General features: G+C 69.9%; 62 protein-coding genes (1 of these 62 running past the window's edge). 21 read left to right on the top strand and 41 right to left on the bottom strand.

Annotated features, from left to right (window positions below; all coding sequences use genetic code 11):
• Window positions 1-100: 100 nt before the first annotated feature.
• From J5Y10_RS09005 to J5Y10_RS08990, 4 genes are all read left to right on the top strand, one after another.
• On the top strand, window positions 101-1,228 hold the full coding sequence (locus J5Y10_RS09005) for an OmpA family protein (protein ID WP_209372805.1): 1,128 nt from the start codon (window positions 101-103) through the stop codon (window positions 1,226-1,228).
• A gap of 230 nt (window positions 1,229-1,458) precedes the next feature.
• Entirely contained in the window at window positions 1,459-2,604 is a 1,146-nt protein-coding gene (locus tag J5Y10_RS09000) for an OmpA family protein (RefSeq protein WP_209372803.1), read from the top strand.
• Between the two features lie 93 nt (window positions 2,605-2,697).
• The gene (locus tag J5Y10_RS08995; protein WP_209372801.1) at window positions 2,698-2,973 is read left to right on the top strand and encodes a DUF3253 domain-containing protein; all 276 of its coding nucleotides are present in this window, start codon (window positions 2,698-2,700) and stop codon (window positions 2,971-2,973) included.
• Window positions 2,974-3,030: 57 nt separating this feature from the next.
• Entirely contained in the window at window positions 3,031-4,761 is a 1,731-nt protein-coding gene (locus J5Y10_RS08990; protein ID WP_209372799.1) for an ABC transporter ATP-binding protein/permease, read from the top strand.
• Between the two features lie 75 nt (window positions 4,762-4,836).
• On the opposite strand, the gene bfr is transcribed toward J5Y10_RS08990, so the two are convergent.
• The 6 genes from bfr to cydD form a co-directional block, all read right to left on the bottom strand.
• Window positions 4,837-5,325, bottom strand: a complete 489-nt coding sequence (gene bfr, locus J5Y10_RS08985) for a bacterioferritin (RefSeq protein WP_209372797.1) — start codon at window positions 5,323-5,325, stop codon at window positions 4,837-4,839.
• An 81-nt stretch (window positions 5,326-5,406) separates the two neighbouring features.
• Window positions 5,407-5,613, bottom strand: coding sequence for a (2Fe-2S)-binding protein (locus J5Y10_RS08980; protein ID WP_209372796.1), 207 nt, complete (start codon window positions 5,611-5,613; stop codon window positions 5,407-5,409).
• 120 nt (window positions 5,614-5,733) lie between these two features.
• Window positions 5,734-7,563, bottom strand: a complete 1,830-nt coding sequence (gene recQ / locus J5Y10_RS08975; protein WP_209372795.1) for a DNA helicase RecQ — start codon at window positions 7,561-7,563, stop codon at window positions 5,734-5,736.
• Window positions 7,564-7,585: 22 nt separating this feature from the next.
• Window positions 7,586-7,978 (bottom strand): OmpA family protein, encoded by a 393-nt coding sequence (locus J5Y10_RS08970; RefSeq protein ID WP_209372794.1) that lies wholly within the window; start codon window positions 7,976-7,978, stop codon window positions 7,586-7,588.
• Between the two features lie 168 nt (window positions 7,979-8,146).
• Window positions 8,147-9,811 (bottom strand): thiol reductant ABC exporter subunit CydC, encoded by a 1,665-nt coding sequence (gene cydC / locus J5Y10_RS08965; protein WP_209372793.1) that lies wholly within the window; start codon window positions 9,809-9,811, stop codon window positions 8,147-8,149.
• Window positions 9,808-11,490: a thiol reductant ABC exporter subunit CydD gene (cydD, locus tag J5Y10_RS08960; protein WP_209372792.1), complete on the bottom strand. Its 1,683-nt coding sequence runs from the start codon at window positions 11,488-11,490 to the stop codon at window positions 9,808-9,810. Before cydD ends, cydC begins: the two co-directional genes overlap by 4 nt.
• Before the next feature lie 137 nt (window positions 11,491-11,627).
• Here cydD and J5Y10_RS08955 point away from each other — a divergent pair, with 137 nt between their 5' ends.
• The 3 genes from J5Y10_RS08955 to J5Y10_RS08945 all read left to right on the top strand — a co-directional run bounded on the left by J5Y10_RS08955 (window position 11,628) and on the right by J5Y10_RS08945 (window position 13,501).
• Window positions 11,628-12,533, top strand: coding sequence for a polysaccharide deacetylase family protein (locus tag J5Y10_RS08955; protein WP_209372791.1), 906 nt, complete (start codon window positions 11,628-11,630; stop codon window positions 12,531-12,533).
• Between the two features lie 66 nt (window positions 12,534-12,599).
• Window positions 12,600-12,938, top strand: coding sequence for a hypothetical protein (locus tag J5Y10_RS08950; RefSeq protein WP_209372789.1), 339 nt, complete (start codon window positions 12,600-12,602; stop codon window positions 12,936-12,938).
• Window positions 12,938-13,501: a hypothetical protein gene (locus tag J5Y10_RS08945; RefSeq protein ID WP_209372787.1), complete on the top strand. Its 564-nt coding sequence runs from the start codon at window positions 12,938-12,940 to the stop codon at window positions 13,499-13,501. Before J5Y10_RS08950 ends, J5Y10_RS08945 begins: the two co-directional genes overlap by 1 nt.
• Before the next feature lie 84 nt (window positions 13,502-13,585).
• Here the strand turns inward: J5Y10_RS08945 and J5Y10_RS08940 are convergent, their stop codons facing one another.
• Together J5Y10_RS08940 and J5Y10_RS08935 are read right to left on the bottom strand one after the other, a co-directional pair.
• Window positions 13,586-14,758 carry a 2-methylaconitate cis-trans isomerase PrpF family protein gene (locus J5Y10_RS08940; RefSeq protein WP_209372785.1) on the bottom strand — a complete coding sequence of 391 codons (1,173 nt, stop codon included), beginning with the start codon at window positions 14,756-14,758 and terminating at the stop codon, window positions 13,586-13,588.
• Window positions 14,759-14,773: 15 nt separating this feature from the next.
• Window positions 14,774-15,892, bottom strand: coding sequence for an S-(hydroxymethyl)glutathione dehydrogenase/class III alcohol dehydrogenase (locus J5Y10_RS08935; protein WP_209372783.1), 1,119 nt, complete (start codon window positions 15,890-15,892; stop codon window positions 14,774-14,776).
• Window positions 15,893-15,966: 74 nt separating this feature from the next.
• Here J5Y10_RS08935 and J5Y10_RS27800 point away from each other — a divergent pair, with 74 nt between their 5' ends.
• From J5Y10_RS27800 to J5Y10_RS08885, 10 genes are all read left to right on the top strand, one after another.
• On the top strand, window positions 15,967-16,377 hold the full coding sequence (locus tag J5Y10_RS27800) for a PaaI family thioesterase (protein ID WP_209372781.1): 411 nt from the start codon (window positions 15,967-15,969) through the stop codon (window positions 16,375-16,377).
• Window positions 16,378-16,626: 249 nt separating this feature from the next.
• Window positions 16,627-17,133 carry a YciE/YciF ferroxidase family protein gene (locus tag J5Y10_RS08925; RefSeq protein ID WP_209372780.1) on the top strand — a complete coding sequence of 169 codons (507 nt, stop codon included), beginning with the start codon at window positions 16,627-16,629 and terminating at the stop codon, window positions 17,131-17,133.
• Window positions 17,134-17,339: 206 nt separating this feature from the next.
• Window positions 17,340-17,513 (top strand): hypothetical protein, encoded by a 174-nt coding sequence (locus J5Y10_RS08920; RefSeq protein WP_209372779.1) that lies wholly within the window; start codon window positions 17,340-17,342, stop codon window positions 17,511-17,513.
• Window positions 17,510-17,815, top strand: coding sequence for a hypothetical protein (locus J5Y10_RS08915; RefSeq protein WP_209372778.1), 306 nt, complete (start codon window positions 17,510-17,512; stop codon window positions 17,813-17,815). Before J5Y10_RS08920 ends, J5Y10_RS08915 begins: the two co-directional genes overlap by 4 nt.
• A 9-nt stretch (window positions 17,816-17,824) precedes the next feature.
• Window positions 17,825-18,088: a hypothetical protein gene (locus J5Y10_RS08910; protein WP_209372777.1), complete on the top strand. Its 264-nt coding sequence runs from the start codon at window positions 17,825-17,827 to the stop codon at window positions 18,086-18,088.
• 10 nt (window positions 18,089-18,098) lie between these two features.
• Window positions 18,099-18,332, top strand: coding sequence for a hypothetical protein (locus J5Y10_RS08905; protein ID WP_209372776.1), 234 nt, complete (start codon window positions 18,099-18,101; stop codon window positions 18,330-18,332).
• Between the two features lie 205 nt (window positions 18,333-18,537).
• Window positions 18,538-19,026, top strand: a complete 489-nt coding sequence (locus tag J5Y10_RS08900; RefSeq protein ID WP_209372775.1) for a hypothetical protein — start codon at window positions 18,538-18,540, stop codon at window positions 19,024-19,026.
• Between the two features lie 98 nt (window positions 19,027-19,124).
• A protein-coding gene (locus J5Y10_RS08895) for an IS5 family transposase (RefSeq protein ID WP_209372774.1) occupies window positions 19,125-19,888 on the top strand; the annotation gives its coding sequence in 2 pieces (ribosomal slippage) (window positions 19,125-19,461 and window positions 19,461-19,888; 765 coding nt in all).
• A 39-nt stretch (window positions 19,889-19,927) separates the two neighbouring features.
• Complete coding sequence (locus tag J5Y10_RS08890) at window positions 19,928-20,395, top strand: hypothetical protein (protein ID WP_209372773.1); 468 nt, start codon at window positions 19,928-19,930, stop codon at window positions 20,393-20,395.
• A gap of 108 nt (window positions 20,396-20,503) precedes the next feature.
• Window positions 20,504-20,806, top strand: coding sequence for a hypothetical protein (locus tag J5Y10_RS08885; protein WP_209372772.1), 303 nt, complete (start codon window positions 20,504-20,506; stop codon window positions 20,804-20,806).
• A 414-nt stretch (window positions 20,807-21,220) separates the two neighbouring features.
• On the opposite strand, the gene J5Y10_RS08880 is transcribed toward J5Y10_RS08885, so the two are convergent.
• On the bottom strand, window positions 21,221-22,033 hold the full coding sequence (locus J5Y10_RS08880) for a DNA adenine methylase (protein WP_209372771.1): 813 nt from the start codon (window positions 22,031-22,033) through the stop codon (window positions 21,221-21,223).
• Window positions 22,034-22,314: 281 nt separating this feature from the next.
• Between J5Y10_RS08880 and J5Y10_RS08875 the strand changes: the two genes are divergently transcribed.
• Both J5Y10_RS08875 and J5Y10_RS08870 read left to right on the top strand, forming a co-directional pair.
• Window positions 22,315-22,524: a type II toxin-antitoxin system HicA family toxin gene (locus J5Y10_RS08875; RefSeq protein ID WP_209372770.1), complete on the top strand. Its 210-nt coding sequence runs from the start codon at window positions 22,315-22,317 to the stop codon at window positions 22,522-22,524.
• Between the two features lie 5 nt (window positions 22,525-22,529).
• Window positions 22,530-22,958 (top strand): type II toxin-antitoxin system HicB family antitoxin, encoded by a 429-nt coding sequence (locus J5Y10_RS08870; RefSeq protein WP_209372769.1) that lies wholly within the window; start codon window positions 22,530-22,532, stop codon window positions 22,956-22,958.
• A 4-nt stretch (window positions 22,959-22,962) separates the two neighbouring features.
• Here the strand turns inward: J5Y10_RS08870 and J5Y10_RS08865 are convergent, their stop codons facing one another.
• The 26 genes from J5Y10_RS08865 to J5Y10_RS08740 all read right to left on the bottom strand — a co-directional run bounded on the left by J5Y10_RS08865 (window position 22,963) and on the right by J5Y10_RS08740 (window position 45,354).
• On the bottom strand, window positions 22,963-23,769 hold the full coding sequence (locus J5Y10_RS08865) for an N-acetylmuramidase domain-containing protein (protein WP_209372768.1): 807 nt from the start codon (window positions 23,767-23,769) through the stop codon (window positions 22,963-22,965).
• Window positions 23,769-24,269, bottom strand: coding sequence for a hypothetical protein (locus J5Y10_RS08860; RefSeq protein WP_209372766.1), 501 nt, complete (start codon window positions 24,267-24,269; stop codon window positions 23,769-23,771). The genes J5Y10_RS08865 and J5Y10_RS08860 overlap by 1 nt, the downstream gene beginning before the upstream one ends.
• A gap of 81 nt (window positions 24,270-24,350) precedes the next feature.
• On the bottom strand, window positions 24,351-24,797 hold the full coding sequence (locus J5Y10_RS08855) for a hypothetical protein (RefSeq protein WP_209372764.1): 447 nt from the start codon (window positions 24,795-24,797) through the stop codon (window positions 24,351-24,353).
• A gap of 53 nt (window positions 24,798-24,850) precedes the next feature.
• Window positions 24,851-25,657, bottom strand: coding sequence for a hypothetical protein (locus tag J5Y10_RS08850; protein WP_209372762.1), 807 nt, complete (start codon window positions 25,655-25,657; stop codon window positions 24,851-24,853).
• A gap of 16 nt (window positions 25,658-25,673) precedes the next feature.
• Complete coding sequence (locus J5Y10_RS08845; RefSeq protein WP_209372760.1) at window positions 25,674-28,493, bottom strand: hypothetical protein; 2,820 nt, start codon at window positions 28,491-28,493, stop codon at window positions 25,674-25,676.
• 86 nt (window positions 28,494-28,579) lie between these two features.
• The gene (locus J5Y10_RS08840) at window positions 28,580-29,020 is read right to left on the bottom strand and encodes a hypothetical protein (RefSeq protein WP_209372758.1); all 441 of its coding nucleotides are present in this window, start codon (window positions 29,018-29,020) and stop codon (window positions 28,580-28,582) included.
• On the bottom strand, window positions 29,020-29,868 hold the full coding sequence (locus J5Y10_RS08835; protein ID WP_209372756.1) for a hypothetical protein: 849 nt from the start codon (window positions 29,866-29,868) through the stop codon (window positions 29,020-29,022). The genes J5Y10_RS08840 and J5Y10_RS08835 overlap by 1 nt, the downstream gene beginning before the upstream one ends.
• Before the next feature lies 1 nt (window position 29,869).
• Window positions 29,870-32,446 carry a phage tail tip lysozyme gene (locus J5Y10_RS08830; RefSeq protein WP_209372754.1) on the bottom strand — a complete coding sequence of 859 codons (2,577 nt, stop codon included), beginning with the start codon at window positions 32,444-32,446 and terminating at the stop codon, window positions 29,870-29,872.
• A gap of 99 nt (window positions 32,447-32,545) precedes the next feature.
• Window positions 32,546-32,872, bottom strand: coding sequence for a hypothetical protein (locus J5Y10_RS08825; RefSeq protein ID WP_209372752.1), 327 nt, complete (start codon window positions 32,870-32,872; stop codon window positions 32,546-32,548).
• A gap of 1 nt (window position 32,873) precedes the next feature.
• A complete protein-coding gene (locus tag J5Y10_RS08820; protein ID WP_209372750.1) occupies window positions 32,874-33,242 on the bottom strand; it encodes a phage tail tube protein in 369 nt (122 codons plus the stop codon).
• A gap of 3 nt (window positions 33,243-33,245) precedes the next feature.
• Entirely contained in the window at window positions 33,246-34,724 is a 1,479-nt protein-coding gene (locus J5Y10_RS08815; protein WP_209372748.1) for a phage tail sheath C-terminal domain-containing protein, read from the bottom strand.
• Entirely contained in the window at window positions 34,724-34,987 is a 264-nt protein-coding gene (locus J5Y10_RS08810) for a DUF2635 domain-containing protein (RefSeq protein WP_245214455.1), read from the bottom strand. The genes J5Y10_RS08815 and J5Y10_RS08810 overlap by 1 nt, the downstream gene beginning before the upstream one ends.
• 8 nt (window positions 34,988-34,995) lie before the next feature.
• Window positions 34,996-35,535, bottom strand: a complete 540-nt coding sequence (locus tag J5Y10_RS08805) for a hypothetical protein (protein ID WP_209372746.1) — start codon at window positions 35,533-35,535, stop codon at window positions 34,996-34,998.
• A complete protein-coding gene (locus tag J5Y10_RS08800; RefSeq protein ID WP_209372744.1) occupies window positions 35,532-35,861 on the bottom strand; it encodes a head-tail joining protein in 330 nt (109 codons plus the stop codon). Before J5Y10_RS08800 ends, J5Y10_RS08805 begins: the two co-directional genes overlap by 4 nt.
• A 7-nt stretch (window positions 35,862-35,868) precedes the next feature.
• Entirely contained in the window at window positions 35,869-36,900 is a 1,032-nt protein-coding gene (locus tag J5Y10_RS08795; protein WP_245214454.1) for a major capsid protein, read from the bottom strand.
• Window positions 36,901-37,004: 104 nt separating this feature from the next.
• Complete coding sequence (locus tag J5Y10_RS08790) at window positions 37,005-37,391, bottom strand: head decoration protein (RefSeq protein ID WP_209372742.1); 387 nt, start codon at window positions 37,389-37,391, stop codon at window positions 37,005-37,007.
• A gap of 18 nt (window positions 37,392-37,409) precedes the next feature.
• Window positions 37,410-38,111, bottom strand: a complete 702-nt coding sequence (locus J5Y10_RS08785; RefSeq protein WP_209372740.1) for a hypothetical protein — start codon at window positions 38,109-38,111, stop codon at window positions 37,410-37,412.
• 42 nt (window positions 38,112-38,153) lie between these two features.
• Entirely contained in the window at window positions 38,154-39,041 is an 888-nt protein-coding gene (locus tag J5Y10_RS08780) for a S49 family peptidase (protein ID WP_209372738.1), read from the bottom strand.
• Complete coding sequence (locus tag J5Y10_RS08775) at window positions 39,038-39,343, bottom strand: hypothetical protein (RefSeq protein ID WP_209372736.1); 306 nt, start codon at window positions 39,341-39,343, stop codon at window positions 39,038-39,040. The genes J5Y10_RS08780 and J5Y10_RS08775 overlap by 4 nt, the downstream gene beginning before the upstream one ends.
• On the bottom strand, window positions 39,340-40,971 hold the full coding sequence (locus tag J5Y10_RS08770; RefSeq protein WP_209372734.1) for a phage portal protein: 1,632 nt from the start codon (window positions 40,969-40,971) through the stop codon (window positions 39,340-39,342). Before J5Y10_RS08770 ends, J5Y10_RS08775 begins: the two co-directional genes overlap by 4 nt.
• The gene (gene gpW / locus J5Y10_RS08765; protein WP_209372733.1) at window positions 40,968-41,225 is read right to left on the bottom strand and encodes a gpW family head-tail joining protein; all 258 of its coding nucleotides are present in this window, start codon (window positions 41,223-41,225) and stop codon (window positions 40,968-40,970) included. The genes J5Y10_RS08770 and gpW overlap by 4 nt, the downstream gene beginning before the upstream one ends.
• Before the next feature lie 8 nt (window positions 41,226-41,233).
• Window positions 41,234-43,405, bottom strand: coding sequence for a phage terminase large subunit family protein (locus J5Y10_RS08760; RefSeq protein ID WP_209372730.1), 2,172 nt, complete (start codon window positions 43,403-43,405; stop codon window positions 41,234-41,236).
• Entirely contained in the window at window positions 43,338-44,063 is a 726-nt protein-coding gene (locus tag J5Y10_RS08755) for a hypothetical protein (RefSeq protein ID WP_209372728.1), read from the bottom strand. Before J5Y10_RS08755 ends, J5Y10_RS08760 begins: the two co-directional genes overlap by 68 nt.
• Window positions 44,064-44,285: 222 nt before the next feature.
• Entirely contained in the window at window positions 44,286-44,645 is a 360-nt protein-coding gene (locus tag J5Y10_RS08750) for a hypothetical protein (protein ID WP_209372726.1), read from the bottom strand.
• Window positions 44,646-44,649: 4 nt separating this feature from the next.
• Window positions 44,650-44,952 carry a hypothetical protein gene (locus J5Y10_RS08745; RefSeq protein WP_209372724.1) on the bottom strand — a complete coding sequence of 101 codons (303 nt, stop codon included), beginning with the start codon at window positions 44,950-44,952 and terminating at the stop codon, window positions 44,650-44,652.
• 39 nt (window positions 44,953-44,991) lie between these two features.
• Window positions 44,992-45,354 (bottom strand): hypothetical protein, encoded by a 363-nt coding sequence (locus J5Y10_RS08740; protein WP_209372722.1) that lies wholly within the window; start codon window positions 45,352-45,354, stop codon window positions 44,992-44,994.
• Between J5Y10_RS08740 and J5Y10_RS08735 the strand changes: the two genes are divergently transcribed.
• Window positions 45,328-46,476: a hypothetical protein gene (locus J5Y10_RS08735; RefSeq protein WP_209372720.1), complete on the top strand. Its 1,149-nt coding sequence runs from the start codon at window positions 45,328-45,330 to the stop codon at window positions 46,474-46,476. The genes J5Y10_RS08740 and J5Y10_RS08735 overlap by 27 nt on opposite strands.
• Here the strand turns inward: J5Y10_RS08735 and J5Y10_RS08730 are convergent.
• Window positions 46,463-46,801: a hypothetical protein gene (locus J5Y10_RS08730; RefSeq protein ID WP_209372718.1), complete on the bottom strand. Its 339-nt coding sequence runs from the start codon at window positions 46,799-46,801 to the stop codon at window positions 46,463-46,465. The genes J5Y10_RS08735 and J5Y10_RS08730 overlap by 14 nt on opposite strands.
• Window positions 46,801-47,547: a recombinase family protein gene (locus J5Y10_RS08725; protein ID WP_209372716.1), complete on the bottom strand. Its 747-nt coding sequence runs from the start codon at window positions 47,545-47,547 to the stop codon at window positions 46,801-46,803. Before J5Y10_RS08725 ends, J5Y10_RS08730 begins: the two co-directional genes overlap by 1 nt.
• Window positions 47,548-47,751: 204 nt before the next feature.
• On the opposite strand from J5Y10_RS08725, the gene J5Y10_RS08720 reads away from it, so the two are divergent.
• Window positions 47,752-48,126 (top strand): hypothetical protein, encoded by a 375-nt coding sequence (locus tag J5Y10_RS08720; RefSeq protein WP_209372714.1) that lies wholly within the window; start codon window positions 47,752-47,754, stop codon window positions 48,124-48,126.
• A 635-nt stretch (window positions 48,127-48,761) separates the two neighbouring features.
• Here J5Y10_RS08720 and J5Y10_RS08715 read toward each other — a convergent pair.
• The 4 genes from J5Y10_RS08715 to J5Y10_RS08700 form a co-directional block, all read right to left on the bottom strand.
• Window positions 48,762-49,646, bottom strand: coding sequence for a DUF6362 family protein (locus J5Y10_RS08715; RefSeq protein ID WP_209372712.1), 885 nt, complete (start codon window positions 49,644-49,646; stop codon window positions 48,762-48,764).
• 596 nt (window positions 49,647-50,242) lie between these two features.
• Window positions 50,243-52,819, bottom strand: a complete 2,577-nt coding sequence (locus tag J5Y10_RS08710; RefSeq protein ID WP_209372710.1) for a DUF927 domain-containing protein — start codon at window positions 52,817-52,819, stop codon at window positions 50,243-50,245.
• A complete protein-coding gene (locus J5Y10_RS08705; RefSeq protein ID WP_245214453.1) occupies window positions 52,812-53,174 on the bottom strand; it encodes a hypothetical protein in 363 nt (120 codons plus the stop codon). Before J5Y10_RS08705 ends, J5Y10_RS08710 begins: the two co-directional genes overlap by 8 nt.
• Window positions 53,171-53,492 carry the 3' portion of a hypothetical protein gene (locus J5Y10_RS08700; RefSeq protein WP_209372708.1) on the bottom strand. The gene runs 323 nt beyond the window's last position, so 322 of the gene's 645 nt are visible here — the last part of the coding sequence; its start codon lies beyond the right edge, outside the window — the gene reads right to left on this strand; it ends in the stop codon at window positions 53,171-53,173. The genes J5Y10_RS08705 and J5Y10_RS08700 overlap by 4 nt, the downstream gene beginning before the upstream one ends.

Raw genomic sequence — 53,492 nt, 5'->3', positions numbered from 1 at the left:
TTGCCGCGCGGGGGCTGAACGGGAGCATGCCGCAGTGCATCATCCCTGCATGAAGCGGCGCCCCGGCGGCGTCACCATCCTACCAGGGAATACCTCCACGATGACCCGGCTCCGTTCCGCCCTCCTGGCGACGACCATGCTCGCGCTGCCGCTCGCGGCCAAGGCCCAGCCGGTGACCGGCCTCTACATCGCCGGCGGTGGCGGCTACAACTACGTGCAGGGCACCGAGGACCGGCTTGCCGGCAATGCCCGCGCCTCTGCCGTCGCGGCTGGCCTCAGCACCAAGACCGAGCTGAACTGGGAGAATGGCTGGGTTGGCCTCGGCTCCATCGGCTTCGGCTTCGGCAACGGCCTTCGCGCCGAGGTCGAAGGCTTCTACCGCCAGAACGACCTGCATGGTTTCTCCGCCGCTGGCCTCTCCACGCGTCGCAACGACGGCAAGCTGTGGCAGGCCGGCGCCATGGCGAACGTGATCTACGACATGGACCTCCGGATGTTCGGCTGGGCCAATCCGATCTTCACGCCGTATATCGGCGGCGGCATCGGCTGGTCGCACGTGAACGCCGACGGCGTGCGTGGCGACTTCCGTCCTGGCCGCACCCAGATCATCACCGCGGATGACGACGACGACGTGTTCGCCTATCAGGGCATCGCCGGCGTCGCCTTCCCGCTCGGCGTCCCCGGGCTGAGCCTGACGGCGGAGTACCGGTTCTTCGGCACCACGAAGCCCGAGGTTCGCGGAACGCAGATCAACGCCGCCGGCGTTGCCACGCGCAGCACGGTGAGCTTCGAGAACTTTAACCACAGCGCTCTGCTTGGCCTGCGCTACGCCTTCAACCAGCCGCGCCCGGCGCCCGCGCCGATCGCCGCGCCGATGCCGGCCGCTGCTCCGGCTCCGGCCCGCACCTACCTGGTGTTCTTCGACTTCGACCGCGCCGACCTGACGGACCGCGCCCGCCAGATCATCGCCGAGGCCGCCCAGGCCGTGTCCTCCACGGGCACGACCCGCATCGAGGTGGCCGGCCACGCCGACCGCTCCGGCACCCCGCAGTACAACCAGCGTCTCTCCATGCGCCGCGCCGAGGCCGTCGCTGCCGAGCTGACGCGCCGCGGTGTGCCCCGCTCCGCCATGTCCATCCAGGCCTTCGGCGAGAGCCGCCCCCTGGTGCCGACCGCGGACGGCGTGCGCGAGCCGCAGAACCGCCGCGTCGAGATCGTCCTGCGCTGAGCAGCACGATCCCGGTCACGGGACTTGGAAGGGGGCGGGACCGAAAGGTCCCGCCCCTATTCCCTACCGGCATATTCATTCTGATTCTGAATTAAAACTGTGGCGCCGCTGCAACAGCGACTTTGTATGACGAAGCTGTGCGTTGAGGCGCCAAACCACCGGGGGCATTTGGCATTTCGGATGTGCCGTCCTGAATGAACGCGGCCCGCCACCATACGAAGGATGAACTAATGTCGTTCCGTAAGGCCCTTCTGGCCGCCACCATTATCGCCGCTCCGGCGTCCGCCATGGCCCAGAACGGCGCCCCGCCCGTCACCGGCCTCTACATCGCCGGCGGTGGTGGCGCGAACTGGCTGATGGACCGCACCCTTGAGGGTCGCGGTGGCAACCGTGGTTACTTCAACAGCCTGCCCACCACCTCCTACGGCGAATCCCGCCAGAACACGGGTTGGGTCGGCGCTCTCTCGCTTGGCTGGGGCTTCGGCAACGGCGTCCGGGCCGAGGTCGAGGGCAACTACCGTGAGAACAACGTCGACAAGTTCGGCGGCTTCGGTGGCCCGGGCCGCACCAGCGCCTTCAACCGCATCGATGGCGACATTCGCCAGTACGGCGTGATGGGCAACGTCTTCTACGACTTCGCCTTCCCCGGCCTGCCTGTGCAGCCCTACATCGGCGCCGGCGCCGGCTACATCTGGACCGAGTATGACGGCGTGCGCGCCACCCGCGCCCAGGCCGGCGGCAGCACCATCCGCATCGACGACACGGATGGCCGCTTCGCCTACCAGGGCATCGCGGGTCTCGCCTTCCCGATCTCCGCGGTCCCCGGCCTGACCACGACCCTCGAGTACCGCTACATGGGCACGCTCTCGCCGCGCCTCGAGGGCCGCATCACCAACCCGGCCGGCGCCACCATCGCCCGCGGCAGCTTCAAGGCTGACGAGGCCGAGAATCACTCCGTGATGCTGGGCCTGCGCTACGCTTTCAACCAGCCGCGCCCGGCGCCCGCGCCGATCGCCGCGCCGATGCCGGCCGCTGCTCCAGCTCCGGCCCGCACCTACCTGGTGTTCTTCGACTTCGACCGCGCCGACCTGACGGACCGCGCCCGCCAGATCATCGCCGAGGCCGCCCAGGCCGTGTCCTCCACGGGCACGACCCGCATCGAGGTGGCCGGCCACGCCGACCGCTCCGGCACCCCGCAGTACAACCAGCGTCTCTCCATGCGCCGCGCCGAGGCCGTCGCTGCCGAGCTGACGCGCCGCGGTGTGCCCCGCTCCGCCATGTCCATCCAGGCCTTCGGCGAGAGCCGCCCCCTGGTGCCGACCGCGGACGGCGTGCGCGAGCCGCAGAACCGCCGCGTCGAGATCGTCCTGCGCTGAGCAGCACGATCCCGGTCACGGGACTTGGAAGGGGGCGGGACCGAAAGGTCCCGCCCCTTTCTTTTGCCCGGCGTTCCGGCCTAACCCTGCGCGATGACACCTCGGCCAGACCGCGACGCCATCAAGGCGGAGATCCTCCGCCAGACCACTGCTTGCGGGCCCGGGCGGAGCATTTCCCCAAGCGACGTCGCGCGTGCCCTGGCCGAAGAAGGCTGGCAATCCCTGCTCGGCCCCATCCGGCAGGCGGCGATGGCGCTTGCGCAGGAAGGGCAGCTGGAGGTGCTGCGAAAGGGTAAGCCGGTCGCGCCGGAAGCCCTGCACGGCGTCGTCCGCCTGCGCCTGCCCGGAACGAATCCGACGGCGGATTGACCGCGCACGGCGGTAGGGGACACTCACCGGCTTGAACTCCCGCCGGATCACCCGCGCATGCGCCATACACTTGCCGCCCTCCGCGACGCCTGGGCCCTCTCACGCCCCTTCTGGAACGGGGAGCATCGCTGGGCCGCGCGCGGGCTCCTGGCCGTCGTTGTGGCCCTGAACCTCGCGCTCGTCGCGATGAACGTGATCCTCACCTACTGGCAGCGCGGCTTCTATAACACGCTCGAGACGAAGGACTGGAACGGCTTCATCCACCTCCTGCTCCTTGGCGCGCCAACCGACGACTTCGCCTTCATGCCGGGCTTCAGCATCATCGCGGCGCTCTACATCCTCGTCGCCGTCTATGCCCTCTACCTGAAGCAGGCGCTGCAGATCCGCTGGCGCACTTGGCTGACGAACGACCTGTTGCGCCGCTGGATGGGGCGCAAGGCCTACTACCGCCTCTCCATCCGGGACGGCGGCACGGACAACCCGGACCAGCGCATCTCCGATGACGCCCGGCTCTTCGTGGAGAGCAACCTCACCCTCGGCCTCGGCCTGATGCGGGCCGTGGTCACGCTGCTCTCCTTCATCCTCGTGCTCTGGAACCTGTCGAACGGCATCACCGTCTTCGGCCTGCAGATCCCGGGTTACCTGGTCTGGGTCGCGCTCGCCTACTCGGCCATTGGCACCGCGATCACGCACCTGATTGGGCGCAAGCTGATCCCGCTGAACTTCCTTCAGGAGAAGGTGGAGGCCGATTTCCGCTACGCCCTGGTCCGCGTTCGGGAGAACGTGGAGGGCATCGCCCTCTATCGCGGCGAGGAGGAGGAGCGGCGCGGGCTTTATGACCGCTTCGGCGCCGTGATCGGCAACTGGCGCGCCATCATGAGCGCGACGAAGCACGTCTCCTTCTTCACCGCCGGATTCTCCCAGGTGGCGAGCATCTTCCCGCTGGTCGTGGCGGCGCCGAACTTCTTCGCCGGCAAGATCCCCCTGGGTGCGCTGATTCAGACCTCCTCCGCCTTCGGCTCGGTCCAGGAATCCCTCTCCTGGTTCGTCAGCAACTACACGGACCTCGCCTCCTGGCGGGCGACGGTGCAGCGCCTGACCGGCTTCGAGGCCGCAATCGCGGAGGCGGAGGCAACCGTCCAAAGCGGCCCGGCCATGGACGCCACCAACGGCAGCAGTCTTGAGGCGACCGCGCTGGAACTGCACCTGCCGAACGGCCGCGAGCTGCTGAAAGACGCCACCCTCTCCGTCGCACCCGGCGAGGCGGTGCTCGTCACCGGACCGTCCGGAAGCGGCAAGTCCACCCTGTTCCGCGCCCTTGCCGGCCTCTGGCCCTTCGGGGCCGGGCGCATCGCCCTGCCGGCCGGGAAGCCGGCCCTCTTCCTACCGCAGCGCCCCTACCTGCCGATCGGAACGCTACGCCGAAGCCTCGCCTATCCGGCGGCCGCGACGGAGTTCGATGACGCGGCGATGCGGGCCACCCTAGCCGAAGTCGGCCTCGGCCACCTCGTTCCGCAGCTGGACGAGGCCGCGAACTGGGACCGGGTGCTTTCCGGCGGCGAGCAGCAGCGCCTTGCCGTTGCCCGCGCCCTTCTTCACCGCCCCACCTGGCTCTTCATGGACGAGGCGACGGCGAGCCTCGACGCGGAGGCGGAAAGCCAACTCTACACGTTGCTCCGGGAACGCCTGCCAGGGACGGCCATTGTCTCCATTGCCCATCGACCCGCGGTGGCGGCCTTCCATGACCGGGTGGTGCGGGTGGAAGGGCAGAAGCTCATGCCCGCCTGAAGGCGGAGCTGGGGAAAGGAGATCGATGTTTCCATTCCCCGGAACGGGCCGCGGGAGCAGAGCCCCCCGAGGCCATCAGTGCTCCTGGTCAGGCGCCGGGTCAGAGTTGAGGAGGGTGTAGCGCTCCTCGCCAATTTTGCCGATCAAGGTGAACTGGGCGTGGAGGAAGTCCTCGTGCTTTTCCTCGTCCGCCAGGATCTTCAGCAGCAGATCGCGGGAGACGTAGTCCCGCACGGCCTCGCAATGGGCGATGCCTTCCTTCAGGTCGTTGATGGCCTTCTGCTCAAGCCGGGAGTCGCACTCCAGCACCTCCTTCACGGACTGGCCGATCAGAATCTGGTTCAGGCGCTGCACGTTGGGCAGGCCGTCGAGGAAGAGGATGCGCTTGATGAGCCAGTCGGCGTGGCGCATCTCCTCGATCGATTCCTCGTACTCGTGCTTGCCCAGGCGGGTCACGCCCCAGTGGTTCAGGGTGCGGGCATGCAGGAAGTACTGGTTGATCGCCGTCAGCTCATTGGTGAGCTGGATGTTTAGGTATTCGATAACCTTCGGGTCGCCGCTCATCGTTCGGGCCTCCAATTTCTGGAGCCGAGATGGAACTTCGCGCTTTTCCGGTCAAGTGTTTGTTTTTATTAGCCTTTGCGACTAATTCGCGAATGGCTCGGGCTCCTGAGCCGCATTCTCATTCCCGTTCCGGTTCTCCCGGAGCATGCAGAGGATGCTCATAGTGCAGGTGCCGCACTGGGCCCTGCAATTACAGGCCGAATAGACGTCATGGGTGCGCGCGGCACCTGAGGCGATGGCGGTCTGGATGTGCTTATCGGTCAGGCCATTGCAGATGCAGACATACATGCCGTGCAGTGCTCCCCCTCGCCGCTTGCGAGCGAGAGGGTTCTACCAAAGGCGGGGCTGGATGCAAGTAATTCTCATCGCCATTCGCGTTAACTGCTCGTCACAGCCAGGGCTGTCCCCCTACCCCGCGTCGCGCAGCACCCGCAGGACGTCCAGCCCGTAGCGGTCCAGCTTGGATGCGCCAACGCCATGCACCTCGGCCAGTCCGTCCAGGGTCAGCGGCCGCTGGGCCGCAATTTCCGCCAGGGTTCGGTCGGGGAATATAACGTAGGCCGGAACGGATTGTCGCGTGGCCTCCTCCTTCCGCCAGGCCCGAAGCGCGTCGAAGACGCCCGTCTCCACGGGCCCGTCGGTGAAGGACACGGTGTGGGGCGCGCCTCGGGCCCGGCCCCGGCGCGGGGCGCGAGCGGCCTCGCGCAGGGCGCGTTCCTGCAGCAGCACCGGCTCCTCCCCGCGCAGGATCGGGCGGGCGGCCTCGGTCGCGTGGTAGACCGGCAGGGTGGTGTCGCTCGACAGTTCCAGGGCGCCGTGGGCCAGCAGGTGACGGGCGATGTTCTTCCAGGCACCCTCCGCCACGTCCCGTCCGATGCCGAAGACCGAGAGCTTGTCGTGGCCGAGGGAGGTGATCCGGTCCAACGGCTTGCCCCGCAGCACGTCCACCACATAGCCCAGCCCGAAGCGTCCGCCGGTCTTGTGCACGGCGGAGAGGAGCTTGCGCGCGGCCTCCGTCGCGTCCACCAGCCGGGGCGGGTTGAGGCAGGCATCGCAGTTGCCGCAATCCTCTGTCAGGTCATCCCCGAAGCAGCGCAGCAGCAGGCGGCGGCGGCACGTGGCGCTCTCCACGATGGCGACCAGCCGGTCCAGCCGCTCATGGTCGAGACGCTTCTGGCCGTCGGCGGCGGGACTCTCCGCGATGCGGCGCCGGGCCACGGCGATATCCTCGGCGCCGTAAAGCAGCATGGCGCGCGCCGCGGCGCCGTCGCGCCCGGCGCGGCCGATCTCCTGGTACCAGCTCTCCGGCCCACCGGGCAGGGCGAGATGTGCCACCCAGCGCACGTCTGGCCGGTCGATACCCATGCCGAAGGCGATGGTGGCCGCCATCACCACCGGATCACCGGAGGAGAAGCGGCGCTCCGCCGCGCGGCGGTCGGCCGCTTCCATGCCGGCGTGGTAGTGCAGCGCGTCGTAGCCGTCCTTCTTCAGCCGGGCGGCGGTGCGCTCCGTTTCGGCGCGGCTGGGGCAGTAGATGATGCCGGCGCCTCGGCCGTCACCGGCCTCGTCCATGAAAGCGGCAATCTGGGCGGCGGCGTTGTCGCGCGGCGCTACTTCGATGCGGATGTTCGGCCGGTCGAAGCTGCCGCGGAAGACGGGGGCGTCCGTCAGGGACAGTCGCTCGCGGATGTCGTCCACAGTGCGCGCATCGGCCGTTGCCGTCAGCGCCACGCGCGGAACCTCCGGGAAGCGCTCGGCCAGCATCGTCAGGCCGCGATATTCCGGGCGGAAGTTGTGGCCCCATGCGGAGATGCAGTGCGCCTCGTCCACGGCGAAGAGCGCGAGGTTGCCCCGGGCCAGCCGCTCCGCCGTGCCCTCCACCGCGAGACGCTCCGGCGAGACGTAGAGGAGCTTCAGCTTGCCGTTGGACAGGTCCAGGGAAACGCGGCGGCGCTCCTCCTCATCCAGGCCGGAGTGCAGCGCCGCGGCGGCCACGCCCTGCTGGCGAAGGGCTGCGACCTGATCCTCCATCAGCGCGATCAGGGGCGAGACGACGACGCCCAGCCCCGGGCGGCAGAGGGCCGGCACCTGGTAGCAGAGCGACTTTCCCCCACCCGTGGGCATGAGGACAAGGCCGGAGCCGCCGCCGGTGACGTGCTCGACGATCTCCGCCTGCCGGCCCCGGAAATCCGTGAAGCCGAAGACGTCGTGCAGAACCCTGCGAGGATCGGCGGTCATGCCGCCCCCACGCGGGCCGGGGTCAGGGGCCGACCTTGATCTCGACGCGCCGGCTCTCGACCGGGAAGGCGATAAAGGGCACCCCGCCGCGCAGCGCGACGGTGATGCAGGCCGGCGCAACCCCATCCTCGCCCAGCGCGGCCGCCACGTTCTGCGCCCGGATTTCCGACAGGGCCCGGTTGTAGGCACGGGTGGCATCCGGGTCGGCGAAGCCCGCGACGAGCACGGGCGCGGCCGGATTGCGGTTGGCCAGCGACGCCGCCTCCGAGACCACGGCGCGCGCGGCCGGATCCATTCCCGCTCCGTCCTCCGTGAAGAAGACCACCCAGGACGGATGCTGCCCCAGGTTGTCCTCCGCGGCACAGGCCGCGAGCAGGGCCAGGCTCAGGCCCAGCGAAAGCAGCGTGCGCCGCATGGGGGGAAGCCTCGCGTGGACGGGGCTCCCCCTTGGCGGCGCCGTGAAGGAGTCGGTCAATCCGTTCCAGGCGGTTTACGGCAAGTGAGTCGGGGCGCGGCATGATCTGACGTTCAAATGGGGCGGCAGAGGCCGGCGCGGCAGGGCACGGCCGCGCAACGAAGCCTCTCAGGCCATGGCGGGAAGGGCCTGTCGGCCTGCGAGGCGCAGTATGCGCGTCGGCCGCTCCACCCCAATCAGGCGATGGGTGATGAGGATGGCGCTGCGCCCGCCCAGCGCCGTGTCCAGCGTCTCCAGGAAGGCGCGCTCGGTGGCCGCGTCCAGGCCGGCGGTCGGCTCGTCCAGGATGATGACGGAGGCCGGGGAGAGCAGAGCCCGGGCGAGCGCGATCCGCCGCGCCTGACCACCGGAGAAGCGGGCTCCGGCCTCGCCGCACCGCGTCTCCAGCCCTTCCGGCAGGGCGCGAACGAGCTCCGCCACCCGCGCCTTCTCCAGCGCAGCCCAGAGGTCCGCCTCCGGTGCGTCCGGCGCGGCGAGGCGAAGGTTGGCGGCGATGCTGTCGTCGAAGAGCGTCGCCTCCTGCGTCAGGCAGGCGATGCGGGTGCGGACGGCGTCGGCCGAAAGGGTGGCGTAATCGGCGCCGCCAAGGGTGATCGTGCCTACCTGCGGCGCGGCCAGCTTCAGCAGCAGCGCGGCCAGGGTGGACTTGCCAGAGCCCGAGGGGCCGAGAAGGGCGATGCGCGCCCCTTCCGGTAGGTCGAGCGAGAGACCCTCGAAGACAGGGGCCCTGTCCGGCGCCCAGGTGAATCGCAGGTCCCGGATGGTGATCGCGTGGCCGGCCGGGGTGGCGGAGATGACGGAGGCGGGCGGATCCGGCACGGGCACGGGCGCGTCGGCCGTCTCCAGCAGCCGGCGCGCCCCGGCACCGGCGAGGGCAAGGGCAGCGCCGGCGCGCGGCAGGGCGCCCAGCGCATCGGTCGCGGCGAGGACAAGAAACAGGGCGACCACCACTGGCCCGGCGCTGGCGCCTCCCTCGAGGAGGCCCCAGGCCAGCGCGCCGAGCAGCGCCGCCTGCGTCAGCAGCGTTCCCGCGGCGGCGCCGAGCGAACCGGCGCGGGTCACGCGCCGGCGGGCGGCGTCCATCCCGGCCGCGGCACCCTCCACCCCGGCCAGGGCGCGGCCCTCGGCATTGGCGGCGAGGATGTCCTCCATGGCCGTCAACGGCTCTGTCGCCTCCGCGCGGAGCCCCCCGGTGGAAGCCGCGAGGCCGGCGGCGGCGCGGGCCGCGACGGGTGCGACGAGCACGGGCAGCAGGAGGGCGAGGGCGAGCGGCAGGGCCACGATCGCCGCCAGCCCCGGCGAGAGGCGCCCGAGGATCACGGCGACAGCCAGCACCACCGAGGCGGCTGCGGCCATCGGCACGAGGGCGCGGAGATAGAGGCCGTCCAGCGCCTCCACATCCGTCACGAGCCGTCCCAGGAGGTCGCCGGAGCGGGTGAGGCCGGGGCCGGCCGAGAGGCGGCCGGCGAGACGACGGAAGAACCAGCTGCGCGTGTCGGCCAGGGCGCGGAAAGTGGCTTCGTGGGTCGCCATCCGCTCGCCCCAGCGGAGCAGGGGACGAACGAGGATCAGGGGCCGCAGCAGGAGGAGCGATCCCATTCCGGCGGCGAGCGTGCCGGTCGCCAGCCCGCTCGAGACGCCCGCACCGGCAAGGGCCAGCAGCGCCAGCCCGGCAAGGGCGGAGGCGCAGGCGGCCAGGACGCCGAAGACGAGCCATCCTGCGCGCGATCGCCAGAGACCGAGGATGCGAAGGAGGTCGCGCGCCGCCCTCATGGCACGGCCGCCCGGCGCGGCGGCACCGCGCGGCCATCGCGCAGTTCCAGCACCTTCGGGAAGCGAGCGCGGAGCGCGGCGGAGTGGCTGGCGATAATCGCGGTGCGCCCAGTGCAGAGGCGGCGGAGGCTATCGAGAACCTCGGCTTCCGTGGCCGGGTCGAGACCGGCGGTGGGCTCGTCCAGTAGGATCAGCGGCGCATCCCGCAGGAAGGCGCGCGCGAGGGCCACGCGCAGCCGCTGCCCGCCGGAGAGGCCATGCCCCCCCTCCCCCACGACCGTGTCCAGCCCGGCCGGCAGAGCCTCCACGAAGCCCATGACCTGGGCGGCCCGGGCTGCGGCTTCCACTGCGGCGTCATCCGCTTCCGGCCGGCCGAGGCGGATGTTCTCGCGGAGCGTGGCGCGCAGAAGCACGGGACGCTGCGGCAGGTAGGCGATCAGCCGGCGCCGCTCGGCCGGAGCCAGGGCCAGCGCGTCGCGCCCGTTCAGCGCGATGCGGCCGGATTCCGGGGCGGCAAAGCCCATGAGAAGCTTCAGGACCGTGGACTTGCCGGCCCCGCTGGGTCCGGAGAGGACGAGCGCCTCGTTCGGCAACACGCGGAAGGAGATGTCCTCCAGCGCCATGGGGCGGGACGGATCGGGGCGGTGCGAGAGATGGTCCACCACCAGGGTAACGCTCGGCGGTACCTCCTCCAGGCGCAGGCCCGGTCCTTCATCCGCCGTGACCAGCGGCGCCAGGGCCGCGGCCGCGCCCTGCGCGGAGAGGCGCTCGTGATAAGCGACGGAGAAGGAGCGGAAGGGCGAGAAGAAGGCGGGCACCAGCAGCAGGCAGAACAGCGCCGCCTGCGGCATGGGATGACCGGCCGCTGCCAGGGTGCCGTGCCGCCAGGCCAGGCAGCCCAGCACCGCCGCGGCGATCAGTTCCAGCGCGCCGGTGGAGAGGAAGGCGAGGCGCAGGACCTTCATGGTCCGGGCCCGCAACTCCTCCGCCGCCCGGTCGAGGGCGCGCGCCTCGTCCTCCTGCCGGCGGAACAGCACGAGGGTGGGCAGGCCGCGCATCCGGTCCAGGAAGCGGCCGGAAAGCTGCTGCAGGGCATCGAACTGCCTGCGGCTGGCCACCGCGGCACCGATGCCGGAAAGGGCCATGCCCAGCGGCACCATCAGCCCGGCCGCCATCAGGATCACGCCGCTCAGCGGATCGGCCAGGGCGGCGGCAAAGGCGACGAGGAGCGGGGCGGCGATGGCGAGGGCGGCGGCCGGCATCCAGCGGGCGAAGTAGCCGTCCATCGCCTCAACCCGATCCACGAGCAGGGAGGCGCCCTCCCCCGCCGGGCGGCTTCCCGGAGGCTCGGCGAGCAGGCGGGAGAAGAGGCGCCGGCGCAGGGAGGCACGGGTCGCCTCGCCGGCACGGGCGGCCAGCGCCTCCTGCGTGACGTTCAGGCTGATTTGCAGCAAGGCCAGGGCCGCGGCACCGCCCAGCACATCCCAGCCCGCCTCTCCGTAGCCGAGCAGCGCGGTAAGGAGCCGTGCCACCAGCCAGGCCTGCGCGATCCCACATGCGGCGGCAGCCAGGCCGAGCAGGATGGGCGGAAGCAGGGCCGCGCGCCCCTCCTTCGCCGCGGCGGCGAGGAGGGCACGGGCCTGGGCCTGTTGGGGATCTTTGCCGGCGCGTCTGGGCATCGCGGCGCGTTTCTAGGGCAAAGTGCCACCGGGCGAAATGCGGGACGATCGTGCCGCCGCCGAATGCCGCACAGGATGGCGAACCGGGCGGCACGGCGGCTGCACCCGCGGCCCGGTTCCCCAGGCGAGGCCCCGCGATGCTCCCCACCCATGGCCGGCACGGCTATCACCCCTGGCGCGGCCGGCCGCAATGGACCTGGCCGGGCGGGGCGAGGCTGGCCGTCTATCTCGGCGTGAACCTGGAACACTTCGCCTTCGGCGAGGGGCTGGGTGCGGAGCTGGCGCCCGGGGCGAACAGCGGAGGCGGGCTGCAGCCCGATGTGCTGAACCACGCCTGGCGTGACTACGGAAACCGGGTAGGCGCTTGGCGGCTGATCGAGGCGCTGGACGAGCTCTCCCTGCCCTGCACCGTGCTGCTGAACAGCGCGATGTATGACCACGCCCCCGAACTGGTTGCCGCGCACCGCGCCCGGGGCGACGAGATCGCCGGGCATGGGCGCACGAATTCCGAGCGGCAGTCTGTCCTGGCGGAGGCCGAGGAGCGGGCGCTGATCACGGAATCCACCGCGGCCATCGCACGGCACGAGGGCGCCGCGCCGCGCGGCTGGCTTTCCCCATGGATCGCGGAGAGTCGCGTTACCCCGGACCTGCTGGCGGAGGCCGGCTATCGCTACACGCTGAACTGGTGCAGCGACGACCAGCCTGTCTGGCACGCCACGCGCGCGGGCCGGATCCTGGCCGTGCCCTATCCGCAGGAGGTGAACGACATCCCCTCGATTGTCGCACGCAAGGACGGGGCCGCGCAGTTTGCGGAAATGATCGTGGACGATTTCGACGAGCGGCTGCGCCAGGTGCGGGTCGGGGTGCCGCAGGTCATGGGGATCGCGCTGCACCCCTACATCGTCGGCCAGCCCTATCGAATGCGGGCGCTGCGCCGGGCGCTGGGCCATGTGGCGGCCCATCGGGACACAGTTTGGATCACCACCGCCGGCGGCGTTTACGATCACGCCGCCGCCCTGCCTTCCGGACGTCTGCCGGAGTAGTTCGGCACGCGAATTCGTGACCGGCGCTTTCCCATTTCGGCCGCATTCCCCCGCGATGCCGGAGGAATGACGGAGCGCGATCTTCTCGACTGGCGCGGGATCGGCATGGGCTACGTGATCCTGATCTGCATCGCCGGCGGCGTCGGCATGGCCGTGCTGGCACCGCCGAGATGGGGCAACTGGCTGCAGAAGGAGGTTGCCGCCCTCATCCTGGTCGCCCTCTACCTTCTGTGGCTGGTGCTAAAACGGCCTCTCCGCTGGGCGGCCGAGGGCTGGGCCGGGAAGGATCGGGGGCGGCACGAGGGCATGAAGAACCTGGCCGTGATCCTGATGTGCGCGATCTCGGCCGCCTTCTGCGTCGCGGCCTTTCCCCTGGCCTTGCGCTACAGCTGGCCGGCGTCGTGATGAAGCCGGAGCGCCCGGCCTTCGTGGCCTACCCGAACCGGCGCAGCATGGTGGTGGTAATCGCCGCCATGGCACCGCTCGTCTCCCTCATCCTTGCCGCGCTTGTGGTCCACCCCGCGGCCCCACTCGTGCTGCGGATCATCAGCGCGCTGATCGCGGCACCGATCGTCGTCTGGATGGTGCTGAGCCTGATCCTTGCCCTGCAGCGGCGCCCGCTGCTGGTGATCGATGCGGCCGGCGTGACCTGGAGCCGGTGGTCCGATCGGCCGATTCCCTGGAATGCGTTGGAGCATTGGCAGCGCCGACGCTACATCAACTCGGACTTCGTCACGATCTGGCTGAAGGACCCGGCCGCCTACCGGCCGGGACCACTTCAGCGCTTCCAGGCCTGGGGCAATCGGGGGCTCGGCTTCGGGCACCTGACCCTCAGCGGCGGTGGAATGGACCGGAGCTTCACAGAAATGGCGCAGGCCTTCGCGGATTTCGCGCCGAAGCCGCCGCTGCCGGACGACCCGCGACTGGCCCGGCGGCTCGCGGCCGCACGGGCTCGGAATGGCGGCTAGGAGGACACTGTCGGCGCCGGAAGACGGTGCCGGAGCGGATCGGGTGGCCGCCGCATGTCGGTCGGAAAGCCTTGTTGATCCAGCTCAACGACCTGGCGTCGGCGACCACGCGCTCGCAGGAACCCAGACCCTGCCGTCGAAGAGCCGCCGCGCCGTTCGATAGAACGAGCCGGAGCGGGCGTGCCAGGCACCGCCGGTGTCGCGCCCGACATCGGCGCCCACCGTGAGGATGCCGGAGGGCATGCCGAGCCGGATCGGGCCCTCCCCCGCGCCGGGTGACAGGTACTCCGCCGCGACCGTGCCGGCGATCCGGGCGGCGACGGCGGTGCAGAGCGAGATCGTGAGCGGCAGAGCCCGGTGCGGCTGGCCGTTGGAGATGATCCGCGCTGCGAGGTCCATGGCTTCCGCCCGTATCCCGGTCGCCGTGAGATCCGTGAAGGCCGCTGCGGGGCTGAGAAAGCCGACGAAAGGAATGGCTGAGATCTTGCGGGCCGCTTCAAGGTCCGGCGCGATGCCCATGGCGACGGACGCGGCGGCGCGGATCGCCTGCAGGCGGGCCATGACATCGGCCCGCGCCTCGATCGCATCCGGCAGTTCCGTGCCATCCATCCCGATATCGCGGGAGCGGACGAAGACGCAGGCATTCGCCGCATCCACCAGCGACGCCTCGATGCGCGAGCCGTCCTCCAGCGTCAGGACGTCGAGCGGCTGGCCCGTGGGGAGCAGCCGCCCGGTGCTGGCCCCGCCGGGGTCGAGGAAGTCCAGGCGAACCGGCGCCCCCGTGCCGGACACGCCGGGGATGGCGAGGTCGCCGGCGTAGCGCGGCATCCCGCCGGAGACGCCGAAATGTGCGTGGATGATCTTCGCCGTGTTCGTGTTGTGGATGCGGACGGTCGCGTCCCCGTCCGGCACCCGGACCAGTCCCTCCTCCACCGCGAAGGGGCCGACGGCGGAGGACATGTTGCCGCAGTTCTGCCGCCACTCCACCCGCGCCTCGCGGATCTGGACTTGGGCGAACGTGTAGTCCAGGTCCGCATCGGACCGGCTCGGCGGACCGATGATGCAGGCCTTGGAGAGGGAGGAGACACCCCCGCCCATGCCGTCCAGCTGGCGCCCATAGGGATCGGGGCTGCCGAGGGCGGCCGTGAGGATCGGTTCCCAGGCCGTCTGCTCCTCCGGCAGGTCCCGGGCATGGAGCATCAGCGCCTTGCTCGTTCCGCCGCGCATGAACACGGCGGAGATGGGGCGCTGGTCCATGGCCTCAGCCCCCGGTCAGAAGGTGACGACGCTGCGGATCGACTTGCCCTCGTGCATCAGGTCGAAAGCGTCGTTGATCCGGTCCAGCGGCATGGTGTGGGTGATCAGGCTGTCGATGTCGATCTTCCCCTCCATGTACCAGTCCACGATCTTCGGCACATCCGTGCGCCCGCGGGCGCCGCCGAAGGCCGAGCCCTTCCAGACGCGGCCGGTGACGAGCTGGAAGGGACGCGTGGAGATCTCGGTACCGGAAGGTGCGACGCCGATGATGATGCTCTCGCCCCAGCCGCGATGGCAGCACTCCAGCGCCTGACGCATGGTGTGCACGTTGCCAACGCACTCGAAGGAGTAGTCGGCGCCGCCATCGGTCAGGTCCTGGATCGCCTGCACCACCTTGTCGCGCCCGACCTCGTCCGGGTTCACGAAATGGGTCATGCCGAACTTCCTGGCCATCTCGGCCTTGGCCGGGTTCAGGTCCACGCCGATGATGCGGTCGGCGCCCACCATGCGCGCGCCCTGGATCACGTTCAGCCCGATGCCGCCAAGGCCGAAGACCACCACGTTCGATCCGGGCCGCACCTTTGCCGTGTAGATCACGGCGCCGAGGCCGGTGGTGACGCCGCAGCCGATGTAGCAGATCTTGTCGAAGGGCGCGTCCTCACGGACCTTCGCGACCGCGATCTCCGGCAGCACGGTGAAGTTGGAGAAGGTGCTGCAGCCCATGTAGTGCCACATCGGCTTGTTCGGGCTGTCGCAGGAGAAGCGCGACGTGCCATCCGGCATTACGCCCTGCCCCTGGGTGGAACGGATGGCGGTGCAGAGATTGCTGCGCTGGGAGAGACAGGTCTTACAGTTCCGGCACTCCGGCGTGTAGAGCGGGATCACGTGGTCGCCCGGCTTCACGCTCGTTACCCCCGCGCCCACCTCGCGCACGATGCCCGCGCCCTCATGCCCGAGAATGCAGGGGAACTTGCCCTCCGAATCCAGGCCGGAGAGCGTGTAGGCATCGGTATGGCAGACGCCCGTCGCCATGATCTCCAGCAGCACCTCGCCCGGCTTCGGGCCCTCAAGGTCCACGGTCTCGATGGTGAGGGGCTTGTTCGCCTCCCAGGCAACGGCGGCACGGGTCTTCACGGCGCGGCGGCTCCCCTTCCGGATCAGGCGATGCTTCTATCCGCCACGGTGCCGATGCAACAGGGGAGCGGGAAGTGACGCCGGAGGAACTGACGGCACGGGTGCGGGAGGGGGTGCCTCTGGCCGGCGCGCTGAACATCTCCGTGCTGCGCGGAGACGCCACCTCGGCGCTGGTCCGCCTTCCCCCCTCTCCGCTCTCGCTGCGTCCAGGCGGCAATGCCTCCGGCCCCGCTCTGATGACCCTGGCGGATGTGGCAATCTGGGTGCCGGAGCTGGTGGCCACCGAGGGCGGCGACCCCACCCGCACGGCGAACCTTCAGATCGCCTTTCTCCGCCCCGCCGGGAACAGCGGCGTGCAGGCGGAAGTGCGGATCATCCGGCGCGGGCGGAGCAGCCTCTACGCTGAGGTCTGGATGCGCGCGGAGGGCGACGGAAGGCCATGCGCCCACGTCACCAGCACCTGGATGCGCGCCCCGCCTCCCTGACGGACATACCCCGCCCCCGGGAACACGCCTGCGTGAGCCCGTGCGCGGACTGGCCCCTGCCGAACCCACGCCTCGACGGTGAGACAAAGGCTTGCCGGACAAGGGTGAAGCGAGCCGTGAGCGACTCGGGCGAGCTTTCCCGGACTTCCACGCGCGCCGGGCGCAGCGCGCCCGGCAGCGCGGCGTTCCCGCCATGGACGGACGCCCTCGGGCACCCGGCTCGGCAACAGATCAGGCACGGAGCGAATCATGGCTGGCGTTAAAAGCCTCGACGACCTTTTCCTCACCACGTTGAAGGACGTCTATTACGCGGAGCGGCAGGCGCAGAAAGCGCTGCCGAAGATGGCGAAGGCCGCCCACACGCCGGAGTTGCGTGACGCCTTCATGCTGCACAAGGACCAGACCGCCGGACAGGTCGAGCGCCTGAAGCAGGTGTTCCAGGCCATCGGCAAGCGCCCGCAGGGCGTAACCTGCGAGGCGATGAACGGCCTGAACGCCGAGTTCGAGGAACTGCTGGAGGAGGCGAAGGAGCCGAGCGCCGTTCGCGACGCCGGCATCATCGCCTGCGCCCAGGCCATCGAGCACTACGAGATCGCCCGCTACGGCGCGATGCTCGCCTGGGCCAAGGCGACCGGCAAGACGGAGGTCGTGGAGCTTCTGAAGGCGACGCTGGACGAGGAGAAGCAGACAGACGCCCAGCTGAACAAGATGGCGAACGGCCAGGTCAACAAGGCGGCGGCAAAGGAAGCCGCCTGACCGCGCGAAGCCCCGTGGCGCACCCTGAGGAAGCGTTTAAATCTCCGTAGATCAAACAGGTAAGGTGTCAAACCGCCTGTTTCGGGCGATCGGGAATCAATAGCTTACAGCGGATTTGGCAAACCTTTCCGGGCCGGCGATTAGCCGGCCCGGGATCCTGCGAATCGGTGGACGTGGACGCCGCATGTTCTAAATATGTTCTCGTCATGCTGACGCTTCGCCCCTCCCCTCCTCCACCTCTCCGAGCTGACCGAGATCGGGAGGAACTGACCCGCATCTGGGACAGCGTGGGCGCGGACGAGCGGAAGGTGCTGATCGCCCATGCCCGCGCCGTGGTGGAGATGACTGGCGCCGGGCGCCGGACGGAGAAGCGGCTGTGACGCTCGACCCCGACCAGTCCTGGCCCGCGGAGACGATGCGCACCGTTGGCCGCGCCTGGCGCGCGGCGGCCGGGGAAGGAAAGGACCCCCTCCCCTGCGTTGAGGCGGCAGAGGCGGCCTTCCTAGCCGCCGGCGGCCGCGCGGAGGACCCCCGGCAGAGCGTCCTCGCCATAGTCGCCCACCTGGTGCGCGACCACGGCGACTGGATGTGCGGTCCTCGGGAGGCTTGGTTGTCGCGCAATCGCCGCCCCGAGCCGGATCCCTGGCCCAGCATCTTCGACCCACCGGAGACTGTGGGGTAGCGGGCCTGGATGGGTGCCGGCCGATCCCACGCCCTGGATGGGCGGCCCACGCCGGTTTCCCGCCTCGTTACCCTCCGCAGCATGAAGCTGGAGGTGCGGTGCTCCTGCGGCCGGGCCGTGGATCTGCCGGTGGATGAGGTTCTGCGGCTGGGCATTTCGCCAAGGCTCTGCGTCTACGAGCTCGGCAAGCGGCTGCGCTGCGTCACGGAGCAGGGCGGCTGCGGCCAAAGGGGCGCGGCGAGCGTGGTGGGCGTGAAGGGCTGGGGCAGGTAAGACCTGCACCATGTCGGACCCCACCTACCAGCCCCCCTATAAGCCGGTTTCCAGCACACCCTACGACCAGCCCGACCCCGCGCGGGTCGGCGTCACGCGGATGAACCCCTTCGAGCACTTCTGCGCCGTTTGCGGGGCCGGCGCGGGCTTCGGCTTCGGAGGCGACTTTATGCGCGGTGAGCCGGGGCTGTGGGCATGTATGAAGCACCGTGCTGAGGTCGAGCAGAGGTGGAGGCGGGGGTAGCGACGGCCGGTCGCCCTCCCATCGTAAGCAACCAAGCGCCCTGTCAGGGTCGGGCACCGTCATGCGAAGAGATTGTGCCGAGCTGCCTGCCCAGCAGCGCCCAGAACCGCGACATACCGGCCCGGAGACATCTACCCCGGGGAGCCTTCATGGTGACGATCATGGTTTACTGCTGGCTCTGACCGCGATTCTCAAAGGGAAAGTCATGGATGAGAATTTAAAGCGTCGAATGGACGCTGCACTCGCGGCCGATAGGGCGGCCTCAAAGGAAGCCGCTGAAAAGGAGGCAGCTAAGGCAGAGCGAATCGCAGCGGCAAGTAAGAAGTACGGCGAGCTTCGAGCGACTGTTGTTTTACCTACGTTGGAGCGATTCGCCGCTCACCTGTCAGGTGAGCCATGGAAAGTGCAGGTGATCAGCAAATCGGAGCACACGAGCAAAGACATCGTCGGCATCCTGATTGATAGATCTGCCGGCACAGGACCCGGGTTGAGCGAGGTTCTTTCACCAAGTCTGGTCATTGAGTGGTTTTCCCACATGGGTACAGGCCACTTGCGGACGCACCTCAATAATGCTGGCCGTTACCGCGACACGGAGGAGCAGAAGCTTGAGGTAGATCAGATTAACAAGGCTTTTCTCGAGGAGAAGCTAGTCGCGTTCTTTGAAGAACTGACGCGCGCCAAGAATCGGCGATAGAACCAATTGGGACTGGAGCAGCATCTAGGCTCAGGACCCATTAATCTGCTTGCGCCGGAGGGCGGCATTGTGATTCTGGGTCTATCGGAGGTCCCGCCATGTCCACTCCGCCCTTCCTGCTGTCCATCGCCCAGATGCGCCGCCTCGCGCCGCACTTCCCGCTCTCGCATGGGGTGCCGCGGGTGGACGACCGGCGAGTGATCAGCGGGATTATCTTCGTCATCCGGCGCGGGCTGCAATGGCGGGACGCCCCTGCCGGCTACGGACCTCACAAAACGCTCTACAATCGCTTCGTCCGCTGGAGCCGTATGGGCGTATTCGACCGCATCTTCGCCGCGCTGGCCGCCAAGGCAGGGACGCCGAAGCGGATCATGATCGACAGCACGCACCTCAAGGTCCATCGCACTGCGGCCAGCCTTCTCGAAAGGGGGCTTTTCCCCGCTGCCTCGGCCGCACCAAGGGCGGCCTGAACTCGAAGTTCCATGCCGCCTGCGACGACGAGGGGCGGCCCGTCGTCTTGCTGCTCACCGAAGGGCAGATGAGTGACCATCGCGGCGCCGCGATCATGTTCCCCCGCCTGCCGCCCGCCCACGATCTCATCGCGGATCGCGGCTACGATAGCCGCCGCTTCAGGGCCGCGCTGGAGGCGCGCGGCACCGCTCCGTGCATTCCCTCCACCCGGAGCCGCAAGATCCCGATCCCGCACGACGCGATCCTCTACAAGCAGCGCCACCACATCGAGATCATGTTCGGCCGTCCAAAGGACTGGCGTCGCATCGCCACTCGCTACGACCGCTCCGCCCATACCTTCTTCGCTGCGGTCGTCCTTGCATCTATCGTCACATTCTGGCTCCCACCCTGAAGGAACACCGGGCAAAGGGCGGTCAATTTGGAGGCTTGCTTGTCGACCGACCCGCTTTCGCCAGACATCGATAGCTGCCGCTACCTCTACCTTCGACGCCTCTGGGAGCCGTGGGAGAACGGGCTCGGCGTCACCGTGGACGAGGCGGTCGTGGGCTCGGGCAAAGTTCCGGATACAGCGACGTCGGTCGGCCCCATAGTTGTCGGTACGCAGAGCCGCGCCTTCCAACTCATCTGGCCGAGGTACGTCGCCTACTCCGTCACGAACGAGAGCTACACGGTACTGCGGGAAGCGGACCGGATCGCATCCGGCCGACTGCTGATTCGGTACGCGGCGTCCGAGTACCTTGACCACCTCCACAGGGCGACAATCTACGGAGAGATGACCGACTTTCTTGGCGAGATGATCCACATCCGCCTCGTCTGCCTCAACCACATCATCGATGTGGTGAGCGGCGATATCCCAGAGGTGCAGTCAGTCCCGCCGCGTCCATGGAATGAGTCCTGAGCCTAGCTGTTCCCTTGATCTCGTGCGGGCTGCATGCCCTGTGGAGCGGCTTCACATGCGGCACGCATCCAGAATTGGCGAGAACGATGCTGGAGCGAGGATTGTGCGATGTCGGCTGAAGATGACCGGCTGAACCTAGTCAACCAGTTTGCCCCTGGCACCCTGGGCTGCCACGAGGCGCTCCACACCACGTCGATCCTCCACGACCTGGTGGAGCGGCAGCTCTGCGAGCATCACGCCGTAAAGCTGAACCCCGAGTGGGCCGCGACCGCCCAGCGCGCAGCCAACGAGCTGTGGACGCTTTACCAGGCAATCGGGGCAGACCACCTGCAGGTGGATCCGCAGAATGCGGACGTACTTCGGAGTGCTGGACGCAAGAATTCCCAGTCGAGACCGGGAACCGGCGGATGAGCGACCGGACGGAAGAAATCCGCGCAGCGACAACGGAGGTTAAGTGCTTGCCCTTTGATCGAGAGAATCACTGGAACTTTCAACATCAAGGCCGACAGCTTGCTGTCCGCGCTGAGCCGGCAAGCACGCCCGGGAGGCGTGAGTGGTCCATTGCGGTTTACGAGAACGGTGTTCGCCTAACGCCTATGTGGACCTTCGCCACAGACGATCAGCCAGGAGCCTTTCCTGGAGTGGAGGCCGTAGTTCTTGATCATATGGCCAACGGCATCATCGAGATGATTCGGCGAGAGGATTTAAAGTTACCCTCAGCGTGAGTGAGGCTGGTCGCGGGTTACGCCTCGAAGCCCAGCCTGAAACGCAAAAAGCCGCCCCGGAGGAAGTTCCTCCGAGGCAGCTTCACGTTGACGGAGCTGATCAGGCGGCTAGGCCGCTGATGAGAACCTCGCGCGCCGGCGGGCGCCGGCCGACGTGCTGGGCGACGCTGTAGGTCACGTCTACCTCCTCGATCGAGAAGCGCCCGAAGACCTCGCGCACGCCAGGCGTGTCGTTGAGGGAGAGCAGGAAGCGACCCTTCAAGCCGGCCAGAGCCTCGGCCAGCAGCTCGAAATCGCCGCGGGCGAAGACACCCTCCCCATAGTCCGTCTCGCAGCCCCAGTAGGGCGGATCGAGATAGAAGAGCGTGCCCGGCCGGTCGTAGCGCTTCAGCAGCTCGGCATAGGGAAGGCGCTCAATGACGACGCCGGAGAGGCGCTCGTGCACCTCCTCGAGGGTGCCCGCCAGCTTCGCCACGTCGAAGCGTGCAGGCGTCGCCGGATCCACGCCGAAGGTGCGGCCATTCACCTTGCCCCCGAAGGCCAAGCGCTGGAGGTAGAGGAAGCGAGCAGCGCGCTCGAGATCGGTCAGCGTGTCCGGATTCGCGGCGTTCAGCCGCTGCCACTCTGCCCGGCTGGTGAGCTGCCAGCGGAGCATGTCCATCAGCGGCACGTAGTGGCGCTGCAGGATTCGGAAGAGGTTCGCGACGTCGGTGCTGATGTCGTTGATCACCTCCGCCTTCGCCCGGAACGGACGGCGCAGGAAGATCCCGCCCATGCCGATGAAGGGCTCGACGTAGGTGGTGTGCGGGATAGCGCCCAGGCGGGCTATGACGCGGCGCGCCAGGTTGCGCTTGCCGCCCAGGTAAGGGGCGGGCGTCGCCGCCGGCGAAGCCGGCAGAAGGGTGGACTCCATGTTCTCTCGACGTTCTACTAGCCCCCTCCCCGGCCGGGGGAAGCGGGGCGGATTCTTCCGTGCATGGCCACCAACCATGCGGCTCGGGCGGTTGCAGCCGCCTGGGCCCCCGCGCCGGTGCTGGCGCGGCGGACATCGCCGAGAGCCCGCATTTTGGCGAGGCCCCGTCGAAAACTCCAGCCCTGGGCGATTCGCGTGCCTAGGACTGGAAAAAAGCGATACTCGGACAAATATGACCGAATGCGCTTGACGCTCGGACAAATCTGCCCGATGCAGTGCGCATGAAGCCCGCCGACCTCCTCCGCCGCCTCAACCGCCTCGCCACCAAGCGCGGCTGGTCGATCGAGGTGAAGGAAGGCGGGCGCCACACGAAGCTGACGCTGAACGGCCGCTCCACCACGGTCCCCCGCCACGCGGTTGACCTGAAGACCGGCCTGCACCGCGCCATCCTGAAGCAGCTGGGGATCACCCCGGCGGACCTGGAGGAGTGACCCCCATGCGCTACGCCTATCCCGCGCTGCTGACTCCCGAGGAGGAGGGCGGTTTCAGCGTTTCCTTCCCGGACGTACCCGAAGCCCTGACGCAGGGCGATGACGAGACCGAAGCCCTGGACATGGCGCGGGACGCGCTCGTGGCCGCCCTGAGCTTCTACGTCGATCGAGGAGACGCTCTGCCGGCGCCGTCGGCGGTTGACGGCGGGCGCCTGGTGCCGGTGCCAGCGCTGGCCGCAGCGAAGCTCGCGCTGCACGCGGCGAAGGTCGAGCAGGGCATCAGCAACAGCGAACTCGGCCGTCGGCTGGGGAAGGATGAGAAGGAGGTGCGCCGGCTCCTCGATCCCACCCACGGCAGCCGCTTCGAGGTGCTGGAGGCCGCCCTGGCGGCGCTGGGCCGCCAGGTAGTGCTGGAGGTGGACGCGGCCGCCTGAGCCGCTACAGGCCCAGCGCCTTGGCCGTGATCGGCCCGACCACACCGTCCGCCTGCAGGCCGCGCGCGGCCTGGAGCTGCTGCACCGCGACCTCGGTCGCCCGGCCGAAGACGCCGTCGACCAGGATGGCCGGGCGATTCGTCGCCCGGTTCAGCGCAGCTTGCAGGCGCCGCACCGCGTCGCCCTCCATGCCGATGCGGAGCATGCCCACGATGGGCAGCGCCGGTGCCGGCGCGCCGGCCAGGTCCGCGTAGACCGCGGCAAGCTTCTGGTCGTAGGCGTTGGCCTTGTACGAGGGCCCGTTGTACCGGGCCGCGAAGGCCGCCCAGGCACGTGCGCGCAACAACGGCGCCCAGCCCTGGTGGATGATGAACGCGACGAAGGCGTCCAGCTGCCGCCCCTCGCTCTCCGACATGGCCGCCACGAAGGCCTCCACATCCTCGAAGCCGCAGGCGCGGTGATTGGAGCCGAGGATCTGCGGCAGGCCCCAGGAGGCGCTGGACAGGGCCGCAGCGCGGTCCAGGGCCGCAGCCTCCTCCAGCCGCGCCCATTCCCCCACACCGCCCACGTAGAGCTTGCGGTGCCAGGGCTGCTGGGAAACGCCCGGGTGGGTCGCGTCCCAGCGCCGATTGGTCGCCCGGCTGAAGAGGTGCGCCTCCAGGAGGATGCGCGGGCGGCCGTCGGCCAGGAAGCCGCCGGCGGTGCCGGTCTCCACGGTCAGCACCGTCTGCACGGTGGGCACGTCCACGCCGAGCGCTATGGCGGCCCGGGCGCGGTCCCCGGGAGTGAGCCCCGTCCCCTGCCCAGCCATCAGCGCGCGAGCCCGGAGACGCGCAGCAGCGCGCCGGCGGCGGCCTGCACGGCCGCCTGGGGGTCCACGCCGGCCGCGGCCGCGGCCGCCGCCGCCCGAGCGGGCAGCTGCGCGGCGGCGGCGCGGGTGATGAGGCGGCCCACGCCGGTCGCGTCGCCGCCGACCTTGGCCAGGCTGTCCCGCACCTCGGCGGTCATGTCCGCCTGCAGCTCGTCCAGCACGGCCTGGATCCGCGCCGCGTCCTCCGGAGAGGCGAGCACGGCGAGGTTCAGCATGTGGGCCGCCCGGCCGGCGAAGTCGGCCAGGCGCGCGAGGGCGGTGCTCTTCTCCACCTCGGCGTGGGCGGCGGCGGCGGCATCCGCCTGCTCGCCGCGGGCGACGAGGCTGCGCCAGCCCGCCTTCAGGGTGGCAAAGCCGGCGCCCACCACGCCTGCGGCGACGAGGGAGGCGGCGCCGGCGACGAGCTTCTGCCCGAAGACGGCGATGAAGAGGCTGAGCATGGAGATCTCCGGGCCGCGGACGCGCGGCGGCGCCGCCGGCGGGCGCCGGCGGGTGGGTGGGCTCGGGCTGCTGGACGGGTGCTAGGGCGCGGGTGGCAGCTGGACGGGGACGAGGATCCCGTCAGGCAGCTCCAGCGTGTTGCCGGCGGTCTGCCGCCGCCCGGGAGGCGTGCGGAGCACTAGGTCGCGCAGCGCCTCGAGGCGGCGGTTCTGCAGGTCCTCCGCCGCTTCCTGGGCCTTCTCGTGGGCATCCAGGCGGGTGCGCTGGGTGACCACCTCTCGATCGAGGCTGCGGACCTCGCCGAGGATCCGGTCCGCGTCCGTCCGCGCCTCAGCCCGGGCCACCAGAACGGCCTGGGTGGCTGCCACCTGGCCGGTCTCCAGCTTTGCCAAGCGTTCGGTGAGAGAGCCGGCCAGCCGCTCCACGGCGCCGGCCTGGTTGTCCATCCGCGTGGACATGGTGGCGCGCCAGCCACCCTCGGCGACAAGCCAAGCGCCAAGGCCGATAGCGAGACTCAGGATGGTCAACCCGGGCGCGAGCCAAGGGGACGGAGCGCGCGGGCCCGGGTTCGGAGCGGGCATCAGAAGCCGCTCACGCCGCGGGCGCCGATGGCAGCGCGGGAAAAGGCCGCCAGGGTGTCGGTCATGGGCGAGGTGAACGAGGCCGGGAAGATGTAGACCGCGGCCTCGTCGCAGCTGCCCAGGCGCGTGCCGCCGTAATCCGACCCGAGCAGGATGCGACGGGTGAGGTTCAGCAGCGAAGTCTTGCCCACGAGGGAGACGGCGGCCGAGGTGTTCGCCGTCTTGTCCCAGGTGCGGACCTCCACCCCCGGGGTCCGGGAGGCGATCAGCAAGCGCCAGGTCGTCAGGTCGGGCACGTCCGGCGTCGGCCAGCCATTGCTGGCGGGCGTCGGCGGCGTGGTGTTCCCGGTCACGCTGTAGGAGAGCATCCCCGCGCTCGCATGCGGGGCGGCCTGGCCAGAAGGGACGCCGTTGGTCCCGAACATCAGGCCGAAAGCGGAGGCGATGTTCTGGGTGGGATCCGAGCCGAAGGTGCCGGCGAACACCGGCCGGTCCGCCGTCGCCGTCACATTGGCCGACTTGGCGCGCCCCACCACAGCGATGGTGATGGCGTCCAGCTCTGCCAGCAGCGTGTTGATGGCCGCCACCTGGTTGCCGGTGAGGGTGGCGTAGTTCTGCGCGAAGGTCGGCGTCCCCACGACGGCACCAGCAGCCGCCTTCAGCGATGCCCGGTTCATGCAGGACTTCTCGGCGTCGCCGCCGAGGTAGAAGACCCCCGCCGGGGCGGGAAGGCTGTCCGGCAGGGCGACCCGCGGGGCACCGCTGAAGTCGATGCCGGCGCTGGTGCCGGCGAGGTTGATGGCCATCTCGGTCCTATGGGGATCAGGCGGCCACGGCCTGCTGACGGAAGGTCAGCAGCTGGTTCGCCATGCTGTAGGGCTTGCCGATCTCGGCGGGCAGGTTCTCGGCCGGGTCCATACGAGCGGTCGTGGTGCCGTCCGGGTTCTGGATAGGCGGCAAGTAGCGGTAGGCCTCGAAGGCGAGCTGGTCGTCGCTGTCCTCCACGAAGGTGCGACCACTGCCCGCCGCGGCCGAGCCGGCCGTGACCCAGGGCGCGTCCTGCGGCGTGCGGTTGACGGTGAGCCGGATCGTGGCCTGCCCGACGATGTCGACGGCCGTGACCGTCAGCGCGCCGAGGCTGTCAGTGACCGTGAAGCCCTTGCTGGCCACCGTCGCCGGATCCACCCGCGTCCACCCGTTGAAGGGGCTGGCGAAGCGGATCGGGCCCTTGCGGGGGTTGAGGCCGATCAGCACCTCGCGCCCTCGCCAGAGGATCTGCATGGGCCGCAGCGGCTCCCAGCTCCGCCCGAGGTTGATCACCTCGTGCAGCACCTGGCCGAGCTTGTTGCCCGCCCGCGCGTGGGAGTTGGCGGAGGGGTGCTGGTCCGTGCCGCAGTTCTGGTAGTTCCCCATCGGCTGGGCGAGCACGACGTAGGGCGAGCGCTGGGCGGCCAGGATCTGCCCCATGCTGACGCCGAGCTGGTAGGTGTCCTGCTGGAAGCCGCCCGAGGTCTGGTTCAGCACCCAGAGCGGCGGGTACTCGTTGTCGGTCAGCGGCAGGATGTAGGTGATCCAGTCCGCCACGTACTGGAGGAAGAGGGCGCACCAGGCCTCGGCACTGTTCGCCAGCCCCACCCCCGCCACGTTGGCCTGCCCCTGGTCGAAGAGGATGGCGAGCACGACGAAGGGCTTGCCCAGCGCCTGCGCCGCGGCCTTCTGGGCCAGGACGATGTCCCGCATGTAGGACCAGTAGGAGGCCCCGTTGCTGCCCTCCGGAGCCGAGCCGTAGGACAGCAGCTCAATGCTACGGCCGGGATACCCCGTGGCGTTGCTGCCGAGCACGAGGTCCGGGGTGGTGACCGGCACGCCGCGGTGTGCCGCGCTGAGCCGCAGGAAGGCGTTGACGGCGGTGGTCTGGAAGAACTCGGCGGCCGAGGTCGAGACCAGCCCGTGGAAGTTCGCGTCGCCGATGGGGACCGCGTTCGCGCCGCCCATGGTGAAGCGCTGGGAGGTGCCGATCTGCCAGTTGTTGCCGAGCGGGACGGTGGTGATGCCCGGTCCGAAGCCGCCGCCCACCGAGAGGCTCTGGCCGGCGCCGTTGATGGCGCCGATGGCACCAATCCGAGGCGGCTGCGTCAGCGCCTTGCGGAAGCTCGCCAGCCCGCGACCCTGCGCCATGACGTCGGCGTCGAAGCCGAGCAGCTCGGCCGCCGTGAAGCCCGTGGTGGTGCTGCCGCCGCCCGATCCGCCGGAGCTGCCCCCCATGGAGAGCGGGATGATGTTCCCGAACTCGTCCGCGAGGCCGATCTGGTAATCCGTCGCGGCGTTCTGCGAGAGCGTGACACCGCCGATGCGCGTCTGCCCGTTGGGAAGCAGCTCCACGCCGCCGCTGCTACCCACGCGGCCGATGGTCACGGTGCCGTTCGCGGCAACCTGGATGATGGTGCCGGCCGCGTAGAGCAGCTTCCCGTCGCCCGAAAGCTCCAGGCCGACGTTGCCGTTCGCGTCCTTCACCACCAATCCGGCGGGGTCGTTGCTCGAGCGGGAGACCATCGCCAGCAGGTCGGCCAGCGTGAGGCCCTGATAGGTCCAGGCCCCCGAGAGGTACTGGTACAGTCCCCGGTCGGTGCCGGCGCCGTAGACCACGCCCAGGGCGCCTGCGGCCGGTGCCGGCGTGCTGGCCTGCAGCGCGGCCAGGGTCAGCGCCATGCGGGCGGCGTTGGCAATGGAGGCGGCGGTGTTGTTCGCGGCGTCCTCGGACCGTCCCTGCGCGATCTGGGCGCCGGTGCGGGCCGCCTCCGACCCCGTCCGCGCGTCCTGCGCGGCGGTCACCTTCGGGTCAATCTGCGCCGTCACCTGGTCCGCGACGGCGGGGGCCACCTTCTGCGCCAGAGCCGTATCCACGGCAGGCGGAACCTTCGCGGCGACGGAGGCATCAACGGCGGGCGGCACCTTGGCACCCACCTCGGTTGCCACGTCGCCCGGGATCGCCTCGCGGATCCCCACCACCTGCTGGCGCGACATCTCGACCGCCTGGGCGTCGTCGGAGACCTGCTCCACCTGGGGCGCGATCGTGGCGAGAGCATCGTCGCGGATGGCCTGCTGCGTGACGTGCACGCTCGCGGGGCCGCCTGGGGCGTCTCGATCGACGGCGGGGATCAGGAGGCCGGCGGGAAGGCTGCCGCTGTCGTCCGCTTCCACCTGGGGAAAGTCAGGGATCGTCGCCCCGGCCAGGTGCGTGCCCTCCAGGGAGAGCAGCGCCGTATCGGGCGAGGCGAGCCACATCGCCTGCTGCGGGACCGGGCCGCCCGGCGGCTCCGGCACCACGTCGAAGAGCATCCAGTTCAGGACGGGCTTGTCGTTGCCCTTCTGCGCGCGGACGGCCCAGCGCTCCCCGACCAGCGGGGCCCGATAGGCGCAGCGGAACAGCCCTGGCTTGCCGGGTACCGGCACCCCGGGAAGATCCACGAGGACGTTGGCCGGCGAGCGCCAGGTGAAGGTTACCGGGTCCGTCACAGCGGCGGGCTTGCGCGCCTCGTCGCGGAACTGGATCTCGGCCGTGACGGCGTTCCCGATCCAGACGCGCGGGCGCACGACGTCCGTGTCGGGCAGCAGCCCGAGATCGGCCGTAACAGCGGTCATGTAGGGGGCCTCGCAAGCGGCATCGCCGCGCAGCCCGGAGGGTGCGCGGAGGTGCAGGCTCAGGAAATGACGGGGTGGCTAGGCGCTCAGAGGGACGAAGCGGTCCTGAAGAGGTTGTCGACCTGCTGATCGGTCAGCGGGATCCCGGCCGCCAGGCTTTCCACCAGCGTGCCGCTCCTCTCCACGACGGTGGCATATTCCCACTCGAGCTGGGCGGCGCGGCCCGCTGCCGCGACAGCCGCATCCACCTCGTCCAGGAGGCCGGCCTGCAGAAGAGCGAGCCGCGCCTGTCGGGGTGTGATGGAAGCCGGGACGGGGTCCTGCGGAGCCTCGGCGTGCGGCGGCTCGGAGAACGTGCTGCCGTCGTAGAGCCACCCCTCTCCCACACTCTGTGAGCCGGGACCGGACAGTTCCACGAAGGCGGGGATCAGGTCCGGGTGGTAGCGCTCCTCCAAGGGAGGGGTGTCGGCGGGGATCTTCACGATCTCGGCCACGACACCGCCCTGCACGCGGGCAAAGGTCTGCATCAGGCGTACTCCCACACGCGAACAAGTCCATCGGCGCCGCCACCTCCGAGAGCTGTGCCTCCCGCGCCGGCGAGGAGGCATGCGCCCGAGCCGCCGGCGCCTGGGCCGGTGCCAGGGTTGCCGGAGGAGGTGCTGCTCGAGAGCGGAGCGCCGCCGCTGAGAATGCTGCTGCCGCCCTCACCAGAAGCGGGGTTGTTGCCGTAGAAGGCCGGCTTCCCGGTGCCACCAGTCCCGTTAGAGCCGCCGTTGCTGTCCGATCCACCTGACCCGGAGCCACCGGGTGCCTGACCGACATAGGCCGTAATTGAGGTGCTCTGCGCAGAACCGGTCGTCCCGCCGCCGCCGCCCGTTGCCGAGAACAGCGAGCCGAAGGAGCTGGTGCCGCCATTCGCTCCAGAGATACCCCCCAGGCCGCGGGTCACCATTACCCCAGCGAACCCGGAGGTCAGCAGCCCCTCCGCGCAACCGCCGCCTCCCCCACCGGAACCAGCCGAGCACTGCCCTGCGCCAGTGGGAGCGGCGTTGCCGCCGCCGCCGCCGCCCCCCACCACCTGGACGTAAACCATCTTCGTCCCGGTTGTGGGCGTATAGACGCCGGAGGGCAGCCGCCGGACGGCGAGGAGGCGGCCCCGCAAGGCATCCTTCAGCGTCTTGGAGCCGTCGATCGGAAGCCCGACATCCAGGAGGAGCCCCACGAGCTCCTCCTGGATCATGTTCAGCCACCAGGCGCGAACGCGGGTGGCCAGCTTGCCGATGGCCGGATTGCCGCCCGAGAAGTACCCGACCGTACCGGTGGGTGCGAAGGCGGGCAGCGTATCGACGGCGGTTTCGTCCTGGATGCGGCGCATCTCAGCTGCTCCCGTAGGCAAATTGGAGGGTGGTGTGCCCGGGGCGGATGCTGCGCAGCCGGCACTCCAGGGCCTGGTTGCCCCAGGCGGCGAGCGGCTCATCGGCCGCTGATTCGTCGGCGCCGAACTCGGTCACCGTCGTCTCGGGTGCATGCACCCGCCAGGTGTAGGCCCACACCGGGTCGTAAGCAGGCGCGTCCGCGACCAGCTCGTCGGCGCGGGCCGGCGCGAACTCCTCGATGGTGATCGCATAGCCGAGCTGCGCGGCCTGGCCGATGAAGTAGCGGCGCGACTGCCCGCCCTGGGCGGCGAGGCGGGCCACCACCTGGCGGCGGCGCCCCTGCAGCGTGTCAGGCTGGCCGGTGCAGGCGTCCGGCAGGCCCAACGTCATCTCCCATTCCGGGAGCATCTGCAGGGCGGTGCCGGGGAAGGCGCCGGTGACCAGCATGCGCGCCGCGTTGCAGACGCGCGTGACCGAGGGCACGAGGCCCCGGCCGACGGTCTCCTGGTCGGTGCCCAGGGCGCGGGGCCAGATCGGGCCCGTCGGCATGAGGGCCTGCACCGTGCCCTGCCCCTGCACCGTCACCCGGACGTCCAGGCGCTGCCTGTCCGAGGCCATCGGCGCGGCGGCGGGCGGGAGCGGCCCGGCGGAGGCTGGGGCAGCTGCCGGCGGCGCGGCGCGGAGCCGGGGCAGCATGCCGGCGGCGGTGTCGCCGCGGGCATTGGCCTCGCCCAGCACGTGCTTCGGCCGCTCGTAGTACTGCGAGACCACCTGGCCGGCGCCGGCCGCCGTCGTCTGGCGACGGAGGAGGTTGCCGGCGGGGCGCTCATCCCCTCGGGTCAGCTCGTAATTGATGAAGTCGATCTGCTCCTCGAGGGAGCTGCCCTGGATCGGCTTTCCCGCCCAGCGGCGGAAGTTCTCCTGGCGATCGGCATGCCACTGGGCGATGCCATAGGCCTTGCCCTGATCGCCGACGGCGGCGTTGTCCAAGCCGCGGCCGCTTTCGTGGCGGAGGTTGGCCAGGATCCCGGCCGCCTGCTCGTCGGTCCAGCCGTGCCCCTTCAGGCGATCGAAGGCCGTGCGCTGCCGCGCCGTGGCCTCCTCGTCCCCGAAGGTGCGACGCTGGAACCCGCCGACGTCGTCCTGCGCGCGGCGCCGGTCCGAGCCGCTGGCCATGCCGGTCACCCGCTCCGGGCGGTTCATCACGCCGAGGAGCATGGCAAGGCGATCGCCGATGTCCGCCCAGGACTTCAGGCCCCGCTCGGTGTCATCCTGGGGCGAGGCGGCGGCGCGGCGCTCCGCGCTCTCGCGCCCACGGTCCAGCAGCCAGTTCCAGGGCCGGCCGATCCAGTCGTCGCGGCGGCGCGGGACGTAGTCCTGCCCGTCGGTCTCCGCCCGGCGCTGCTTCGCCTCGGCCTCGGCCTGGGGCGTCGTATCCTCGCCGAGGCTGCCGATGCCGCCGCCCGGCGTCGGGGCGTTCGCATCGAACCACCACCGGCCGACGGGGCTTTCGGCGAAGCGATTCACTGCCCCCACCCACTCGCCCCACTTGCGGGTGATCTCCTCCAGCTCGACGCCGAAGCCCTTCGGGAAGGCGAGATCTCCGAGGCCGCTGACGAGGGTGCCGACGCCGCCGGTGACCACGCCCAGGTTCTTGCCGATCTCCTCCCACGGCGCGCGCTCGAGCGCGCCGGAGACCGCGCTGATGCCCTGATCGAGCTTCAGGCCGAGCCAAACTCGGCTGCTGGAGATCCAGGTCGCGAAGCGGTTGAGGGCGGGCGTCAGAGCCGGCGCCAGGCGGGCTGCGAAGGTGTTGGCCAGCCCCGTCCCGGCAAGGTTCAGGCGGGCCTGCGCCGCCTCGAAGTCCCGGGCAGCCCGCGCCCCCTCTTCGCTGGTCGCGCCGAAGCTCTCGGCCTCCGCGCGCAGATCCGCCAGGCCGCGCTTCCCGCGGGAGAGCATCGGGATCAGGCCAGGGGGCAACCGGAGGGCGCCCATGACGCGCGCCTGCAGCGCCGGATCCCCGATCTTGGTCAGCCCTTCGGCCACCTCGGGGAGGACGTCGGCGGCGGTGCGGGCCCGGCCGGAGGCGTCGCGCATGCTGATTCCCAGCATGCGGAGGTAGGCGGCAGCCGTGTCGTCGCGGCCGCCGACGGCATCCGTGACGGCATCGCCCAGGCCCACCATGCCCTGGGCCACGTCCTCGGCCGAGGCGCCGGCAATCTGCGCCGCCGCCTGCAGGCCGTTCATGTCGGGAACAGCCGTCTTGGTCCGCGTAGCGAGGCGGCCGAGCTCGGCGTTGGCCCGGGACCAGCCGGCCGCCAGGCGGTAGACGCCGGCGACGGTGCCGGCGGCCGTGATGGCCGAGAGCGGGGGCACGATGGCCCCGATGTTCGCGGCCGCGCTGCGCGCCCCGCGGGAGATCCGGTCGAACTGCAGGCCGCGCCCAAGCTCGGCCCCGACCCGCCGGACAGACTGCCCCAGCCTGTTGGCCGAGGTCGTCATCCGCCCGGTGGGCTTGGTGAAGAGGTCGATCGCGCTGATCGAGACGCTCAGCGCGCCGGCGGTTGCCGTGGCCATGTCAGAGGCGTCCCATCTCGGCGGCGCGCCTCTCCCACCAGAGGAGCTCGGTCACCGGCATGTTCAGGCAGTCCCGCGGCCCGAAGCCGCAGGCGATCGTCACCCGCCCTGCGAGGCGTCCCCAGCCACCGGCAGGACGGGCAACTTGAAACGCTCGAAGTAGCGGTCCGCGAACTCGATCACCTGCGGGAGCAGCAGGTGCAGCACCGCCTCCGGCAGGGTGCCGTGCTTGCGCATGAGGTGCTGGACCGTCTGGATGCCCGTCGGCTTCAGCGTCGCCTCGTCCAGGGACTGCGCGCTCGGCGGGGACAGGATCACGTGGTCATAGTCGGTCCCGGCGAAGCTGAGCTTCGGGAACCGGATCGTGCGGGAGGGGATCGCCTCCACCACGTCGACGTCATCGGCGGCCATGCTGGTCTCGCTCATCTCAGACCTCCGTCACCTTCGGGCCCTCGAAGCGGAGCTCGATCGTCTGCTCGTCGCCTTCGACCGCGACGGCCTCGACGCACGCCATGTCGTTGCCGGTCGCGCGCTTGCCGTTGGTCAGCTCGAGCGAGACGGAGACGCCGGCCAGGTTCGTGTAGTCCTCGGTCGAGATGCCGAGGATGTTGCGGACCGTGGCCTTGATGAAGCCGGGGATGGGCGTGAGCTTCCAGCCGTGGAAGCCGTCCATGCCCATCATGGCCTCGCGCTTGACGGTCGCGACGCCGTAGCCGGTGCCGGAGACCACGGGCAGCCCGAGGCCGTCCATGGTCAGATAGGCGGTGCCCCCAAGGGCGTCGGTGTCGATTGCCATGGATCAGTTCCCCGTGGACTGGCGGAACTGCACGCGCGCGGCGAACTGGCGGAACTGGTCCACCGGGATGATCGGCAGCAGGCCATCCACGCGGCAGCGGTTGGAGGAGCTGCGCTGGACGTCCAGCGCCTCGGCGAAGCGGCTGTACTGCTGGACCAGCCCGTCCTCCTGCATCGCGCGGTACTCGCTCAGGAGGTAATCGCGGATGATGAGGCGGGTGATCCGGCGCGAGCCGGGCTTGGGCTTCTGGGCGTCATCGACCAGCACGCACCGCCCGAACCGGCTGGTGATGCCGGCCTTCATGCGCCGAATGGCGGCCGCGATGCAGTAGAGCCGCTCCGGGTACATGTAGCTGTCGTCCGGGGCGCCCTGGGCGTTCTGCCGATAGCCCGTGACCAGGGTGTCCGTCAGCACGGAGCCATCCGCCTGCACGACGAAGCCGCCGAGCCCGTTGTTCACGAGCGTGTTGCGGTCGCCCACCCCGAAGCGAAGGTCGGAGGAGGGCGGCAGCATGTCCACCGGCAGGCCGTGCAGCGGCAGGCCCGGGTTCGCCCGGAGGCTCGCCGCGCAGGAGCCGGCCAGGCTGGCCGCGATCTGCGGGGTGAAGGAAGGCGACCCGTTGAAGGGCAGCACCACCGTGTACTGGTCGTTGCGGGCGGCGCTGAAGGTCAGGGCGCCGGAGAGAGTGCCGCGGAGGGCCGAGAAGGCGCCGCCGTAGAGCATCTTGTCCCAGGACCAGCGGGCGTCGATGTGCGCGCGCAGGGCGTTGAGGCTCGTCGTGTCCGTGAAGGGCAGGACGTAGAACTCGAAGGCCTCGTCGTTCAGGTTGGCCAGGGCGGCCACCAGGTCGGGGTTGGCGGTACCGCCCGACATCGGGCCGATGGTGATGGCGAGCCCGGCTGGGCCCACCTCGCCCCCGAGGGAGCCGAGGTAGTTGCGCACGACCTGGATGTCGTTCCCGACCTCGCCCTTGGAGCGGGCGGTGAGGGTCACGACGGCCGCGGCGGCGACGGCCGTCACCGGCAGGTCGCCGGCGGCGTTGACGGCGGCGGCGATCGCGGTCGCGATCTGGGCCGTGGTCTGGCTGGGCGCGACCGCGTACTGCACGCGGCGGCCAGCGATGTAGAGGCTGTCCGTCCCGGCCGCGCTCGGGGCGGAGGTGACGGTGATGGTGCCCGTGGCGGCGACGCCGGCGGCGTTGTCGGCCAGCGGCAGCACGTGGGTCTCGCCCGTGGGGTCCTGCTTGCGATAGGCCTGGGCCATCAGCGCCAGCTGGGAGCCGCGGCCGGCGCGGTTCTGCACCCAGGGCACGCTTTCCAGCACCGCGCGCACGTTCGGCGCGATGTCGGCTGCGGTGTTCTTCTGGCCGATGATGAGGGTGCGGAGGCTGCCAGCGGTGTTGGAATTGGCGCCGGAGTTGTCCACCTCCGCGTAGAACAGCGTCGTGCGGAGGTTGGCCGGGATCTGCGTGAAGCCGTCCATCAGGCGGGGTTCTCCTCATCCGCATCGGGCGGGGTGAAGACCGCCTCGGGGGCGGGCTCGGCGGGGGTGTCGGGGACCGGCTCCGGGGCCGGCGTGGCGGAGGCCTCGGCCTCCGGAGGCGGACTGCCCTCCTGGGCGTCCTGGTCGCGCAGCACGCGGACCCAGTGCTCGGTGCGCTCCACCCAGCGGCCCTCGGGCGGCAGGAAGTCGTGCAGCACCGGGTCGGGCACCTTCGTGCCCTCCCGCGGAATGACGTAGATCATGGAGGCTCCTACGGGGCCGAAGGCGCGAGGACGGGGCGCAGGGCCACGTCGGGGCCGACGCAGCAGCCGCTGTCGGGCTGCTCGACGTTGAAGGTTTCCGGCCAGATGAACTCGAAGGCGAGGAGCCCGCGGCCGAGGGCAAGCTCCGAGCTGCGCGTGTCGATGCCGAGGGTGGTCTTCACCCCCTCCACGCGCTCGATCACGCGGGCGGGGCCGATAACCAGGCCGGCGTTCGTCAGCACCAGGTCGCGCGCGAGGCCGGTCAGCTCCTCGAGCTCGGCCTCCACCTCCTCCGCATCGCGGGAACGGTCGCGTACCCGGACCTCGACGCCGAGGATCCAGCTGGCCTGGAAGCGGGACTGGGCGGAGGTCCCGCCCAGGCGCTTCAGCTCTTCCTGCCAGCCATAGACCAGGAGGGCGGGGAAATCCCCCTCCTGCAGAGACCAGGTCCGGGCGCGAAAGACGCGCCCTTCGACCTGGGGCATCCCGGCCCGGAAGATCTCCGTCACCCGGTCGCGGACCGTGGCGCGATGCGGGGGGCCGCTCATCCGATGCGTCCCAGCTCGAGGTAGACCCAGCCCTGGCCGTCCGGCAGCGCCTCGGCGACGTCGTATGTGACGCCCCGGACCACTAGGCGGTCTTTCTGGCGATGCTTGAAGCCGGGCGGGAAGTCCGCCTGCCGCACGCCGAGCCAGGTCTTGGCGACCGAAGAAGGAGCCACCTCGTCCTGCATCAGGACCTGCAGCTGCGTGCGGTCGAAGATGCCCCGCAGGCCGTCCGGCATATCGGCCTGATCCCGAGGGACGTAGGCGATGGGCTCGCCGAACGCGGCCAGCAGGGCCGCGCTCGTGAGCGCGTCGATGTCGACGGCCACGGCTCCGTCAGGAGCCGCGACGGCCGCGCTGCAGCATGCCCGGACGGGTGCAGATGTGCAGCGGGTAGGAGTAGACCTCCTGGCGCCACCAGGAGTTGCGATCCTTGTCCAGGATCGGCTGCACGTACATCGGCTTGCCCGGCGTGTTGATCCACTCGAAGTTCTCGCCCGGGGCGAGCGCGCGCTCGAAGGCGCCCGGCGCGCCGACGGGGAAGAACTTCACCTCGTCCGGCGAGACCGCGATCGTCGCGTTATCGTCGGAGCCACGGTAATTCATCCAATCGATGCCGCCGAACGACATGGACGAGAAGGCGGTCCCGCCGCGCAGCTCCTTCGCCGCCTCCCAGTTGGTGTAGGTCGTCACCACGTCCGGGTGGGAGATCAGGTCATCCCAGAAGTCATCGCCGGCGATCGCCTGCACGCGGGTGGAGAGCGTCCAGGCGCCCTGGGCCGCGCGCATCATCTGGCGCACCACCTTGGCGCAGAGCTTGCGCAGCGTGCCGGCGGTGCTGGCGCCCTTCAGGTTGAAAGCGATCTCGGCCGGCTGGCTGATGCCGAACTCATCGAACCAGTTGTAGAGGACGGTGCCATCGGCATCGAGCAGGATGCCCTGCACGGCGCCGAGGCGGTGCCGCTCCCAGGTGTACTCCATGTTGGAGGTCAGCCCGGTCGGACCCGCGAGGCGGCGCGCCACCTCGGTCTGCACCTGCATCAGCACCGTCTCAGTGCCGAACTCGCGGATGTTCTGCAGCTCGGAGGAGCGGATGGTGTCGCCGTGCGCAAGGCGCGGCACCTCGAAGTAGCGCATCTTGCGCTTCTCCGTGGTGCGCTCCTTCGGGGCGGAGCCGCGCTCGGAGGTGGGGATCACCACCAGCTGGCCCTGCCGGTCCTCGACGGCGAGCGCCGTGGTGCGGATCGGCTTCTCCTCGAAGATGCCGAGGGAGCCGAGGCCCGTAGGCAGGAACGGGGTGCGCTCGACAAAGGACGTCAGCTCCAGCTCGGAGAAGGCGTCCTGCCGGAACACGTTCATGATGGTCATCGTGTGGGGGTTCCCAATGGGGGACGGCCGCCATCACGGCGCGCCGAGCGACCGGGCCAGGCGGTCAGGAAGGGGGAGACCCGCCCCGCAGGGCGGGCGGCGGATCAGCGGGCGATGATGAAGGCGGGGGCCAGGTCGGCCAGAGCGGCCGTCTTGCCCGCGGCGTCCACGCTCGCGTCCCACTGCAGCTCGGACAGGTTCACCACCGTCAGGCGGGCCGTGACCGTCACGCGCTTGGTCCCACCGGCGGGGACCGTGACGGGCCGCCAGAGGATGGCCGCGGCGGCCTCGCTGCCGTCCGTGCCCACGTTGTCGTAGGGCACGTACTGGCCGGTGGCCGTCAGCTTCGCCAGCACCAGGCCACCCTGGAAGACCACCTCCGACCCTCCCTGGTTGAGCAGGATCACCTGCTCGCGGGAGATCAGCGGGTCCACCTCGGCGACGAGATGGGCGCCGGCGTGGAAGTTCTCGTTGAGGACGGGGCTCACCATGGGCCGTCTCCTTCCTGGTTACTTGCCGCGGATGCCGGCGCGCTTCGCCGCGGCATCCCAGCTGGTGGAGGTCGCCTCGCGGCGGGACGGAGCGGGCGGGGCCGCTGCGGAGGGGCGCTGGCCGCCATAGGCGGCCATGGCCGTGTTCAGCCCTGCGGCCGCCGAGGGCTGCGCCGGCGCGGAGCCCTGCTTCGGCAGGGTCTTCAGCAGGCCGATCACCGCCCGGGAGCTCATGCCCGTGGTCGTGGCGAGGTTCGCCGCGGCGGCGACGCGGCCGGCAGCGGCCTTGGAGCCGAGGATGCGGCTGATGCGGGCGCGTTCGCGGCGGCGCGCGGCGCGGGCCTCAGGCTTGTCCTCGTCCTCGTCGCCATCCTCGTCGTCGGCGGCAGTGCGGCGGCCGCGGGGGCGGTCGTCACCCTCGTCGTCACCCTCGTCCCCGTCCCCGTCGTCGTCGTCACCGTCGTCGGCCCGGGCGTTGTCGCGGTCCTCGTCGCCGTCCCCCTCGTCGCCGTCATCGGCGCGGGCGTCGTCGCGCTCCTCGTCCTGCTCCTGGTCGTCGCCTTCCTCGGCGCGGCCGTTCTTGCCGCGGGCGGCCGCGGAGGGGGCCGGCGCGGGATCCATCAGGTGGGCGAAGGGCAGCGCATCGGCGGCGGCGGCGCGCTTGGTGGCCTTGCGGCGCGCGGGCGCGGCCGCAGCCGCAGGCTTGCGGGGACGGGACATCAGGATCCTCGTGGGGATGTGGGCGCCGCGAGCGGCGCGGGGTCAGAGGGAGCGGAAGAGCTCGGTGAAGGCGGCGGACGGCGCCTGGACCGCGTCGGCGAAGCCGATGTCCACGCCGGTCCGGCCGAGGAAGGTCTCGGCCTTGGTGCCGCGGACCATGGAGGCCTTGAGCCCCCGGTTCCGCGCCACGGTCTCGATGAACAGGTCGCCCATCGCGTCGATGTCGGCCTGCATGCGGCCGAGCGCCCCCTCGGAGAGGGCCTCGTAGGGGTTCCCCTCGGCCTTGTGCTCGCCGAAGCGGATCATGGTCACCGTGATCCCGGCCTTCGTGAGGGACTGGGACATGTCGACGTGCATTCCGATCACGCCGACGCTGCCGGTACCGCCGGTGCGGGGCACCGTGATCCGGTCGCAGGCACTGGCCAGGGCGTAGGCGGCCGAGAAGGCGTTCTCGTCCAGGATCGCCCACATCGGCTTATTGCCGCGCATCCGGTAGACCAGGTCCACCAGGTCGAAACAGCCGGCCACCTCGCCGCCCGGGCTGTCGATGTCCAGCACGATGGCCTGGACCTCCGGGTCCCGCAGCGCGCCGAGCAGGGCGATGCGGATCCCGTCGTACCCCGTCATCCCGGAGTAGGGACGCAGGGTGCCGAGCTTCTGGACCAGGGTGCCGGTGACGCGGATCACGGCGATGCCGCTCACCACGTCATACCCGGTGTCCCGGTCCTCGCCGCGGCGCCGGGGCAGACTGCCGCCGATCTCCTCGTCCTCGAGGGCCTGCGGCTTCAGGGAGACGAGCTCCCCGCCCCGGAAGAGGCTGGTGATCCCCAGCCGGTCCGCCAGGGCGCCCATCACCACCTCGGCCTTGGCCGGGTGGATGGCGAGCGGGGTGTTGAAGAGGCGCTGCGCGAGGAAGGGGAACCGGGTCACCGGACGTTCTCCAGCGTGTCCCAGCCCCAGGGGGCCGCGTCGGGTGCCCCCTGCAGAGGGGCGGCCCAGGAGCCCTGGACGGGCTGCCCGGTGCGGACGTCGTGCAGTGCCTCGCCGATGATCGGTCCGGCGCCCGCCCGGTCCAGGCAGATGTCCTCGCCGAAGCTCCGGATCTCGAGGACCTCGCCATAGATGCCTCGGGCGAGGGCTCGCCCTTCGGCCGCCGGCTTGGCTTGGATGAGGGAGAACAGCGCCGCGAGGCCAAAGGCCCCGCGACGGCTCAGCACGGCGTGCGGCATCATCGGTCGTTCCTGCCGCCCTGCGGCTGATTGGGAGGCCCGGCCGCCCACTGGGGCAGCGGCAGGCCGCGATCCTTCATCATCCGGATCTCCACCTGGCGCTGGTCCAGGTTCTCCTCGTAGTCGCGGCCCTGCTCGGCGCATTCCTGCTCGAGCGTGCCGAAACCGGCCTCCATGCCCAGCACCGCGCCCTGACGCTCCGCGACCGGGTCCACCCAGCCACGGGCCGGGCCGATCCAGTTGCAGCGCATGTACGCCGTCTTCATCTCGATGAAGGACGGCGCCCCGCGCGGCAGCGGCGCGCGGCCGTTTGCCATGACCTCCTCGAGGAGGCAGCCCCAGATCGGGTTGGCGAAGCCGACGGCGAAGTTGTCGCGCCGGCGGATCAGGGTCTTCCAGGCCTCCAGCATGGCGGCCCGGGCGGAGGAGTAGTTCGTCCGCGAGTAGTCCCAGGAGACCTGCTCGGCCGAGAGGCCGGAGGCTGCCGCGAAGCCGCGGAGGACCTGGTTCTGGAAGTCGACATACCCCGAGCTGGGGTGCGTCGACGTGATCGCCTTCAGCTCCTCACCGGGCGCCAGGCGCGGGATCCGCACGCCGCCGATCGCGATCGGGTTGTCGGCCGCGTGCTGGGTGCGGAGGGCCTGGTAGGCGCTGAGCTCGCCGTCATCCTCCTGGGAATTGAGGACGTCGGTCTCGTCGTAGGGCGACTGGATGACGGTCGCGTAGATCGTCTGCAGGAGCATCTGCGCCAGCTCGGCGCGGTCCGCCCGCGAGCCCATCTTCAGGCGGGCCAGGACGGGGGTGAAGATGCCCACCCCGCGATGCTGGCCGCGCCGGTCCAGGTCGCAATCGTGGATGGTGACCGGCCGCCCCCAGGCGGTCTCGCGGGGGAACAGGTCCCACACCATGCTGTCGACGGTCGCGAAGGCCTCGCCCTGGTGGGCGCGGCGGATGTGGTAGCCCGTCGCCGCGCCGATCTCGTCCAGCACGACGCCGCCGCGCAGCTGCGGCGAGTCCATCACCTGGTAGGGGTTGGACAGCCGGTCGGGGTCGAGCAGCTGCACCGTGGTCGCATAGCGTGCAGCCCCCAGCCCGACGCGCTCGGGCGTCCAGAGCATGACGGCCAGGCTCTCCCCATCGAGCACCTTGTGCCGGAGGGCGAGCCAGTAGAGCTGCGTCATGGTCAGCTGCCGGGTGGCATCCGCCCACTTGGCGGTGTCGTCCGCCCACATCCGGTACTCGGCCTCGACGGCGCGCCCGAACTCGTCCGCCCAGATCGGGTCGAAGGAGCTGCTGTAGGCCTGCAGGGCCCGGTAGTCCGGCTTCGAGACCAGGCGGAACTGGCTGCCGATCGCGCTGTCCACGATGCGGGTGACGCCGCCGGTCGCCCAGCCGTCGTTCCGCACCAGGTCGCGAGAGCGGGCGACCATGCGGTCGCGGTCGTAATTGATCTCCGCGTCAGGGGAGCGCAGCCAGGGCTGCCACTCCGCGGTCTCCTGCCCGAACAGGTTCGCCGCGTCATAGGCGAAGCCGCCGGCGAGCCCGCCAGGGACCGGGCCGCCGGAGCCGCTGGCCTGGGCCTTGTTGGAGCGGGAGCGGACGACCTGGGCGGCGGAGCGCCCCCGCCTCACCGAAACACCACCCGCTGGGCGCGGCGGCCCACACCGAGGGCGGCGTTGAGCTGGCGGATGATGCCCCGGATCTTCTCGTCATCGGTCGGGGTGAAGGTCACGCTCCGCGAGCCGGTGCCCTGGGTGTAGCTGACCGCGACGGTCTTCTCGCCCAGCCCGAAGGCGAGCAGGGCCTCCTGCAGGCGCGTGCGATAGCCCTCCAGGGCCGCGCGCGACATGCCCGCGAAGGCGCCGACCTGGATGGTGTCCGACATGGTGGTCCTCAGCAGGCCCACCGTCTCCGGCGGGCGGGCGCCGGCGCGCGCGGAGGCGGCGCCGGCGGGGGAGTGGGAGCCGGCGGTGTGGCTTCCGCCTCCTCCTCCGGCATGGGTACTGCCGGGGGCACCGGCGGCTCGATCTCGGGCCTGGGGCCGTCGTGAGGCAGCTGCGCCGCGGCGGTGATGCGGTTCAGCTTCTTCCCGAAGTGCAGCAGGCCCTGCAGGGCGGCATAGGCGTAGACCCGGCAGTCCAGGGCCTCGTTCCGCTTGTGGGAGGGGCACTCCCACACCCGGAACCGGCGCCCGCCCTCCTCCTTCAGCACATTCCGCTCGGAGAGCATCTGCTCGTACCAGACGACGTCGCGGTCCGACGGGACGTGCGTGAAGCCCGGCCCGTGCTTCGCGAAGGTCAGCCGGTGCCGGATGATGTCCTTCGCCGTGTTGGTCCCGATGATGAAGGGCCGGTAGGTGGCCTTCGTCTTGGCCGTCGGACGCTTGGCCGGCCACACCGGGGAGCGGGCGCCGTTCAGCGCGCTCTCACCCTTGATGCCCCAGACCTTGCGACCCAGGCGGGCCTTGCTGAAGGCATAAGCCTTCTGGGTGTGGTGGCCGCCGGTGTCGACGCAGGCTGCGGCGATTCGAAAAGGGCGCCCGTCCACGCGGTAAAAGGTCCGCAGCAGGTAGGCATCAACCCGCGCCCACAGCTCCTCGCTGTCGGGATCCCCGTCGAAGACCTGGTAATCGATGGACCAGGACTCTTCGTCCGTGCCCCACGCGACGGTCTCCACCTCGACGCGGTCATCCTGGGTGTCCAGGCCTGCTGTGAGCAGGCCAGCCCCAAAGGGAACCTGCGCCTCCCAGGCCTCGCGCCGCGCCAGCAACACGTCCAGCGCGACCGCGCGCCCCGCCGTCGGGCGGTAGGGGTTGCCGTCCTGGGTGTTCCACCAGACCTGCAGCTTGTCCTGGTTGCCCTGGGCATCCACCCACTTGGTGGCGATGTCGGACGGCTTGTCCTTCTGCCAGGGGCTGTAGAGCTTCCCGGCCTGAAAGCCAGCGTGCTTGTTCGGCACCGCCCAGCTGCCGCAGTGGCAGCACTTGGCTCGGTGCACATCCCAGCGCGGGCCCTTCCAGCGGTCCCAGATAGCGTCCACCGCCCGCTGGTTGGCTCCCGGGTCCGTGGGATCCTCGGCGCGCCAGGCGCGCTCGTAGGCGTCCAGGGGCGAGTGCCGCTCGCCGCAGCACTCGAAAGGCTTGGTCTGGTGCCAGAGCGTGGTGGAGAGCGCCCGCAGGCGGTCGCCCTCCGACCATTCGCACCCGCAGGCCTCGCAGCTGATCGCCGCCTTCTCGGGCTTCCAGCCGGCCTTCCCGTCGTCGTCCGGGAGGACGTGCCGGTGGAAGTTCGGGAACTGGCGGTGCCCGCAGTGCGGGCAGGCCAGGGAGGCGCGGCGCTGGTCGCTTTCCGCGTAGGAGTCCGCGATGCGGCTCTCATCCTCCACCGTGGGCGAGCAGGCCCGGATGGACAGCCAGTTGAGGTCGAAGGAAGCGGTGCGCTCCTCCGCGATCGCGATCGGCTCGCCCTCGCGGGTGACCGGGTACTTGTCCACCTCGTCCGACATCAGGACGCGGATCGGGCGGCGCGCCAGGTTGTCCGGCGAGCCGGCGCCGGCGAGGGCCAGGAAGCCGCCGGGGAAGCTCTTGAAGAGCAGCGTCTCGTCGGCGTTCCGCGTCTTGCTGCTGCCCACCAGGTCCCGCAGGACCGGGGTGGACTTCACCATCGGCGAGATGCGCTCTTTGGAGAACTGCTCGGCCGCGGCCTCCTTCGGCTGCAGCAGCAGCATGGGGCTCGGGTCGAGGTGCGCGAAATATCCGAAGACGTTCTCGAGGAGCGCCGTCTTCATCAGCTGCGTGCACACCATCGCCGTGATGATGTGGACGCCGGGCTCGGTGACCGCGAGCATGGGCCCGCGGGCCACCTCCACCGTGGAGGTCTTCCAGCGCCCCGTGCGGGCGCCGGCGCCCTTGGCGAGCTTGCGGAAGCGGTCCGCCCAGTCGGGGACGGAGATCCGCGGCGGCGGCGTCAGGCCCTTGCGGGCAGCGCGGCTTAGCCGGTCATTCTTCGTCGGGCGGCGTGAAGTCGGGCTCGGGTTCCCCGAGGTCCTCGAGCTGCTGCTGGACATGCGGGGTCAGGGCCTCGAGCACGCGGCCGGCGTCGATCCCGAGGTCCGCGGCAATGAGCGGGGCGACCCGGGCGGGCCAGTTCATCCAGGCGTCGCGGAAGCCCCGGAAGGTTTCGAACATGACGGCCTCGGCCACACCGAGCTCCACCACGGCATCGGCGTCGCGGCGCGCGGCCACCATCCCCCGGATCGCGGCGGCGGCGGCCTTCACCTTCTCCGAGCGAGCGAGGTCCGGGACGTTCCCGGCCAGCACGTCGCGCTGGAAGCCTTCGAGGTCGATCTCCTCGTCCGGCTCGTCGGCCTCCGGCTTCGTGGGGCGGCGGAGCTCACCGCCATGCAGCTGCGGCTCCATCCGGTGGGCCGGCGGGGCGGGCGGCGGTGCGGACACCGGGGTGCGGACAGGTGCGGACATCCGCGGGGTGTCCGCGGCCGTGTCCGCACCACTGTCCGCAGGGGTGTCCGCACCCGGCGCGGGGTGCCGGTTGCTCTTCCTCCAGCCCGAGCCGACGAGGGCCGGATTGAGCGTTCCGTCCCGGAAAGCCTGAAGTTTTCCGCCCTGGACGGCGCGCCGGACGAGCTTGTCGTCACAGCCCTCGCGGCGGGCGAACTCGCGGATGGAGATCCCGGAGGAAGTGTCCGCGGACAGGGGTGCGGACACCTTTTTTTCTCCATAGCTGGGGGACCATCGGGGCGCGAAGCGTCCCGTGCGAGGGGTGGGGGCCAGGAGGGACCCAGAACGGGGGGGTGGGGGGGGCGGTACCCCCACCCCAGCCCCCGTCCTGGCCATGTCCCCCCCGGCCCCGACGCCGCGCCCCGTGCTTTCCCCCTGTCGGCACCCCTCTGGGGCTCGGTCGGGAGGACGTGGGCGCGGCGTAACTAGTCAGCTCGGCATGGCGTGGGTCTGCACGACCCAGGCTTCGCCGTGGTGCTGGGCTGCTCGACTGGCGAAGATGAGCACCTGGCTCGACGTGACCCGCGTCATGGCGGCGTCGATCACCATCGTCTGGAATGGCTCGGAGAACGCGGACAGCATCACGAAGCGGCCCAGGCCACAGAAGACGATGGGCTTGGGAGCCGGCTCCATCTGTGCCTGCTGCCGATGCAGCCGCGCGACCTCGTCGTTGTCGCAGATGAAGAGCACCGGGCCGCGCCGTGCCGCCATGAGCGCATGGGCGAGAGCAGCCTCGGTCTTACCTGCGCCGGACGCGCCGACGATGGCCAGCTTGTGGAGGCGGCTCATCCAATCAGGCCCAGACGTGGCGGCCGGCTGCCCGGCGCTGGATCTGGCGCTGCTGGTCGCGCTCAATGCGGCGATGCAGGCTGAGCAGCGGGCTGTCGATGCCGCCGCCGCGTCGGGCCGCGCCAGACGCTGCGAAACGCCGGCGCTCTGCCCGGTTCCGCGGCACGCGGTCCAGGTCCTCCGCGAGGCAGCTTTGCTCGGCCAGCGTCAGGCTGGCGCGGCTGATCATGAAGGCGAGCGCGGCCGCCTTCATCCGGCGCACACGATTCCCGAGCCGCTGCAGCCGGAGCTGGAGGTCCATGCGCATCCTGATCTTCCCGATGATGAAGCTGGAGGTGCGCCCGCCTCAGCGGCGGGCGGTCGCGATCGCCTTGGCGAGCTGCTCGCGGAAAGCGGGGGCGAGGGTCGCTCTCACGACCTTCGCGGTGCGCGCCTGAAAGCCCAGGCGCGGCTTGTATTTCGCGGAGGGCACGAAGACGGCGAGCGGCTGCAGCGCCCCATCCGCGAGGCGCCGCCAGAAGCCACCGGTGCCGCCCTCGGACTTGCCGACGAAGACGTCTTTCCGGGCCTTCGCCGTGGCGAGGGCGCGCCGCGGCATGTTGCCGAAGACGTTGCGCCGGATGGCGCGCGGGATGACGAGGGCCTGACCGCCGCCAGTGCCGCCGAGCTTCGAGGGCTCGGGATGGCGCGTGCCGCCGGTCTCCTGCAAGCGCAGGTATTCGGCCTGACGCTGCTTCGCGAAGACGCGCGCAACGGGCCGGCCCTTGCGGGCGGCCTCGATGGTGAAGGCGTTCGTGGTGAACGGGGTGGGGCGGTCAAAGACCGATGGGAGAGCTCGCCGGTTCGCAACCGCGGCGGTCTGCGCCACACTGGTGAGGGTCCGCGCTACTGCGAACGGGACCTGGCGCTTGGCCAGGTCATCCAGTCCCCGGGTGAGAGGCCCGAAGTCGGCCTTCACCTCCCCGAACTTAGTCATATCTCGCCGGCCTTTTCGCTGGCGCGGGCGCCGGTTACGGTTGCGCCACGCCAAGACGGAATTCACAAGTTGAACCGAGAAGACGAAGCCGTTTTTGAACTCCGCATTCCGATATCCGAATTCGAGGCTCTGCGGCCCAAGGTAAAGCAAGCACTGCTGATGTGCGGGCACGCATTGAACGACCTCAATGTCCTGGCCAACATATTTATTCTCGCTGCGAACGGCCAAAGACCAGACCGCCCCGACTATCGTGTGCTTGGAGCACAAAGCACCATCATCTTACGCCTGCTGATCGGCAAGGTTCATGAGGCGCTGCACACGTACCAGAAGCTTTTTCGGAAAGGCGAGCTTGCCGAACTAATTCGCCCACTTCGATCCGAAGAGATGATCACCGCTTGGAAGCGGTTTGAAAGGCAAGGCGAGCGCAAGACCGTCACTAGTCGGATCAGAAACAGCTATGCGTTTCACCATCCCCGAGCGGAGTTGATGGTGAAAGCTTTCGAAGCAGGCGCCAAGGAAGACTTCTCTATTTTCTTGGGCCGTCGTCGCCGCAGTCAGTTCTGCCCTAGTGCTGAGGAGGCGGCGATTGGCGCTCTCCTCGATGAGCTAGATCCTTCGGTCAACTACGACACTGCGCCGAGCATCATGTCAGAGGCTATGAACGAAGCTCTCGAAGATCACGCGCAGCTTGCCATTCTTTTGAACGGAGCCATGGTCATCCTGATCGAATCTTTCTGTCCAACTGCCACGCTTCGGCCGGCCTATCTGTTGCCTGATCCACCAGACATCGAGACATACGGTCTGCCGTTTTTTCTGGCAGATAGCTTCGGCCCTGACTCTGCTATTGAACCGTGAGCGTCGTATAGCCCTTCCGGCCCTTCCGGCCCGGCATCACCTGCCCGACCATTTCCTTAGTGATGATGACGTTGGGCGTCGGCTCCAGAGCCTTCGTCTCGCTACGGGTCACCACATGGTTCCCGGCGATGACGCTCAGCGCGTCTCCGAGGCTGGCGAGGATGTCGGGCTTCAGCGCGTCACACTTCGCCTCGAGGGCCGCGATATCTGCCTTCGCCAAGGCGTAGTCCGCCACCTTCTTCACCAGCCTCGCGTCCTTGATGACAGGACGTGTCAGCGGCAGCGCCTTCGGGGCGGCGGTGGACTTGCGGGGCGCGGCGGCCATCAGGCGGCTTTCCTCTGCTGCAGCAGGCGCGAGACCTGCTTCGCGTGCCAGACCTCGCCCCCGGAGGGCGGACGGACGCCGCGGGCGGTGAGCGCCTCCGCGACCTGGCGGAGGCTGGACGCGCCGGCGCGCTGGGCCGCCTCGATGAAGGGCCAGACGTCGGCGAGGTAGTCGACCGCGCGAGCGGTCTGCGCCGCGCGCCCAGCGCGCGACGATGCGGAATCGATGCCCTTCTGCAGGCGTGGGGCGCCAAGCTTCACGCCGCGGGCCTTCGCCTGGGCAAGGGCAGCCTTGGTGCGCTGGCTGATCAACCCGGCCTCGAGCTCGGCAACGGCGGCTAGCAGCGTCAGCAGGAACTTCCCGGTCGGACCGGGCGGGATCTGGGGCAGGTCGCAGAAGGCGACGCCGGCATCGCCGACGCCCTCTACGACCGAGAGGAGGAAGCGCGCGTTGCGCGCCAGGCGGTCTATCTTCGCGATCACCAGCACCGCGCGGCGGGCGCGGCATGCGGCGAGCGCCGCGGTAAGCTGAGGGCGGTCCACCCGCTTGCCGCTCTCCACCTCCTCGAACTCGGCGGCGAGCTTGGCGCCAGACTGCGAGGCCAGAAAGGAGGCCACGGCCGCCTTCTGAGCATCCAGCCCCAGCCCGCTACGGCCCTGCTGATCGGTGGAGACGCGGTAGTAGGCGACGAAGAGGGGTCCGCCCGCAGGGCCCTGTACGGGGCGCCTTAGCGTAGGGCGCGGCATTCTAGCGCTGTGACCTCCGCAAACGTCCGTTTAGGCCGTTGTCACACCGGGATGCACGCGCCGGTCAGTCAGTCTCTCGGCTATCCCGGACTGAAGGGGCTTTCCTGAGTTCAATTGGCCCGGCTTGACTATGAGACCAAAACCACCCCGCAATGTCGTTGCAGTTCCCGCACAACATCCCAACGAGAGTCGGAGTGACCTGCCGTGGCATTTCTGGAACGTGTAAAACAGATCTTGGCCGACGCTGCACCTGAGAAGTACCCGGTGCTCATCGATAAGACCCTGTACGCTGTCGTGGCGATTTACGATGATTATGCCGATCTTCGCCGTGGAGATATCTATCATCGTGATGGCCACGAAAATACCGTGGCCGTCGTTAATTACATTCGAGCAGTGCCGTTTTCAGAGATCAAGTCAGTCCAGGCGATTCCTGATTGGCACATCATCAGACTTCCCGACGATTTCGGTCAGCACGACAATCTACATGCAGCAGCTCTTCGACTTGGGGCGCCCGGGGGGAATACAGATTCCAGACGCGAAGCTGGTTCGAAGTCCGAAGCGGAAGATCTTCACAAGTAGGATCGGTTTTCGGCGATCGTAAGCTCGCTGCCGCGATTGACGGGCTCAAGCGCCAACATGAAGTAGAAGAATTCGGTCCGCCGCGGTGCTCCAAGGGACGCCGCGGCACAGGCTTAAACCGACGTTGCCTGAGTTGTGGCACCCGGCGAGCTGCGCGGGGCCGAAGTGACGCTGCGGGCCGGTCGCGACCATACCGGCGGGGTCTCCGGCGCGGACAGGTATCAGCGCCTGTACGGTGGTTGCGTGAGGACTACCCCGCCCTCGGGAACCCCGGCCGGAGTGGTGCATGCCGCACACCTCCGCAGCTACCCCTTGCGGGGATCTCGACTGGGATTCCACCAGGTCCCCACCTCGTAGCTCGGGTGGTCCCTCCCGCTCAGTCGCGGGGCGTGTCGGCCGGAAGCGGATCGCGGCGCCGAGACCGCCAGCCATGTTCGGCGCGAAGTGCGCTACATGGCCGCCTCCTGCGCTGCAGGTCCCCGGACCTGAAAACGACGAAGCCCTCGGTCCTGGGGGGACCGAGGGCTCCTCTCGTGACGGGCCCTGACGCGGTCAGGACCCTCTCGGGGTATCGTGGCTCCGCCCTTACCTCAGAATGGGGAATCCGGGCAAGCGAAAAGTGGACGGGCTGTAACTTAGGCGGCGCCGGCCGTCCGGCCCCACATGGCCCGGGCTGTCACCCCGTCGGCGGTGAAGCGGTACTCCCGCCCGCCCGGCTCGGCCGCGAGGATCCCGACCCCCTCCAACACCACCAGCTCCTGCATCCCGAAGCCGCGTCCGCCGGCGACTAGGCGCGGCGAGCCGTCTGTCGGGAAGTGCTCCATGGCGGCCTGGCACCGCCCGGACATGCAGCTGAGGAACCGGGTGATCCGCTCAGCCCGCTCGGAGACCGAGTAGGTGATGGGCTCGTAGTGAGAGGAGCGGATGGCGGGGTCACGCACCGGACCGGGCTCGGCCGGCGGCGCGATCGGTGAGTTCTCCGGCACCAGCTGCTTGGTGTTCAGCGAGCCGGCCACCTGGCGCATGCGCTGCCACTCCACGGCCCAGGGCTTCCCGGCCAGCTGCTGGCGGTAGAGCTCCTGGCAAATCCAGCCGATCGCCTCGGCGAAGCGGCGCTGCACCGTCCGGTGCTCCATGCCGAGCTTCTCGCCGATCTGGCGCCAGCTGAGCAGGTTCTTCTTCTGCCGGACCGAGATGAGGGAGCGGAGGAGGACGATCCGGCGATGGACCACGTGCTCGCCCGGGATGAAGCCGATCCACTGGAAGGCCTCGTCCATCTGGTCGATCTGGCGCGCGGTCGGGATCTTCCGCGGCAGGTCATCGTCCCCTGCCGGGGCCGCCTCTGCCATGGCGAGGGCCTCGGCCGGCCAGTTGGTCCGGAACCCCGCCGGGAAGCAGCCGCGCCCGGGCAGGGCCCGCAGCGTGTCCGTGGCGTCGCAGAGGCGCATCTCGACCACCTCGTTGTCGTAGATGGGCCAGGGCAGCTCGGAGGCCTGCGCGGCCAGGGGCTGGGTCGTCATGGCGGCGTCGGCGCTCCCAAGCGCGGAAAGGCGCTCGCGGAGGACCGCGGCGCCGAATGGAGGATCTGGATCGGAAGGGGTGGCGCTGTGCTCGAGCGCGCGGCCCTGAAACGACGATACGCCCGGGTCCGTCAGGCCCCCGAGCGCATCTCGCCGCAGCGTGGGGCCAGCCCTACCGGAAAATGGGGAATCTGGGCAAGCGCCATGACGCGCGGCCTGGAGCGGGCATGCGGATCGGTTGTCGTTCACTCTTCCCCCGGACGGCGGGCCCCCGCCCGGCGCCGTTCTCTTTTCGTATCACGTCTCTGCGATCTGTGCAGCACAATCCTTGTGCAGAGTCGGTGTTAGAGAGCCCTGCCCAGCCTCGCTCCCGTGAAATAACGGTGTTAGAGGTGTTATATGTGTTAGTCCGCTGATCCCACTTTGCTTTTCGTCTAACACCGGCAGAAGGGTGCGGTGTTAGGGTGTTATATTCGGCTCAATTTTCTAACACCCTAACACCGGGCATGCTGGGCGGTGTTAGACGACAATGCCAAATAAAGCAGCAGCCTAACACCTATAACACCTCTAACACCGACTTTTCAGGGTTAGAAGGTTCACTCCTCCTCCTCGTCTCCCACTTCCTCACGCATGCCCAAGATCGCGCCACTGACCCGATAGACCCGGATCGGGCCCTCCCCGGGGATGTGCTCCAGCTTCGCCGACTTGCGATCCTTGCCGACGACGAGGAGGCCCTGGGCCAGAAGCACTGCGGCCACCCGCTTCGGGTCCAGCCCCTTGCAGACCTCGGAGGTGAAGGTCTGGGGCAGGATCAAGTACTCCCACCCATCCCGCTCGTTCTTGGGGCGGCGCCTCCAGCCCGCGCGATTGTGGGTCCGCATGACCTCGGCAGGCGGCGCCTCGGGGTTCCCGTTGGTGTCCTGCCGCACCAGGGGCGTGAAGCGGCTCTCGCCGTGGGCCTCGAGGAAGGCCTGCACCTGGCTGATCGCCTGCTGATCCTCCGTGGTGCCTGCCCCGCCCCGCTCCCGCAGCCAGGTCTTGAAGGATTCCGCTGCGGCGCGCGTGGCCTCTCCCTTCGGCCAGGGCAGGATCCCCCACTCAGTTGCCATTTCCCCCGCCACGGCCACCAGGGCGAAGCGATCGGCGACCGAGCGAACCTGACCTGCCGCGTCGTCCGGGACGTAGGCCTTGGCGAACGAGGCCTGCGCCCCCTTTACCCGGGCCTCCAGCTCCCGTTGCTTGCTCACCCGGGCGCGGACGAGCTGCGTGAGGAAGGCGCGGCCAGCCGTGCCGTAGTGGGTGCGGGCCTGCAGCTGGAGGTGCTTCGCCAGCTCGTTCGGCCCGGACAGACCGTGGAGGTTTTGGAACACCCCCATCCCGCACCCGGCATCGGCCGGCATGTTCACAAGCCGCACCTCGAGGCCGGCCATGACCTTGCGCTGAGCCTCGGCCAGCTTCGCCGCCAGGGTGATCTCCCCGGTGGAGAGGAACATGGTCCGCCAGGTCTTCGTCCGGCGGGCGCCGCCCTCCTTCCCGGCGCGGAGCTTCCCGGCCCCATTGGCCAGCATGTAGATCGTGTCGGCCACATCCGCCGCGCTGGCCTGCCCCATCTCGTCCAGGATCAGGGCGGTGTCCGAGGTCTCGGACGCCGCGCTCTCTAACCCGTTCGCTGTCGCGCGCCACTGGCGGACCTGGGCGCCCCGGGTGCCCTTCCCCCAGACGGAGCCAGCCACGTAGAGGGTGGTGCTCTTCCCGGTCTGGCTCATCCCCACGATGTGGAAGCCGCCGCTATCCCCGCCCACCACGTCCAGCAGCGGGGTGGCGAGGGCGGTGCAGATGGCCAGGGCCAGCCGGTGATTGCCGACGGCGAAGGCCGCGACGTGCTGCTTCCAGTCGGCAAGACCACCGGCGGGGATGAAGGCGCCGTCCGTGCCCGCATGGTCCGTCTGCAGGATGACGGAGCCCGCCGCCGGTCCGAAGGCCTCCCCGCCCGGGAGGATGAAGACCGATCGCCCCTGGCTGGTGTGCCAGCCCGTCCGGTCCACGCAGATCAGCCGCCGCTTGCTCCGGACCCCGCCGATGAAGTTCCGCAGGAGGGTCTTGGCCCGGCCGCTGGGTGAGCAGTGCAGCCCCGCGTCCTCCAGCTCCTCCGCGATCCGGCTGCCGTCAGAGTGGACCAGGCGCTTCGGGACCGACCACTGGTGCTGCCGGCCGTCGCGGTCCTTCCACCGAATGACCAGGCCCCAGGCCATGCCAGTGCCGTCATTGGCCTCGCCCACGACCTCGAAGGGGGCGGTGACGAAGAAGGGCTGGGACAGGGTCTCTGCATCAGGGTCCTGAGCCGCCTCGAACCAGAGGCCGCTGTCCCGGAAGACGTAGCCCGGGGGCAGCTCCGGCGGGTCAGCGTCGATCGCCTCCTCAAGCAGCTCCGACAGCAGGACGTCTGATACCGCCTCGGGGAGGTCGTCCGCGAGGTCCCACCCCTCCGGCCACTCGCGGGGAACCTGGACGATGGAGAACGAGGCCGCCTTCGTCGGCCCGCGCCCCGGGCGTGCCATGGCCGCCGCATCGTTCGCGTAGCGCCGCCCGGCGTCATCCTGGTCCGGCCAGGCCACCACCTTCCGGCGATGCAGCGGGCGCCAGTCCGTCTTCTTGGCCTTGTTGCTCCCGCCCTGGCTGGCGATAACGACGTAGCCCGGGAAGCGGAGGCGGGCGGCCTCGGCGCTCTTCTCTCCCTCAACCAGCAGCACCGGATCGTTCGGCCGTGCCGCCAGGAACTGCAGGCCATAGAGCGGGATCGGCGCCGCCGGCGCCTTCATGTGCCAGCGGGTCTGATCCTGGGGGCGGCCCTGCCGGTCCGTCCACACCCGCCGGCCGTGGCAGAAGGGGGTGACGTCCTTCTGCAGCTTCTCCCCGATCTGTTTCTCGAAGCGCGCGACGACGAAGAGCAGGCAGGCCTGCGCGTCGCGATATTCCCACATAGCCACGGCCTGGCCGAGTTCGGGGTGATAGAGCTCCGCCAGCTTCGGCGCCGGCACCATGACGGGCATGCGCGAGGGCTGCCACTCTTCGTCCCGCTTCTTCGGCGGCTCCTCGTGCGCGTGGCCGTTGAGCCCGCCGAGCGGAGCGAACGGGTCGGCTTCGCCCTTAACGGGCTGGTGAATTTCAGACATGGCGACCCCCCAGGTCGATGCCGAGCATGTCGGCGAGGCGCCGGGCTGCTTCGCCCTGGCTCAGGTTGTGAATGGCGGCAGTGAGGCTGATGACGTCGCCTCCGCTTGCGCCGTCCGCGGCAAAGTCCGCCCATTTCCCCGTGACGAGGTTGACCTTGCAGGAGCGACCGGGCTTGCCGGACAGGTCCCCGCAGACCCACTCGTCCCCTTCCTTCCGCCCGCCAGAGAGCCAGCGGGCGCAGATGTCCGGCAGCCGGTGCAGCGCGACCCGGTTGACGGCCTGGAAGTCGATCGAGGGAGGCTGCTGCGGGGCCGCAGGACGGCCGCGCGGGCCGGTTGCGCGCCCCGGCATCATGGCGACCGGCGCCGGGGCACTCGCCCGCCGCGGCCCGAGGGGGGCTTAGGGCGCGCGGCGGACGGTCCCTCGCCCTTCACTGCGGGGGCAGCGGGCGAGCTCGGCAAACTCTTGCGGGCGATCGCCCCGGCGATCCGGGCGACCTTGCGGTAGCTCTCGGCCGCCTCGTCCGCCTCGCGCTCTGTGTCGAGCGCATCGGCAGGGCAGATGCTCCCATCGGCCAGCCCTTCGAGGAACGAGACGGAGACGTCAGCACCCTCGCGCGCGCTCTCGGCGATCGCGGCCGCGAGCTCGGTGTCGTCAGCCGGTTCCATCAAC

Source organism: Roseomonas indoligenes, from assembly GCF_017813365.1.
GTDB lineage: Bacteria > Pseudomonadota > Alphaproteobacteria > Acetobacterales > Acetobacteraceae > Roseomonas > Roseomonas indoligenes.
Note: the sequence above shows the minus strand (reverse complement) of the source record. Positions and strands in the feature narration are given on the sequence as shown.

What these genes read in the sequence shown, in the direction of transcription:
- J5Y10_RS09005 (WP_209372805.1), top strand. Translation starts at nt 101, where the DNA reads ATGACCCGGCTCCGTTCCGCCCTCCTGGCGACGACCATGCTCGCGCTG.
- J5Y10_RS09000 (WP_209372803.1), top strand. Translation starts at nt 1,459, where the DNA reads ATGTCGTTCCGTAAGGCCCTTCTGGCCGCCACCATTATCGCCGCTCCG.
- J5Y10_RS08995 (WP_209372801.1), top strand. Translation starts at nt 2,698, where the DNA reads ATGACACCTCGGCCAGACCGCGACGCCATCAAGGCGGAGATCCTCCGC.
- J5Y10_RS08990 (WP_209372799.1), top strand. Translation starts at nt 3,031, where the DNA reads ATGCGCCATACACTTGCCGCCCTCCGCGACGCCTGGGCCCTCTCACGC.
- bfr (WP_209372797.1), bottom strand. Translation starts at nt 5,325, where the DNA reads ATGAGCGGCGACCCGAAGGTTATCGAATACCTAAACATCCAGCTCACC.
- J5Y10_RS08980 (WP_209372796.1), bottom strand. Translation starts at nt 5,613, where the DNA reads ATGTATGTCTGCATCTGCAATGGCCTGACCGATAAGCACATCCAGACC.
- recQ (WP_209372795.1), bottom strand. Translation starts at nt 7,563, where the DNA reads ATGACCGCCGATCCTCGCAGGGTTCTGCACGACGTCTTCGGCTTCACG.
- J5Y10_RS08970 (WP_209372794.1), bottom strand. Translation starts at nt 7,978, where the DNA reads ATGCGGCGCACGCTGCTTTCGCTGGGCCTGAGCCTGGCCCTGCTCGCG.
- cydC (WP_209372793.1), bottom strand. Translation starts at nt 9,811, where the DNA reads ATGAGGGCGGCGCGCGACCTCCTTCGCATCCTCGGTCTCTGGCGATCG.
- cydD (WP_209372792.1), bottom strand. Translation starts at nt 11,490, where the DNA reads ATGCCCAGACGCGCCGGCAAAGATCCCCAACAGGCCCAGGCCCGTGCC.
- J5Y10_RS08955 (WP_209372791.1), top strand. Translation starts at nt 11,628, where the DNA reads ATGCTCCCCACCCATGGCCGGCACGGCTATCACCCCTGGCGCGGCCGG.
- J5Y10_RS08950 (WP_209372789.1), top strand. Translation starts at nt 12,600, where the DNA reads ATGACGGAGCGCGATCTTCTCGACTGGCGCGGGATCGGCATGGGCTAC.
- J5Y10_RS08945 (WP_209372787.1), top strand. Translation starts at nt 12,938, where the DNA reads ATGAAGCCGGAGCGCCCGGCCTTCGTGGCCTACCCGAACCGGCGCAGC.
- J5Y10_RS08940 (WP_209372785.1), bottom strand. Translation starts at nt 14,758, where the DNA reads ATGGACCAGCGCCCCATCTCCGCCGTGTTCATGCGCGGCGGAACGAGC.
- J5Y10_RS08925 (WP_209372780.1), top strand. Translation starts at nt 16,627, where the DNA reads ATGGCTGGCGTTAAAAGCCTCGACGACCTTTTCCTCACCACGTTGAAG.
- J5Y10_RS08920 (WP_209372779.1), top strand. Translation starts at nt 17,340, where the DNA reads ATGCTGACGCTTCGCCCCTCCCCTCCTCCACCTCTCCGAGCTGACCGA.
- J5Y10_RS08910 (WP_209372777.1), top strand. Translation starts at nt 17,825, where the DNA reads ATGGGTGCCGGCCGATCCCACGCCCTGGATGGGCGGCCCACGCCGGTT.
- J5Y10_RS08905 (WP_209372776.1), top strand. Translation starts at nt 18,099, where the DNA reads ATGTCGGACCCCACCTACCAGCCCCCCTATAAGCCGGTTTCCAGCACA.
- J5Y10_RS08900 (WP_209372775.1), top strand. Translation starts at nt 18,538, where the DNA reads ATGGATGAGAATTTAAAGCGTCGAATGGACGCTGCACTCGCGGCCGAT.
- J5Y10_RS08885 (WP_209372772.1), top strand. Translation starts at nt 20,504, where the DNA reads ATGTCGGCTGAAGATGACCGGCTGAACCTAGTCAACCAGTTTGCCCCT.
- J5Y10_RS08880 (WP_209372771.1), bottom strand. Translation starts at nt 22,033, where the DNA reads ATGGAGTCCACCCTTCTGCCGGCTTCGCCGGCGGCGACGCCCGCCCCT.
- J5Y10_RS08875 (WP_209372770.1), top strand. Translation starts at nt 22,315, where the DNA reads ATGAAGCCCGCCGACCTCCTCCGCCGCCTCAACCGCCTCGCCACCAAG.
- J5Y10_RS08870 (WP_209372769.1), top strand. Translation starts at nt 22,530, where the DNA reads ATGCGCTACGCCTATCCCGCGCTGCTGACTCCCGAGGAGGAGGGCGGT.
- J5Y10_RS08865 (WP_209372768.1), bottom strand. Translation starts at nt 23,769, where the DNA reads ATGGCTGGGCAGGGGACGGGGCTCACTCCCGGGGACCGCGCCCGGGCC.
- J5Y10_RS08860 (WP_209372766.1), bottom strand. Translation starts at nt 24,269, where the DNA reads ATGCTCAGCCTCTTCATCGCCGTCTTCGGGCAGAAGCTCGTCGCCGGC.
- J5Y10_RS08850 (WP_209372762.1), bottom strand. Translation starts at nt 25,657, where the DNA reads ATGGCCATCAACCTCGCCGGCACCAGCGCCGGCATCGACTTCAGCGGT.
- J5Y10_RS08845 (WP_209372760.1), bottom strand. Translation starts at nt 28,493, where the DNA reads ATGACCGCTGTTACGGCCGATCTCGGGCTGCTGCCCGACACGGACGTC.
- J5Y10_RS08840 (WP_209372758.1), bottom strand. Translation starts at nt 29,020, where the DNA reads ATGCAGACCTTTGCCCGCGTGCAGGGCGGTGTCGTGGCCGAGATCGTG.
- J5Y10_RS08835 (WP_209372756.1), bottom strand. Translation starts at nt 29,868, where the DNA reads ATGCGCCGCATCCAGGACGAAACCGCCGTCGATACGCTGCCCGCCTTC.
- J5Y10_RS08830 (WP_209372754.1), bottom strand. Translation starts at nt 32,446, where the DNA reads ATGGCCACGGCAACCGCCGGCGCGCTGAGCGTCTCGATCAGCGCGATC.
- J5Y10_RS08825 (WP_209372752.1), bottom strand. Translation starts at nt 32,872, where the DNA reads ATGAGCGAGACCAGCATGGCCGCCGATGACGTCGACGTGGTGGAGGCG.
- J5Y10_RS08820 (WP_209372750.1), bottom strand. Translation starts at nt 33,242, where the DNA reads ATGGCAATCGACACCGACGCCCTTGGGGGCACCGCCTATCTGACCATG.
- J5Y10_RS08815 (WP_209372748.1), bottom strand. Translation starts at nt 34,724, where the DNA reads ATGGACGGCTTCACGCAGATCCCGGCCAACCTCCGCACGACGCTGTTC.
- J5Y10_RS08810 (WP_245214455.1), bottom strand. Translation starts at nt 34,987, where the DNA reads ATGATCTACGTCATTCCGCGGGAGGGCACGAAGGTGCCCGACCCGGTG.
- J5Y10_RS08805 (WP_209372746.1), bottom strand. Translation starts at nt 35,535, where the DNA reads ATGAGCGGCCCCCCGCATCGCGCCACGGTCCGCGACCGGGTGACGGAG.
- J5Y10_RS08795 (WP_245214454.1), bottom strand. Translation starts at nt 36,900, where the DNA reads ATGACCATCATGAACGTGTTCCGGCAGGACGCCTTCTCCGAGCTGGAG.
- J5Y10_RS08790 (WP_209372742.1), bottom strand. Translation starts at nt 37,391, where the DNA reads ATGGTGAGCCCCGTCCTCAACGAGAACTTCCACGCCGGCGCCCATCTC.
- J5Y10_RS08785 (WP_209372740.1), bottom strand. Translation starts at nt 38,111, where the DNA reads ATGTCCCGTCCCCGCAAGCCTGCGGCTGCGGCCGCGCCCGCGCGCCGC.
- J5Y10_RS08775 (WP_209372736.1), bottom strand. Translation starts at nt 39,343, where the DNA reads ATGATGCCGCACGCCGTGCTGAGCCGTCGCGGGGCCTTTGGCCTCGCG.
- gpW (WP_209372733.1), bottom strand. Translation starts at nt 41,225, where the DNA reads ATGTCGGACACCATCCAGGTCGGCGCCTTCGCGGGCATGTCGCGCGCG.
- J5Y10_RS08760 (WP_209372730.1), bottom strand. Translation starts at nt 43,405, where the DNA reads ATGTCCAGCAGCAGCTCGAGGACCTCGGGGAACCCGAGCCCGACTTCA.
- J5Y10_RS08750 (WP_209372726.1), bottom strand. Translation starts at nt 44,645, where the DNA reads ATGAGCCGCCTCCACAAGCTGGCCATCGTCGGCGCGTCCGGCGCAGGT.
- J5Y10_RS08745 (WP_209372724.1), bottom strand. Translation starts at nt 44,952, where the DNA reads ATGCGCATGGACCTCCAGCTCCGGCTGCAGCGGCTCGGGAATCGTGTG.
- J5Y10_RS08735 (WP_209372720.1), top strand. Translation starts at nt 45,328, where the DNA reads ATGGCGCGTGCCGCCGGTCTCCTGCAAGCGCAGGTATTCGGCCTGACG.
- J5Y10_RS08730 (WP_209372718.1), bottom strand. Translation starts at nt 46,801, where the DNA reads ATGGCCGCCGCGCCCCGCAAGTCCACCGCCGCCCCGAAGGCGCTGCCG.
- J5Y10_RS08725 (WP_209372716.1), bottom strand. Translation starts at nt 47,547, where the DNA reads ATGCCGCGCCCTACGCTAAGGCGCCCCGTACAGGGCCCTGCGGGCGGA.
- J5Y10_RS08715 (WP_209372712.1), bottom strand. Translation starts at nt 49,646, where the DNA reads ATGACGACCCAGCCCCTGGCCGCGCAGGCCTCCGAGCTGCCCTGGCCC.
- J5Y10_RS08710 (WP_209372710.1), bottom strand. Translation starts at nt 52,819, where the DNA reads ATGTCTGAAATTCACCAGCCCGTTAAGGGCGAAGCCGACCCGTTCGCT.
- J5Y10_RS08705 (WP_245214453.1), bottom strand. Translation starts at nt 53,174, where the DNA reads ATGATGCCGGGGCGCGCAACCGGCCCGCGCGGCCGTCCTGCGGCCCCG.